The organism is Nocardioides flavus (ex Wang et al. 2016) (assembly GCF_014653115.1).
Lineage (GTDB): Bacteria > Actinomycetota > Actinomycetes > Propionibacteriales > Nocardioidaceae > Nocardioides > Nocardioides flavus.
The window spans coordinates 1-57,671 of record NZ_BNAD01000007.1 but is presented as its reverse complement, the minus strand read 5'-3'; the positions used below and the strand labels follow the sequence as shown (position 1 = coordinate 57,671).

The window sequence follows — 57,671 nt, the reverse complement described above, 5'->3', positions numbered from 1 at the left end:
CTTCCCAGCCCCACCCGGGGTCGACATGACGGAACTGTTCCTGCCGATGCTCATCATGAGCGATCCACCCCGGCACACCCAGCTGCGCCAGATCGTCAGTCGAGCCTTCACCCCACGTCGCATCGCATCGCTCGAGCCACACATCGAGACCCTCGTCAAGGACCTCCTCGACCAAACTCCGGAGGCAGGCAATTGGGAGTTCGTCTCCGGGTTCGCCGGCCCGCTTCCCGCCATCGTCATCGCGGACATGCTCGGCGTTCCGCGTGACGACCGTGATCAGTTCCGGGCATGGTCCACCACACTGATCCAGTCGAATCCTGTCCGAGGAGAGTTCGGCGCCGGGCTGGATGCCGCCGCCGCGCTCTACGAGTACTTCACAGCCTTCCTCGCCGAGCGACGCGCGCACCCTCAAGACGACCTCATGACGGCACTCGTCCAGGCCGAAGTCGACGGCGAGTACCTCAGCGAAGAAGAGCTGCTCGGGTTCTGCCTGCTGCTGCTCGTCGCCGGGCACGAGACCACCACCAACCTACTCTCCAACAGCGCCGTGGTGCTCGCCCAGCACCCCGATGTCCGACAGCAGCTGGCGGACGACCCAGAACTCGTGCCGGCCGCGGTCGAGGAACTACTTCGCTTCGACTCACCCGTACAGGGCCTCGCGCGAACCCTCACCGCGCCGGTGGAGCTGCACGGGGAAAGCATGCAGACCGGTGACACGGTGCTGCTTCTCTTCGGTTCGGCCAACCGCGACGATCACGCCTTTCCCCACGCAGACCGCTTCGACGTCAACCGGCACCCCGAACGACAGGTTGCCTTCGGACGCGGCATCCACTTCTGCCTCGGCGCATCCTTGGCCCGCCTCGAAGCACGCATCGCTCTCCAGACACTGCTGACTCGCCGTCCTGACTGGGACGTCGACCTCGACGCGGCCGTCAGGCTCCACTCCGGCCCGATCCGGGGCTACATCTCGCTGCCCATGCAGTAGACGCCCAACGCGGAACGGACGACATACGAGACGATCCGCGATCGACCCGCACCGTGTCCTCGACACCGAGGACGTCGCAGACGCTCCGCTGGCTCCTGGCACGGGTCGTCCACCGCAGAGCCGAGCCAAGCACCTACGGCGACCTCCAAGACTGGGAGGGAACGGTCATCGAGGGCTGCGGCATGCCGTCGAGACGCTCCGGGAATGCTGTGGTCACGACCCTGTGCGAACGTCAACTTCGCCGCCGTTTCGTCACGGTCTGGTCGACCACTCCGCCGGTCCGCACACGCGCGAGTGCGGACTCCTGTCCCGGTCCGAGGACGTCCGCTGACCAGTAGCCGCGCGGGTACCCTGAGACGCATGCCCTACCGTCGCTGGACCCGGCTCGGGATAGTCGCCGTGGCCAGCCACCTCGGCTACGAGCTAGCCGTCGGGGTCGGGGTGCCGGGTGCCCCGCGGATCGGCGTGCGGCCCGCCGTCGCGGGGTACGCCCTGGCGACCGCCGGCGCCTACCGGACCGCCGGTCGTCTCCCTGGCCCGCGCGGAGACCGTAGGTTCGCGGCCGCGAACGGGCTGTTCGCGGCCGCGGTGATCTCGCACTATGCGAGCTGGCCGCGGGCGACCTGGCACGGACTCCCCTGGCTGGTGGAGTGCGAGGGGATCGAGGGCGTGTTGATCGTTCCCTACAACATGGTGCTCCAGGTGTCGGCCGTGGCCGTCGTGGGCGGACTGGTCGAGAACCTCAGCGCCTGGCCGTGGGCGCTCGCGGCCGGCCTCGTCGCCGTACCGGCACTGCGCTGGCTGACACCGCGCGAGTACGACCGTCTGCTGGCGCAAGCGGCCGCCCAGCCGGGCTGGTGGAACCGGCGGCTGGCAATCCGGATGCGAAGCGGCAGCTAAGAAGGCATGGGCACCGACAGATACCAAGCAGTCACGGACGGCACGGTTCATGAGCTCACGCGTACGGGCACGCTTCTGCGGGTCGAGGCCGGGTCGGCTCGCGACGAGGTCGGGAAGACCTGGTCGAGGATCTAGTCCATCCCCTCCGCCTGGACGAGCCCGTTTCGGCCAATGCCCATCAGCGAGTCCCGGAGATGCTCGGGTAGAGCACGTCTGCGTCGCAGAGGACGACGAACAGCACCGTCAAGCACGCCCTTCTCCTGGTCAGTCCGTCGGCGGCGTCGCGGGGCGGCCCCTGTTCATCACGGCCATGTAGACCATCAGGGGCTGGCCTTGATCCGGCGGTGCTTGCCGACCTTGCGGTACTCGTGGTCGCCGGCGGCGAGCAGACCGATGAGGCAGGGCCGGCTGACGTTGAGGAGCTCTGCGGCCTGCTGGGTGGCGAGCTCGACTGCGCCAGCACAACAAGCGTCTCCTTGGGGTCGCGGCCGGGAGGAGTCGGATGACGCTGTCGGGGTGGGTGGCGAGGTCGTCCTTGACGTGCGGCGCGGCGCGACGGCGGCGCTGCCGGGGTTGGACGGGACGAGTGGTCAATGCGGTCATGGTGCTTCTTTTCTCGAGGCGGGCACGAATTCGCAATACTCGAAGCAAACGGAGCGTTTCAATCTTCGGGTGGGTCTTCTTCCGCTCTCCCGAGGCTCCAACGCGTTCACAGGTTCCCGAGGTCGAGACGCCGGGCTTCGGCGGCGGCGCGTTCGCTGGCGTTGGCGCGGGTGTAGCGGATGAGCATCTCGACGCGGGTCCAGCCGGCCATGGCCATCAGGCCGGACTCGGAGCCGCCGGCGGCCAGCCAGCGGTGGGCCGCGGTGTGGCGGAGTCGGTGGGGTCGGAACCCGGTGATGCCGGCTCGTTCGGCGCGTCGGCGCAGGGAGCGGTAGAGGGCGTCGGCGGCGAGCCCGCAGCGACGTTCGCCGAGCCAGAGTTCTTCGCGATCGGCATGGGGCTGGGTGGTGCGAACGGCGAGGTAGGTGCGGATCGCGGTAGCTGTGGCCTGGCCGATGGGGATGACGCGGCCGCGGCCGCCCTTCCCGCGCCGGATCGTGACGAGGCCAGTCGCGAGGTCGAGGTCGCCCGCGGTGAGGGCGATGACCTCGCTGAGCCGGATCCCGGTCTCGGCCATCAGCCGGATGATTGCCTCGTCGCGGGCGTGCCGTAGCGGACGCGCCGTCGCGGGAACGTCGGCGGCCTCCGGCTGGCAGGTCTGCAGGAGCGCGCGGACCTGCGCGACAGTGAGCGGGTCGACCACGGGCTGGTCCAGCTTGGGCGAGGTCATGCCCTGGAACGGGGCACCATCCAGGTGCCCGACTGCGAGAAGCCAGGCAGCGTAGCGGCGCACGGCCTGTTGCCGGATCCGCGCCGTGCTGGGCGACCGACCGGCAGCCAGCATGGTCGTGATCCAGGTCTGCAGGCTGGTGCGTCGCATCGGCGGCAGGTCCTGGGTCTCGGTCCAGGTCAGGTAGCGGCCGACGGCGTCGAGGTAGAGGGCGATCGTCTTGGGGCTCTTGCGCTCGGAGGTGAGCGCGAGGCGCCACTCGGGCAGGAGGTCGCGGGCGGTGGTGGTAGTGAGGTCAGTCATGGCGACAACCGACCAGCGGGCCGTCAGCGTCACGCGCTCAGCAAAGGCCGACGACTACGACGCGAAGCGGGGACGTGGTTGGTCCGGATAACTCAGCCGTTTCTGGACAGTAGGTGGTACCGGGTCGAATCCCCACCGCGGAGCATCGGTTCCGATCCGCTCACCATCCCGGGTACCGGTCCGTCCATCTGGTGAACGGGCCGTAGTCGCCATGGAGGCGATCGCCGGATGTGAACTCGAAGACGAAGTCATCGGCCAGGGTGAGGATCGTGTCGCGGCTCTCGACCTCGAAAGCGAGCTGGGGCGGCAACGCCGTCTCGCCGTGAAGTGCTCCGAGGATGTTGCCGCAGATCGCGCCTGTCGAGTCGCTGTCTCCCGAGTGCGTCACGGACAGGGCCAGGGCATCGACCACCTGGCTGGGTTCTGGGTAAACGAGCGAGGCATAGATCGCCATGGCTAGAGCCTCCTCGGCGACCCAGCCTCCCCCGAGCGACTCGATGTGTTCAGGGCTCGGGCCGCGGCGGGCAGTCTCGATCGCTTGCGTGATCGCTTGGTAGACCTCCGCGTGGCCGTGACGAGCCCGCAGCTGGGTCATCGCTTCATCGATCGCCCGATACAGATCGCTTCCGCGCATGAGCGAGCCAATGAGCACCGCCAGCGCTCCTGATGCCAGCTGTCCTGTGGGGTGGCCGTGGGTGTAGCCGGCGGCCTCCGCCGCCGCGCCAAACTGCCATTCCAGCGGCCACACCCACGGGGGCACGAGACCAAACGGAGCACTGCGCATAACCCCGCCGCACCCCTTGGACGTGTTGGTCGCTTCCGTGCCGAACTGCTCCAGCTTGCGACGACCGCCACGCGGAACCTCGAGTGCAGCGAGGCACGTGTTGCCCGGAGCCCTCCGGGAGTAGAGCCAGCGTTCGTTGATCAGCCAGCCGTCCCGCTCGCCGTCGGGGCCGTCCTGGAGCTGCGTGTCGAGCCACCGGTCGTAGGCGTGGTGCAGCACCCCAACCGTGAACCCGAGACCACGGTCTTGGCGGACCGAGGCACGAATCATGCCGTCGACGGTGAACAGCGTCATCTGGGTGTCGTCGGTGATGCGGCCGTAGATGCGGGCGCCGTCGACGCTCTCCGGGAGGTACTCCTTGACTCCGTCCCGTCCGCACTCGGCACGAATCCGATCGAGGCTCCAGAACTCGACTGGGCCTCCGAGGGCGTTCCCGATTGCCCCGCCCAACAGGCTGCCTCGGACTCGAGAGCGATAGTTCTCGAGTTCGTGTCGCTCGGGCGCCTACCGGTTGTCATGAGTGCAACGCTATGGGGCACGGCCGACAGATCCGGCGCATTCGAGCGGCGCGAATCCGCTGTGCGCTCACTCGATGGTGAGGTCGTCCGCCGCAGTTGGAAGCTCGACGTTGACCATCTTCTGCGCTTCCTGGGTGGCGAGAATTTCCTCGCGAAGCTCAGGGGCGATGTCGACCACGTGCAGTTCGACACCGAAGACATCAGCGGCACGCTTGACCCAGCCCGTGATTGAAGAGCGCGCTTCCTCGCTTGCGAAGACGATGATCGGTCGCACGTCTGCATGGTTCGGCTCGCGTCGCAGGAGGGCCAGCTTCAGCACGTCCTGCGCAATCTTCTTCAATTGGCCGCCCTTGAGCGTGCCTTGTCGCGCGTAGGCCTCCACCGCGAATTTCCCGTCTTCGCTGCGGGCGTCGAGCTGGATGCGCACTCCCCCGCTGAGCGACAAGGCTCCGCCACCGACCAGAACCACTCCGAGTTGGGCGGCCAGGGCGTCGATGATGGCTCGCTCGGCATCCCGCTGGACGGCGGAGTCGCTCTGGTGAGTGTTCATGGACGCCAACCTACGGCGGCCGCGTCCGAAGGACGTATCAGACGGAATCTTTCGACGGGAGCGCCCACTTCTGTCGGCCGCTCGCGGCATGATCGGACCGTGGTTTCAACGTTCGGGTGGCTCGACACAGACAGCGAGCAGCGCAGGAAGATGCTGGAAGTCGTCGATCTCTTCAAAGAAGAGGGCACCGTCGACGAGCTCGGCATCGGCTCCATTCGCGACGCTCTCGCCGACTCACTCTTCCCCGGAACGTCCGTGTTGCACACCCGCCTGCGATACGTCATGTTCATTCCCTGGTTGATGCAGCAAGCGGCGCACAAGCCCTCCCCCACGGAAATGAGCGCCGAGTTCCGGACACTCGAGTACCGACTCATCGGCAGCCTCATGGCTGGCGGCGAAGAACTGGGAGTCATCGGCAACCGCGCTCGGAACAACCTGAAGCGCATGCCCAGTGGCATGTACTGGGCAGCTCTCGGCTCCTGGCAGATCCGGCAGGGCGACTTCTCCACAGAGGGCTACTTCCGCCGCCAACACGACTACCGCCAACTCTCGACGCGAACCGTGAAGGCCGATGACCCCGAGGCGCGCGAGTTGCTCCCCGGCTCGGGCCTCGATCCTCACGTTCCGCCCGCTCCGAACGACTGGTTGAAGGCGGTCGACTTCCAGCTCACGGGCGAGGAGGAGCAGTACCTGTCGGACCAGATCGCCACCGCGACTCAGGGCTCGATGCTCGCGTGGTTGATCCGCAATCCACCCCGCAACGAGCCGAACTTCGTGTGGGATATCGACAACCTTCATCAGGCTCCAGAACACTTGCGCGACCTCGCGGACCATGCCCGCCGGTTCAGCGTCGTGATCCACGGCGCCGCGCTGATGTACAACCTGCTGCTCGCTCGACGTCGTCGCGACGACAGCCTCGTCGCGGGATACGTCGATCGGCTGGACCAGTGGGAAAGCGAGCTGCTGATCCCGTCTCGAGCCCTTGAGGGTTGGAGCCGGGCGGACTGGTGGGCGACTATCCAGCGGAAGAACCCCCGGCTGCGCCAGCCCACCATGCAGTTCGTCAACCGTTGGATCGATCTGCTGGAGGCCGGCGACTCGCCCGCCAGTTCGCGGACGGCGGCGGACCTCATCTTCACCCGTGAACGACAGATCAAGGGTGGCCGAGCGCGACTCGTGAACCAGTCCGCCCTCGACCGCTGGTCGGGCGAAAGCGGCACCGGTCGTCACAGCTTCCGCTGGCCGATTGCCCGCGCTCACCTTGGAGACCTCTACGCGGCTCGGACGGCGTCGTGACGCTTACTCCCGAGACGCGCGTCATGCTGACCGACGCGCTCCGCCCGCCCGCGGGATACCGCGTCGACGTGGCCGTCGGTACGACGTACTCCCTGAACCTCACGGCACTGCTTCTCGCACCACTGTCGTTCGCACTGTTCGATCAGGGCAACGCAGATGACATCGGCGCCGTGGATCCGATTCGGTTGCTCGAAGCTGTCCGGCGCCATGCCGACCACACGACCGTCTTTTGCCAGGCCGGTGGCATCCACGTGCCCGGCAACTACCGCAGCATCCTCACCTTCGTCGAAGACAGCGTGCTGGAAGTGATGCCGCCCAACGAAGGCGCGATCTTCCATCCGAAGATCTGGGCGATCCGGTTCGAGAACGCCGACGGCCAGCGACTGCATCGGGTCGTGATCCTTAGCCGGAATCTGACGCTGGACCGCTCCTGGGACACCGCGCTCGTCCTTGACGAGGATGAGGACGGCGCGATCGATGCGGCCCCTGCAGGAGCGTTCGTCGCCCAACTGCCCGCGCTCGCGGTGCGACCGCTCGACGCACGGCGAAGCGCCGAGATTGCCGATCTCGCCGCCTCGCTAGCTCGCGCACGTCTCGCGGCGCCGTCGCCCTTCACCGGCGGCGAACTGATCCCGATCGGAATCAGTACCGAGCGGATCTGGCCGTTCCCGACTGAGGGAAGACGGCTCCTGGCGATCAGCCCGTTCCTAACCAAAGGCGCGGTCGAGTCGATCGGGCGCATCGCCACTGAACGCACCTTAGTCTCACGAGCCGAGGCGCTGGAGCTCGTCGGCTCTCGTGCGCTTGAGGGTTGGTCGGTGAACGTGCTCCAGCGGCTTGCCGAAGTCGACCCCCAGGACGACGTGGCCGATGTGTCGACGGTCGCTCCGGACGGGTTCTTGGAGACTCACGATGGGCTCCACGCCAAGACGTTCGTCGTTGACGAGCGTGGAGGGCAATCCACTGTGGTCACCGGAAGCGCCAATCTGACGAGCCCGACGTGGGGCACCAACGTCGAGTTCGACGCGGTTCTGCGTGGCCCGACCTCGGCATGCGGGGTCGCGAAGGTTCTGGACGGCACCACCGAAGCGCCAGGCCTCACACGGATCCTGGAGGAGTACAGCGTCACTGACGCCGAAGGCGTCGCCGATCCCTCGATCGCCACGTCCTACGAGCTCGAGCACTTCCACCAGCAGCTCGCGGCCAGCGAGCCCACACTTCATGTGGGCGAGGTGGACGACGATCGAGTCACGATCACGCTCGCCGTCGACCTGCCTGCCAGTTCCCTTGGTGAGAGTCGCATCTGGCCTGCCTCGCTGCCCGCCGATACCCAAGCACAAGCGCTCGCCCAGACCCTGAGCTGGACCATCGCGCCGATCAACGTCACTCCCTTCATCGCCGTCGAGACGACGCTCGGCGAGGGCGCGGCGCGTGTGACCCGTTCCTGCGTGATCAAGGCATCGCTGGTTGGCGCGGTCGACGGCCGCCGCCAGGACGCCGTCTTCTCGATCTTGAGGAGCAAGGAGGACGTGCTCCGGTACCTGGTCTTCCTGCTCGGCGACCCGAGCTACGACGCGTTGTTCGCCCAACTGGCAGGGGTCGACGGCGAGAGGTTCCACGGGGCCGACCGGCCTGCGCTGACGAGCGCGGATGTCGCTCTATTTGAACCTCTCGTTCGAGCGACAGGTCGGGACGAGGACGCACTCGCACGAGTTGCGAGTCTGATCGAGGACCTTCGAGCGCTGCCGAATGGCGACGAACTCGTCCCCGACGGGTTCGAGGAACTGTGGGATGTCGTCTGGCAGGTACATCAGGAGCACCGCGCATGAGCGAGATCTCTGAGCGCACCGAGCGCACTCTTGCGACGCTGAAGGACTTCCAGCGCGACACGGTCGAGCACGCCTTCGACCGGCTCTGGTTGGCCGACGACGCCGTGAAGAAGTTCCTCGTCGCCGACGAGGTCGGGCTGGGCAAGACCATGGTCGCCAAGGGCCTCATCGCCAAGACCGTCGAGCACCTGTGGGAGACCGACAAGCGCATCGATGTCGTCTATATCTGCTCCAACAGCCAGATTGCGCGGCAGAACCTCAGCCGGCTCAACGTTGTTGGGGGCGCCGAGGTCAAGCATGCGGATCGCCTGACGCTGCTACCCAAGGTGATTCGCAACCTTCGGGACCAGCGCATCAACTTCGTCTCGTTCACGCCGGGCACGTCGTTCCAAGTCGGTCACTCCGGCGGTGCCGCTCCCGAGCGCGTACTCCTGTACTGGATGTTCGCTGAGATCTGGGGCGAGGAGATCACCGGCCGATCCCGCTGGATCAAGTTCTTCCAAGGCGGCAAGTCCCGCGAGAACTTCGAGCGCGAGCTCGGCTGGTTCGACCGATCCTCCATCGATGCCGAGTTGTGCGAATCTTTCGCCGATGCGATCGACGAGACGACCGGTCCGGACGGCGGCAAGCTGGAGGACGAGCTCGACGACTGCGCGGCCGAGTTCACCTACCTGCGCGGGAAGCCGAGCTCCGACCTCTCCTGGCGCCGGAACCGCCTCATCGGAATGCTGCGCCATCTGCTCGCAAAGGCAGCCGTGGATCACCTGGAGCCAGACCTCGTCATCCTCGACGAGTTCCAGCGCTTCAAAGACCTGCTCGACGCCGACGACGACGGGGCGCAGCTGGCGAAGGCGATCTTCGACCATCCCGACGCCAAGGTTCTGCTCCTCTCGGCCACGCCGTACAAGATGTACACGCTGCCCGACGAGCCCGAGGGCGACGACCACTACCGGGACTTCACCCGGACCGTCCGCTTCCTAGCCGGCGACGAGCGCGCCCACGTGGTGGAGCGCGAACTGCGCACGATGCGCGAAACCCTGCTCAGCGGCGGGGACCATGCCCGCGCCCGAGAAGCTCGCGATCGTGTCGAGCGCGAATTGCGCCGGGTGATGAGCAGAACCGAGCGGCTCGCCTCCACGCCCGATCGCGACGGCATGCTTGTTGAGCGACCGCTTCCCGGCGCCAAACTCGATGCCGAAGACCTGCGTTCGTGGCGAACATTCGACGATGTCGCTCGGCAGATCGACCGCCACGACGTTTTCGAGTATTGGCGATCCACGCCGTACCCGCTGAACTTGATGGACCGGGGAAGCTATCAGGTCCGCACCAAGTTCCAGGCTGCCGCAGAACGACACGACCCAGCCCTACTCGCCACACTTCGCAGTGGACGCGGAATGCTCGACTGGGACGACGTACGCCGCTACCAACAGGTTGACCCGGGCAACGCGAAGTTGCGGGGCCTCACCGAGGACGTGCTTGACCGAGGAGCATGGAAGCTCGCCTGGCTTCCTCCATCACTGCCGTACTACGACACTGCAGGGGCGTACGCCGACCCGCTGTTGAAGGACTTCACCAAACGCCTGATCTTTTCTGCCTGGGCCGTCGTGCCAAAGGCAGTTGCAGTCATGCTCAGCTACGACGCGGAGCGGCGCGCCATCCAGGCCGCCGGCTACACCGATCGCAGGTACGACGACCGCCCGATCACTCCCCCGCTGCAGTTCCGTATGAGCGGCGACCGGCCGGCTGGCATGCCAGCGTTGGCATTGCTCTACCCAGGCCTTGTTCTCGCCCGCCTCGGCGACCCTCTCGAGATCGCCCGATCCACCGGTGCGGCTCTGCCGCTCTCGCGCGAAGCGCTCTTCGACTCCGTACGGGACCGCGTTCGTGAAGCACTCACTCGCCTCCCCGAAGGGTCGCCACGGGTCGGGACGCCGGACCAGCGCTGGTACTGGGCGGCGCCGTTCCTGATGGATCGCAGGATCGCTGCGGGCGAGAACACGCCCTTCCTGTCGCGGATGCGCAGTTGGGACGGCCACGACGAGCAGGACCAGGAGTCGCGCCTCGGCAGCCACCTCCGGGCAGCCGACGGAGTAAAGGAACTCAGCCTCGGGCCCCGCCCCGACGACCTTGCCGACGTCCTCACAGCCATCGCCATCGCCGGCCCCGGTGTCTGTGCACTGAGAGCGCTATCGCGCGTCACAGGAGGCACCGACGCCCTCGTGAACCCGGATATCCGCGACGCGGCCTACCGCATCGGGCAGGGCCTGCGCTCCTTATTCAACAAGCCGGAGATCGTTGCCCTCCTGCGCTCCGGCGAGGACGAGTCTTACTGGCGGGCCGTCCTTGAACACGCCGTCGACGGCTGCCTTCAGGCCGTCCTCGACGAATACGTGCATGTCCTGGTCGAGTCCGAAGGTCTCCAAGACGCCGACCACCTGCAGCGCGCGGAAACCCTGGCCGAGACCATCACTGAGGCGTTGTCGACCCGGGCCGCCACCAACACCGTCGAGCAGGTTGAAGTCGCCGATTCGGAGATCAGGCTCAACGAGCACCGCATGAGCAGCCACTTCGCGGCTCGCTATGGGCGCGCGCAATCCGACGACAAGGCCGCCATGCGCGAGAGCACGATCAGGACGGCCTACAACTCCCCGTTCCGACCGTTCGTGCTGGCCTCAACATCGGTCGGCCAGGAGGGCTTGGACTTCCACACGTACAGCCACGCGATCGTGCACTGGAACCTCCCCGGCAATCCCGTCGACCTCGAACAACGGGAGGGGCGGGTCCACCGCTACAAGGGCCACGCGGTTCGCAAGAACGTGGCAGCTGACCACGGCGATGCCGCCCTCATCGGCACCGCTACCGATCCCTGGGAGGCGCTCTTCCAGTCGGCACAAGCAAGCGACGGTGGATCCTCAAACATCAAGCCCTTCTGGATCTACACGCGGCCTTCGGGCGCCGTCATCGAGCGGTACGTGCCAGCACTTCCGCTTAGCCGGGAGGCCCAGCAGTACCGCCGTCTGCTCCGAACTGTCGGTGCCTACAGGCTGGTGATCGGCCAGCCCCGTCAGGACGATCTCGTCCGCTACGTCGGCGGGGATGTTGACTGGCTGCGCATCGACCTCACTCCCCCACGGTCGGCGACCAGCTGACAGCTCTCGGCGCGGTGCGTCGCGCCGGCACCGGCCCGCTGACGCTGGCTGCCAGCTGGTTCGCCGAGGTCCCGGGCTCAACCCTCGCCATCCCTCCGGTGAGCGAGCGGCCGCTGGCAACGCAGGCGCACACCGAGCCCGTCAGCAGGTTCTGCCCAGATCTGCCGGGCCCCGCCCCTAGGATGGCGTCGTGGCCGGCCGACAGCTAAAGGAGATCTTCCGCGCATTCCATGCGCGAGACGAGTTGGCCTTCCGCCGTGCCGCGATGGAGATCATCGAGGAGGAGCAGGCCAAGCATCACAACGCGCTTGCCCGCGATCTCCAGAAGCTTCTCGTCGCCGGTGGCGGCTCACTCGACTCGGGCTCGACGATCGTCGTCCCCGCGCCGCCGAAGGACCGCGAAGGCGAGTGGGATTTGGGAGAGGTCCGAGAACCGGACCGCCTCCTGGAAGACCTCATCCTGAACAAGACCGTCTCGTCGGCTCTGGAGAACATCGTCGAAGAGGTCCGCCAGTGGCCCGGCCTAGACGCCGCCGGTCTGCCGCGGCGACAGCGTCTGCTCCTCCAAGGGCCGCCTGGATGTGGCAAGACAACCGCGGCGGAAGCAATCGCTGCTGAGTTGGGGCGCCCCCTTCTGATTGTCAGGCTGGACGCCGTCGTGTCCTCCTACTTGGGCGAGACTGCGAGCAACCTCCGCCGCATCCTGGAGTACGCCGATCAGGCGCCCTTCGTGGTCCTGTTCGATGAGTTCGATGCACTTGGTCGCTCGCGCGACGATGCGTCAGAGCACGGCGAGATGAAGCGCGTGGTCACCGCCTTTCTCCAGATGACCGATCGCTACCGGGGACCGAGCTTGCTCCTCGCCGCAACGAACCACCCAGCACTTCTCGACGAGGCGCTCTGGCGACGTTTCGACGAGGTGCTCACATTCGGGCTGCCGACCGTGCACCAACTGCGGCAGGTCCTCAGGCTACGTCTGAAGAGTGTCGCCCACTCAGGGCTCGAGATCGACCGGTACGCCAGCACGCTCAAGGGACGACCACACGCCGCAGCAGAGAAGCTAGTCGTCGATGCCCGCCGAAATGCACTGATGCGAGACTCAGCCATCGTGACAGGCGAGGACGTGGACCGGGCACTTCCGGGCATTACATCGCGGCCATGGTGACGCAATGCCGGAACACCTCCTGCTGCCGAACCCTCGGCCACTGCAGTCGCGACGCTCAAGTCCCGCGGGGGGCGGTTCACCGAGCCGACAACGCGGCCCGCACGGTGCGCATCTGCGTCAGCAACTGCAAACCGTCCGCGCTCCACGCCAGCTGAACGCGGGCGTCGACCCCGACCTTGTCTTCAAGATCAAGGCCGGTGCCCGACCGGAAGATTCCGCGTTCGAAGGACGCGGACTGCAAGTTCTCGGCGAGACAGTCGACTACACGTACTTTGTGCTCTCGAGCGATCAAGGCGCTGCACTAGAGCAAGCGCTCGAGCGTTACGTCCGCACGGGGGAACTGCGGACCTTCTTCAACCAGATCGACGACATTGAGCCGTACGGCCCGATAGACCGCACCGGCCCTGGGATTGCCGAACTCGATGGTGGCCCCAGCAGCCAGAACACGGTTGACGTCCTCATCTGGCCGAGCGGCACGCACGCCGAAGCTCAACGGCGAGCGAGCATCGTTGAGGAGATCGTTGGTCAGAACGGTGGTCAGGTCGTACTTCGATCGGTCTCGTCGAGACGTAGTTACATGCGGGTCCGGGTCTCGAGAGCCGGGCTGGACGACCTTGTGAGCACCTCGGTGGTCGAGCTCGTGCGCACGCCGCCTGTCCCGTTCCTGGACTTCCGGGACTGGCGGAACCTCGACGTCTCCTCGATCTCCCGGTTGGACGCAGCCAGCGAGGTGGTAGGCGTTCTCGACGATTCGCCCGAGTCAGCACACCCTCTGCTGAGTGGTTTGGTCCTGTCGGACGAGTCTTTGGCGCCAGCTACCTACCAGTGGCAGCAGCGCGGCACGCATGGCACCGAGGTAGTCGGTCGAGTCCTCCTTCCGTCACTGCATGAAGAACTGCGTGATGCCCTACCGATTTCAGCAGTCGGCAATGTCCGTGTCGTGCGCATTCTGGAGCCCGATCCATCGCGCCCAGCCCACCCGCCGCGGTTTGCGACGTACGCCACTCCGCATGACCTTGTCGAGCAGGCGATCCGCCACCTTCATGGCACGCATGGAGTGAGGATCTTCAACCTGTCCATCGGATACTCGGAGCCGTTCAACGACCTTCATCTCGGTCCACTCACAGAGACGATCGACGACTTGGTCCGCGAGCTCGGCATTGTCGTGGTCCTGCCCACGGGCAACGCTCCTACCGATCTCTCGGCCCGAACACCGAGTGGGCACCATGTCATCGACGACAAGCCTGAGTTCTTCTTCGCCCCGGAGCATCGCTTGTCGGAGCCCGGACCGGCTGCGCTCGCCGTGACTGTCGGAGCGCTCGCACTCAGTGGCGCCCCGGCTGAGCTGCCTGGCCGTGTCGGGTGGCAGGCAGCTGCTGACGCCCACGAGGCTGCTCCGTTCAGCAGGACTGGGCCCGGCCTAGGAACAAACTCGCGGCGAGCAAACAAGCCTGACGTCACCCACTATGGCGGCAATGTGGTGGTGAACGACACCGGCAACGTTGTGCAGAACGACCTCGGTGCATCACTAATCAGCACATCGACTCGAGGTGTCGGCGGCCAGATCTTCGCCGCCGTGAACGGCACGAGTTACGCCGCCCCCGCCGTCGCCCGCGTGGCAGCTGACATTGCTTACGCCTACCCGGACGCCTCGGGGAACCTAGTGAGGGCCCTCCTCGCGACAGGTTCTGCGCAGACGCCTCCTGCGGCAAACCTCTCAGAGCTCCACCGCCGTAACCGGATCTATGGGCTCGGATTACCAAACGTGGAGCGAGCGACGTCAAGCGACGCGAGGCGCGTCACCATGACGTACGACGGCTCAATGCCCGTCGACACCGTGCAGATCCACCCCGTCCCGATCCCCGAGGAATTCCGTCGCGGGAGCCGACGTGATCGGGTGATCAGCGTGGCGCTCGCATTCGACCCACCTGTTCGTCGCCAGCGGCGCGAGTACCTGGCGGGAACCATGAAGTTCGAGGTCTACCGAGACATCGACCCCGACGAGCTTGCGGAGATCCTGCAACGACAAGACCCCGACGACCCGTCCGACCTGATCAACGATCGCCGGAAGCTCAATCTCCAGCCCGGCGTGAACACCTTTACCCAGAGCACGCTGCAGATGCGGGCTTGGGTTGGGCGGAACTCCTTCGTGAACGATGACGAGACGTTCCTCATCGCGGTGACGCACAAGGCACAGACGTGGGCACGCAACGACCCGACATACGTAAGTCAGAACTACGCCCTCGCGGCAACGCTCGAAGACCGCGAGCTCGCGACCGCCGACCTGCACCAGATCCTTCGGCAGCAATTGCGCGTTCCGACACGCGTCCGCCTTCGTGCCTGAACACTCCGTGCGATCTGATTCGCGCGGCCAGACTCACCCGACCTCTGTCACCCTCAGGCGACCCCAAGCTGACCAAACTCGGGACCACCGTCAGCAGACGAGGGAGCACGATCTCACGGAGTTCAGGCGCGTCATCACCCGCGCTGTCGGCCAAGCGTCGCAATCGGACGTATCCGCGCGAGGTACGTGGGCTGGGCCTCGGCGGGATCCGCAGCGACGCCGTCCAAGCGCCGGCATAGCAACTTTGCGTCTCGAGCCGAGAGCGCCAGCAGCGGTCGCCGCAAACGCATACCCCAGGCTGTGCTCCCTGCAAAGGCATCCAATCTTTCAGCGAGCGGCGCGAGCTCGACGCCGTCGAGGTATGGCGCCAGCAGGTCTATGGCTATCGAGCAGTCGCGGGTGAATTCACGTCCCGCGATCGCGATCGGGACTTCGAGTTCGGCAACTTCGCTGAGAACGTGGCCAAGTGCGATCACTCGCGTAGCGTCGCGAGTCGGGTTATGGAAGCAACCTCGGGTCGTCGTTAGCAGTAGCCGATCTCCAACCTTCAACTGGGTCACTTCCCGCCGCGAAGTTGAAGGGAAGGCCATTCGACGTTCCCGCAGGATCCACGCGAGCCCCTCGCGCTCGCCAATAACGAGGAGATAGTGAATGGGACCCTCAGTCATTACCGGGACGTTCAGATCAGCGATCGTGCGCGGTCAAGGACGGCGACGAACTGCTTGGTCTTCCGCCTGCGCCCAAAAGTCTGGAGTGTGGCAGCGTCGAGTTCAGAACCGGCCATGCCAGGGGACTCCTTCCCGAGAAGACGCATAGCGTTCGCGATCTCAATCGGGCTGATCTGGGTGAACGGTCGATCGACAGTGCTGTCGCTGGGACGAAATTCGCCCCACGTCTTCGGGTCGAGGTCGGTCGGCCAGACAAACTTGTCGGCGTCGACCAGCAGGCCGGTCTGCCTGATCTGGTACGTCAGCTTCTTCTCGCGTGCCGGCCACAACCGCTGCACTCCGAAAGACGACGCCGTGAGCTGCGCGAGCCGGTCGATGTGGATCGGTCCCTCGAACTCTGCAATCTCGGTCGCGACCGCGCGAACCTGCTCCTTGGCGACCTTCTTCGGAAGGTCGTCGAGAACGGAAACGTCACCAACCAGCACGACTGTCCACGGCTCGAACTCAAAGCGTCCCGAACCGATGGTCGGGGTGCTTGTCGAATCTGCGCGAGTCAACACCGCAGGGTCGGGGCGAACCACGTCCCCGGAAGGGGCGTCCATCGGAGCGGGCGCGGGCGTCGCCACAGCCTCCGGCCCCACGTCGGCGACGTGTACGGCTACGCCCTTCTCCTCGGCGAGCGCCGCGAATGCCTCGTCCCTCAGATCGCCGGCGGCGGCGGCTCCGTCCCCGTCGCCAAAGTGCTCCAGGAGCCGTACGGCGAAATCGTGAGCCCGCCAGGCATCGAGGGTGGTCAGCTCGTCGTGGTGGGCCCATCGATTGCGCACGATCCGAAGCTCGCTGCCGAGTGCGCTCACGAGGCGGGTGTGGTCATCGAACGGGAAGCCAAGATTGCCCAGGCGTTCAGTGATCGTCTTGAGCTGGGACTGGAGGTCCGTGGCGACATAGGTCTTCGGGGGCTTGCCCCGCATCTTGTCCAGTTCAGCCAGGACCGTTGGCCACGGCAGGCCGCCCAGGCTCGGCGCCAACTTCGCGCCGATGATCGGGTCCAGCCGCTTGGCCAGATGGTGCAGCCCGCGATCGACCGAGTAACGCGCATCGAACCCCATCAGAACAACTCCCCCGCGAGCTTCGAGCCCGGAAGCTGCCCGAGCGCTTCCTCCTGACCCCGCGTTCCCTTCACGGCCATCCACGTGACGAGCCGGACTTCGTGCAGCTCGATGTCGGTGAGCGGCTCACGCGGCGGCGGGGCGGTGATTCCAGCCTCGTCGAGAACTTCCGTCACCAGCCCGATGCGCTGCTCGTCGGTTGCACCCTGGTTGAGAGCGCCTCGCACCTGACGCGCGACCTTGGCCGTAGGAACGCTTCGCAGCCGGTTGGCGAGGCCAATCTGCGCCTCCTTGCCGAGGTAGCCACCCTTGCGAAGAACCAACGTGTACGCGTCCCTGAACGACAACGGCAGGTCTGGCTGGAACGCGTTCGGGTCAGTCAGTTCCTTCCACGCCGAGTAGACGCTATCTCGAGCAACTTCCCATGCGTCGAACGCGTGGTCGTAGACGTCCTCCGGGAGCCATCGCTCAGCGCTCGAATTCTGGGGATCCGCGACACGCAGGGAGATCAGGGTGTCGGACGACACGACCGGCTCGCGCTCGTCGGTCAACCGAAGGGTCCAGTCGTCGTTCGCGGGCACGTAACGGAACCAAGGTTTGGCGCTCTTGCCGATCTTGACGCAGAACACGTAACCGTTGCCGCGGACGACGGGGTTCACGAACCCGCTCCCCGAACCAAAGGGAAGCGAGAGCACGTCAGACTTCAATACAGGTTCCATGCTGAACGCCCCGAACAACCGCCTCCGGTATTCCTCGCCAGACAGCGAGGCGCTCGATCCGCCGGAGTCAAGGAGCTTCTCGAACTCGTCGATCACCTGATCATCGGCGAGATTCACCTCATGGCCCGGGCCGCGGCCAGGCAGCACCTCACCGGCACCGACAGCTGCGTCTGCGAGGGCCAGCTTCGCCTCGAGCCGCGCTTCGAGGGCCAGCAGCGCGTCGAGGCGCTCGGCGGGGAAGAACAGGCCGAGGTAGACGTAATCGTGCTTGGAGCCGATGCGGTCCACACGGCCGTGGCGCTGCACGATCCGCATGGGGTTCCAAGGCAGGTCGTAGTTGATCATCTGCCCAGCCTGCTGAAGGTTTACACCCTCGGCCAGTACGTCGGTCGTGAACAGAATGTCGAACTCGTCCTTAGCCGACGGCTCCCCGGCCGCGTTGCGTGGCCCGGCGGTGGCCGGCGCGAAGCCGGCGATCGTTGAAGCGCGGCCGCCCTGGTCGACGCCGCCGCTGGCGCCACGCTCGTGGACCTTGGCATACGAGCCCATGATCGGCGGCGCCACGCGCCCCAGGTAGTCCGCCAACGGCGAGCCGGCCGGGGCGTTCGTGATCGCCTCGACCACGGCCTCGTGGATCGGAACGATCGTGTCGGTGAAGGCCGAGAAGATGATCACCTTCCGTCGGTCTGAGTGCGAGAGACCGCGCGGGTCCACTCGCTGAGCTTCCGACGCGATTTGGGTGAGCTCGGCAATCAGGCGCTGGACCTTGGGCTCAATTCCCTCAGTCACGACCAACGCCAGGTCTCGTAGGTCACGCAGCAGCGCAATGTCAGATTCGACGTCGGCCCGCAGTTCGGTGAGGTGGTAGCCGTCGACCGATTCGATCTGGTCGTCCTTGTCGAACTCCAAGACGAAGTCATCGAGGTCGTCGGACTCAGAAGAGACCCACTCACTGAGCGCTTCACCCTTGAGGACGTAGCCCCTGCCGAGCGCGTCGAGGAACGACTCGTGAGAGGCGATCATCTTCTCCAGCGATGCGTGGAGGGCCTGTGGGCTCGACTCCAGACGCTTCAACAGGCCCGAACGTAGAAGGCCGGCGTTGCTGATCTGGTACTCCTGCAGGTCGTGGTCGACCGTGTACATGCTCGACAAGTAGCGCGCGAGCATGAGGCGCTTCGGGTCGCGGCTCCGGTCCTCCCACGCACGGGGCGCGTGGGGATCGGTCGGATCGTCGAGTGCGTACACCATGGCGTCGATGAGCGCGAGCCCGTCATCGTCCAGGTCGTAGTCGATGCGCCGGACCTTGGGCTGGGGGAACTTGATCGTGGTCGGCTTGCCGTCCGGCCCAATGATCAGCTCGTTGGCGTAGTGCTCCTTGACGAACTTCCGCGTACGCCGAACGGCGACCTGGTCCATCAGGTCGAAGAGGTGCTCCGGCGTGAGGTTCGCCGGGTCGATGGCCTGCGCCTGCTTGATGTACTCGCGAATGCTGGGGATGCCGAGCGAGGCAAACCGGGCGTCGTCACGGATGAAGTACTTGACGAGCGTCTCGAGGTCGCTCAGCGAATTGTTGACCGGCGTCGCCGTCAGCAGCACAACTCGCTTCGAGCCTCCCGCGGTGATCACCCGATCGACGGCCCCCGATCGCTGGGCCCCCGAGTTGCGGAGGTTGTGTGCCTCGTCGATGACGACGAGCGAGTAGTCCTCAACCTCCTGAATGAACGCCTCAATCGATCCCTTGTCGGGATCAAGCCGATTGCGCACCTCTTCGTAGGAGTAGACCTTCACCCACCGACTGAAATCGTGGGTTTCCAGGAACGGCTCCCACATCGACGACTTCAGGGCTGCCGGGGCAACGATGAGCACGCGCTGTCGGTTGATGTTTGCGGTCCGATAGATGACCTCACCAGCGAGGAACGTCTTGCCGAGACCGACTTCATCGGCGACAAGTACCCCGCCGTGCTCGTCGAGAAGGCGCTCCATGCGCGCCACACCATCGGCTTGGAACCGCGTGAGGTTCAGGCCAGTCCGGACGTTCGGGTTCTCGTCGGCATCAAGGTGCTCGCCATATAGCTCCCACAACATCCGGAGGTAGACGGACCACGGTGTGTGTGGATCCCACAGACGACCGTAGAGCTCGGCGAGGTCGTAGGAGTCGCTGAGGTTCCAGAAGTGCTCGAACCACTCGCGAACCTTGCCGGCCGAGCTGGTGCCGCCGCCGGTGCCGAGGTTCAGCTCGGCATTGTGGGCTAGGCCCGCGTAGGTCATGTTCGACGAGCCGGCGATGGCGGCCTGGGCGGCGCCGTCCTCGACCAGATATGTCTTGCCGTGAAGGAATCCGCCGGTGTATCGACGTACCTCGACCTTGGCACCGCCCTCCGGGTCCACGCTCTTGAGCCATTCGACCATCCGCCTGGCTTCGGAGGTGGGCACCCGGGCGAAACCCATCGTGTCGCGCTCGGCCTCCAGCCACGCCTGGTGGTTGGCGATCGCTGCGTCACGCCGGTCGTCCTGGTCCGCGTCGCCCAATGTGATCGCGCGGACCGAGTCCTCCTCCGGCTCCGCACCCAACAGGAGCCGCACGCGCGGCGCGGTCTCGAGCTCGTCGGCGAGAAGCGCGAACCCGGCGGGATTGATGTACGCGGTTGCGATTGCGATCGGCGGCGCCGTGACCTTGTTCTCGCGCAGCAGCCGGAACAACTCATTGACCTTGTCAGCGACGGTCGTCGCGGCATCACTCGGTGCGTGATTCGTAGCGAAATCAGGAAGCTGCGTCATGCCTGGCCTTTCCACCCGCGGTAGTGCTCAAGCACAGCCTCGAGGCGCGCTTCGTAGTCCCAGCTGCGATGGAAGGTCGAAAACACATGCTCGACGTGGTCCTCTTTCAGCCCGTACAACAGGCACACCAGCGCATCCAGTTCCGCGAGCAGGTCGTCCTTCTCCGCGCCAGGGGCGACGGAACCCGTCGCGACCCCGAGCTCGTCTGCCCACTCAACGTACCGATCATCCACAGCTGCAAGTCGGCCAGCGACCTCAACGGCTCGGCTCCCGAGCGACGATGCGGGCTCGAAGATCGGAACCGGAAGCGGATTCAGGATCCAAAAGTTGAGGTGGCGCTCGACCCAACGACGCGAGGCCCAATCGAAGGGAACACTCGACATGACACCCAGCAGAAACGCTTCTTCTCGGACCCCACCGTCCCGTGTGACGACAAACGGGGCCGCGTTCACCGAAGTCACGCCGGGCGGCAGCAGGCAAGCAATGGTCGTCCGGAAGTTCTCACTGTTCGTCACGTCGCGGAAAGCAATCCGTGCGCGGTCCATGGGCAGGCGACCATTCGGCAATGACATGCCGTGGTAGGCCGAGCGCGCCGACCTGAATGCTCGCCGAGTCTTGGGTTCGAGATGCGATCTCAGCGCGGCGGTTGGCGCGTACGCGTACAGAGCGCCCGCATCGGGCTCCCAAAGGTTGAAGGTGCCACCGGTAAAGACCGGAGTCCTGTCCCTCGGCTCATCGATGTCGAACTCGAGCAACTTCTTGTCGTTCGTTGCATCAAGTTCCCGCGTGGCTCTGAATGCCCAGCCTGGCCTAACGCTGTCAAAGCGTGGACTCAATTTGAGCTGGCGAAGCACGTCCAAAGACTCGGTCGCAGGAAGGCTCGGGAACGCTGCACCCTCGCCCCAAGAAGCGAACTCCTCAGAAGGGACGCTCGCAGTTCGGCCCTCGCCGCCCAAGAACTCACTCTCCGAGGTGAACGGGCCGCTCCATCGAACCGCACCATCGCCCTTCGACCTTGATGTCACGGTGAGCCAGAAGAGGTACTGCTGGTGGACATTGGGAAAGACCCACCCGCGGGTATTCATCAGCGCCGTCACGCTTGCGAAGCGCCCCTTCGCCAGCACCTCCTTACGCCATTCACCCAGCGATGCACCCGCCAGCGCATTGCGAGGCAGCACGAGTGCACTCAGACCTTGACTGTGGATCAAGTTCCAGTTGCGCCAGGCGAACGCCTGATACAGGTCAACATCACCGGACCCCAAGCCCGGGTACGGACCAGTCATGAGCACCGACCGAACGCCTGCAACGGCTTGCTGCTCAGCAACGAACCTCTGCTCGAGATCTGGGCGCGCCGCACGGAAGGACTCCAAGACGCGTGCCTTCTCGCGCTGGGGCAGCCCGCGGAGGCCAGGAATCTGAATGCCCCACCACTGAGCGGTGTCGACGACCATCTCCTCCCAAGGTGGATTTCCAACGGTGACGTCGAACCCCGATCGGTCACGCAGGAACACTTCAGGGAAGAGGAACGGCATATGAGCGGGGCTCAGGCTGCGCTCGATCTCGTCGACCTCGGGCATATCAAGCACACGCTGGAGCGACTCCTCGTCCAAGATCAGGCCTGGGGTAATCGTGCCAATCCGGACAGCCAAGGCGGCGTTGAAGATCCGTCGAGCCGTGTCAGCTGCGGCTCTGGCTTCGCCCAAGAGTCGAGCGCCTTCTTCGACCTCCGCCTTGTTTGCCTCACTCGCGTTGGCCACATCAACTAGCAGCGTCTTGGCCGAAGCCAAGTTGTCGATGATCACGTCGTCGAAGAATGTCGCGGCGCCGCGGGCCCTCTCCGGCTGAAGAGCATCGAGCGCCTCGTCGATCGTCCCAATTCCGGTGAGGCTATTCGCGTTAACCAGTCCGTGGTCAAGGTTGCTCATCGGGAGGCCCGGCACGAATGTATGGATCCACAGAGCGAGGCGAGCCAACTCCACTGCCATCGGATTGAGGTCAAGCCCGTAGATGCACCGTCGGGCGACCTGCCGCCTCAACAGGCCGACCTCATCGACCTCACTCTTTGCGACGTCATCAGTGCCGAGCGCATCTCGGGCCACCGCCGCGAGACGAAGCAGTTCCTCCGTGACACCAGGAACCGCATGCTCGGTGAGGAACGTGCGCATGAGGGCCTCGATCTTGTCGACCGCGGCAACGAGGAAATGACCCGAACCCATCGCCAGATCAGCCACGCGGAAGTCGAAGAACTCGCGTGCCGCCGCCGAGGCATCACCGGCGGCGAGGTAGGCGGCAATCTTGTCCAGATGAGCGGTAAGGACTGGGACGATTGAGCGCTCGATCAGGTGATCGACGACCACCTTCGGGGTGAAGTAGGAACCGGTCGCCTTCCGCTCCCCCGACGCGGTGTGGAAATACACCGAAGCGGCCGGAGCCCAGACCTCATCGCCTTCCTTGGCTGGGACCCATGCGCCACTGCTGTCGAGCGTCAGATCCTCCTCGGCAAGTGAAAGCGAGCTCTCAAGCAGCCCCTCGTAGATCGTTCCGAACTCGCGGACGCTTAGGGAGCGGAAGTCGACTGGGCCGAGAACGCCGTCACTCGTGACATCGATCAGCAAGCTCTTGAGTGCGGGCCCAAGCACGCTGTCGGGGAGCTCGATCTTCTTGATCAGCGCACCCTCGGGCGATCGGTCAGCATCCGATGAGAACAGCCCACCGTTGTAGGACGGGATCTGCCACTGCGGATTGCCTTGATCGATCGCGTTCCAGACCTGAACCAGGTCGAACCAGATCGTCGAGGAGTCGCCAAACTCGTCGGACTCCGAGTCGAGGAGCCGCCGAGCGTTGGTCTTGAGGCTGTTGGCGTCGAAGCCTTCGTTGCGGCCGGACGGAAGCAGGCCGCGGTCTTCGGCGTACGCCTGGAACAGGAGTCGGAAGAGGATGCGAAGAGTCACGCGGTACGCCAACGACAGGCCGTCTGCGTCGAGTGGCACAGCGGCATACTTCGCCAGCCTTTGCGCCACCTCTACGGCCACCGGTGGGACGATCTCGTCGTAGATGCGCTCACGGAGACGGGCGCCGAGTTCTGTCGCGTACCGCGAGCTGTCGCGAAGCAGCTCATCAGCGGTTCCGTCCGTCGCGAGTGCATCAGCCGAGAAGATCAGCGGAAGGAGGGCTGCGTACTCGGCGTCAATCGTTGAGAGGTCGACCTCGAAGAAGGTCTCGGCCTGTCCCTTGGATCCAACGCCGACGCCGTCACGGCCCGGGTAGAGGCGGATCTGGTCCTTCCGGAGGACGACCAGCCACGGAACTTCCTGCTTTGAGGCAACGGCGAGGCCGAAGGCCACCGGAGAGAGCTGGAACCGCTGAGTCTTCGCGTCGAACTGCTCCGAGTCGTCCAGCAGCACGGCGACCGCACGCGGCGGGTGACCACCGATCGAGAGCAGCATCGTGCCGTTGGGTCCGGGCTGGGTGCCGAAGCCGAGCGCCTCGACGAGTTGCTTGCCGCGCTTGCTGAGTAGCGAGCCTGCCTGATTGCCGAGCGACTCCCAGTCGGCCCGCTTCGGCACGTTGCTCGTGATGTGGTGCGAAGCGAAGAGGCCGCTGTTCGAGAACCCTGCGACGCCGGTCGAATCGTTGGCCTTGCGGAAGCCCGCGAACCGTTCCGTGGCGGCGAGGACATCCGGCTCCGAGAGAACCGACTGCAGCTGCCGCTCGGCTTGCTCAAGACTCAGTTCGATCGGCTGGGCCTGCGGGTCTGGGCCGAAGATGTGGGCTGTGCCGTCGTGTACGACCGCGACGACGAGCTGGACCTGCGTCCTGCCCTTGCGCGCGGTGAACAGATCCCGCAGCGCCTGCCGCGACGGGGTCACGAGCGCGGACGCCACCGCAACCTGGAAGCCCCCGAGCCCGAAGGGGTCAGGGCCGAGGAAGACCTTCTCCGGGGTGACCCCCGCGGGCGCAGCACCGTCCGTCCATGTCACGACCTTGTCGGCGGTCAAACGCACAGCTGCAGCTCCTCATGGACCTCGTCAGGGGCTGCCACATCAATGCAAGCCCTGGTCGGAAACCCTACCGACGAAGTCCGACACAAACCGGGAAAGTTGGCCGGGAGGAGAAAGTCGAAGGCTCGCCCGAGTTCAGGGCAGCAAGCCGGCTCTGATCAGTCCGACGGGGCAAAGGATTGCCGCCCAAGCAAACTTGAGCGCGTTCCACGCGAAAAGGATCACCAGAACGTTTGCCGCACCGAGTCCTGGGCGCTGAGCGACCGCCGCCGCCACGCTCATCGCGAACAGGTAGGCGGGCACCGCAACCGCCGCAACGGGCACGGCCCACCACAGGCCTCGCTCCGACCGCAGCCAGTCGAGCGCTCGGTTCGTCGGCATGTAGAAGCGGAGGTAGCCACGGATCGCGGTACTGAGGTTCCACAACATCGCAAGCATCGAGATCTCCTCGTTCGGTCACCTCGACCATCTGTCCAACTCGGAATTCCGCGAGTCACCGCTCCCCGGGGCGGTGGATAACTGCCTGCCACCGCGGCGCTGTGGACCTCGACGGTCCGCGACACCCTCCAGCCTCTCGGGCAATGGCGCGAGCTCGCCGGACGGCTTGCTCCGTGCGTGCCGCATCGGTCCGCTGGGCCTCGGTCGCCGGCTCCTCCCCCAGGAGCCTCCGCGACGTGATGCCGTAGCGAGCGCGGTACGCGGCGATAGCTCCCAGTTCGCCAAGCCACCGTGCTCGCTCCACGGGTTCATCCGGCCCAGGGCCAACCTTCGCGACCCACGGCGCGCCCGAGTCGACCTCGGCCTCGACAAGTTCCTGTGCCCGGCGCTCGATCAGCCGAGCCCGCTCACGAAGCGCCCGGGCCATCTCCTCCTCCATCGCGCCACCTGCCACCGGGATCAACCCGGCGATCAGCTGAGGCTCGATCGTCCGCTTGCCACGGCCTGTGCGCCGCGACTCATGCTGCAGGCGGGTAATGAGGACCGCGCCGATGTCGATGGCATCGCCAAATCCGCGCCGAGCCACGACTCGCGGGAGAACGGTCGCGATGTCGAGATGGCTCGACTCCATGCGGCGCAGTTCTGCAGTTAGCGGACCAAAGGAGTCGGACTCAACGACCCGGTCGACCTGGTCGCGCGTCAGCCCGGATTGATCGAGAAGGTCGACCCACCGATCCCTCTGGGCGACCGCCGCAATCGTCTCGTACTCGGCCGCGAGCTGGGCGATTGAGCCCCACTGATCCTGCTCGGCGCGAATCATCTGGTGAGCGGAGAGTTCGACGCCCGAGTGCTGGAGGACGCCGTAGAGCACCGTCCGAGCAGTGACCTCGTCAGGCTCGGGCGCGGAATGGCTCTCGTCAGGCTGGTCGAGCGCGACGTACGCGATGTTGGACTCGCGACCGCGAGTCATAGAGACGTACAGGTTCTCCCGCGTCGTGGTCCCTGAGACCACCACGTGCGAAGTGTCGACAGTGATGCCTTGGGCTCGGTGGGCTGTGACGGCATACCCAAGGTCGACATGCTCTGCGACGTACGCCGCCGGGAGGGTGACTGTCCCGTGTCCGCTTCCGGAGATGCGGCGTACGTCTGCCGAGCCGTCTTTGCCCACATGCATGACCTGCCAGCGGTCGCCGTTGCGGACCCATCCGCCACGGAGCGGCTTGAGCCGACGATCGTTGCGCCGGGTGATCACGATGTCGCCTTCGGACGCGTGGCTGCCGTCGACCAGCCGCACCTCGGTCGAGGCTGCCGTGTCGCCGTCGAGGATTCGTTCGGCTCGTGCGCGCTTGTTGAGTTCGAAGACCGAGCGGGTTGCTTCGGTCACGAGGATGCTGGAGCGCCCTGCTCCAATATCGGCTCGCCACGCGGTGTAGGCCTCATCCGCCATGGCTTCGGTGGTGCCCTCACGGATCCTGTCGTGGCTGGCGTATGCATCGATCACCTCACTGCGCCCGAAGCGCAGGTCGAGCGAGGCGTCACGCTCCCAGCCGTTGACGAAGCGATGGACCTCGGCGAGCTCTGGAACATCGGTTCGGTCGTTCACCAGCAACGAGAAGGCGCCGCCAGCGTCCACAGACTGGAGTTGTGCCCAGTCGCCGACGAGGAGAACCTTGGCGCCTGCTTCGGCAGCGACCCCACAGATGCGATCAAGCGCGAGGGTTCCGGCGAGCGTCGCCTCGTCGACGATGACCAGTTGCCCTGAGGAGAGGGCTGCGCGTCCGCGGTCATGCTCATGAAGCCACTTCGCGGTGTTCTCGCAATCGATGCCCAGGTCCTCGGAGAGCACCTGCGCGGCCACGGCGCTGGGCGCCAGCCCCACGACGCTGCCTCGACCATGCTCGGCAATCCACGCCGTTTGAAGTGCCTTCATCGCGGTCGTCTTGCCCGCACCCGCTGGCCCGACCAGCACGTCAAGCCGGCGCCCGGACTCGGCGACGCTCGCCAGGGCTTTGGTCTGGCTTTCGCTTAAGAGGTGATGGTCCTTGCCCGGCCCAACCTCGCGGCCCATCTGCTCTGCCTCTGCGGTCGGCGCGCCACGGCCGCGACTCAAGGCGAGGAGGCGATCCTCGGCGTCGAGCAACGCGCGAGATGAATAGACGGAACTGTGGCGAGGACGGAACCTCGACGAGCCGTCCTTCCGTCGGAAGGTCTTCGGAACGCTCGCAATCTCCGGTGGAGTTAGGCACAGCGACTGCGCCTTTGCTTCCGCGACCAGTTGGCCGATCACGGTCTCGCGATCGTCGGCTGACGCGAAGCGCCAGCCCATTGTCTGTCGCGATGCCTCCGCCCACAGGTTCCAGTGGCGCCACGTCGAGCGCTTCTCGCCCACTGCGTCGATGACCGCGACCGCCAGGTCCTCCATCACGTCATGGGGCACATCGTCCGCGCGGAGCAGGCACGCCGGGGTAGGACGGGCGCCCCCTCCGGACGTGATCTGACGCGCCCACTCTGGGGCGCCCGTCCCAAGAATCGCCCGCGCCCGTCCTCGCCATTCATCGGTGAGATCGCCGAGAGAGCGGATCCGCTTCTCCGGACGCGTCGCAAGCGTGGCTTGCGCACGGAGCCGGATGACGGTCGCGCTCGTCGGCCGCTTGCCAAGGTGCGCGACGTACTCCGCAACCAGTCGGTCGGTCTCCAACTCAATGCCCCGCGACCGCGACGAGAACTCATGGATGAGTTCGCTGGGTACGGGCGCCAACTCCCACGAGGGCGACCGTCCGTCCCCTCGCGCCCGTTCCTCCCACTCGATACCGAAGAAGCGTGTGAGCCTGTCGGCCAGAAGCGCGTTGTAATGCTCAGAGAGCGCGACGACCGATGCATGGAGAGGGCGCCCGTCCAGGCTGCGCCAGCGCCCGTCCTCGACCGTCCGGACCTTGTTGGAGACCACGACATGTGTATGCAACTGTGGATCGCCGAGCCTTGAGTCCCAATGGTCGTACGCCGTCGCGGCAATGCCCACGACGTCCGCCTGAGCGACCGCGCCGTTGCCAGCGCTCACTCCCCTGCGCGTGGCGGCGACTTCGCGCTCGAGAAGATCGAGCACCTCGGCGACGGCGTCGTGGTGAGCCTCGGCGAGCAGAGCCTGGGTGCCGGCGTCGGCCACGCCCCACAGCGCGGAGACAGACTTCGGCACGCTGAACGTCAGGTCGAACCCCGCGACCGCCCGGCGCGCCGACATCGCAACGTCCGAGCCGTAGTCAGTCGGTTCGCCTCCAAGGTCCGGAAACGCGCGTCCTAGGGGCTGCCCGCTCACGGGGTCGCGCCCCATCCCGAGAAGCAGTGCTAGCTGGTGCTCGGTTACCGGATCACCGCTCCGGATGTCGCCTTGGCCAAAGGCATGAAGGCCCGATCCCAACCACCGACCGGGCGGCGTCCCAACCTCTGAGTAATAGCGGGTCAGCGGAGTCGAAAGGTGTCGGTTGCCGTCGCCCGCTGCCACGCTCCGCAGCAGGTATTGGTAGCCGACACCGGCCGACATCACGCGCATCGAGACGGTCATCAAGGCATCACCTCCTTGGCCATGAGGTGTCGTCCTTGCTCCACAGGCCGAGTTGGTGCGGGTCAATCCACAGTTGACCGCGCCGCCCTGCCTCCCTCGTTCTGCAAGAGGTGTAGGACGAATTCGAGGCTGGCGCCGAGGCGGGACGGGCGCCGTGCGCCACCTACGGGATGACAGCAACGGCATCGATCGGGAGGAGTGGCGAGATGGGGAAAGGTTGCGTAACTGAGACAGCAGTGGCTGAATGGACGAGGCGGCGCCCTTGCCGGACCGCCGGCAGGACGTCGCTTGCTGAGTCCTCGGGTTCGATCTCGGGGAGTTCTGCAGGGACTCGGGCATGACGAACTCACGAGGAGCATTCGCACTCGCGACCGCAGCAGTGCTGCTGATCGCGGGGACGTCGTGTGCCAAGGACGACTCGGAGCCGACCGATCCACGCTCCGAACCCACGGCGTCGAGCTCTTCGAGTTCGACGCCGACATCGCCCTCGGACGCGGCCACCGCGGCAGCCACCGAGACGATCGCGAACTACTACGCGGTCCGCAACGAGCTGCGTCACGATCCGACGAAGCCGCTGAGCCGGCTCGCGTCCGTCGCGATCAGCACCGAACTTTCGACCCAGCAGACCTTGTTCAAGCGCGAGCGCAAGCAGGGCCTCTACCAGGTCGGCGAGACGAAGGTCGTCGAGGTGAAGGTCGAGTCGGTCAACCTCGACAACTCCGATCCACAGGCCGGCAAGGTGCCGACCGTTCAAGTCGATGTGTGCTTCGACGTCAGCGACGTCGACGTGCTCGACGCGGACGGCAAGTCCGTCGTGACCCCGAACCGACCGGACACCGGCTGGATCCGGTACTCGGTCTCGAACTATGAGTGGGACTCCGATCCCGATGGCGCGTGGCGAGTTGCCTCGAGCCAGGACATCGAGCGAACGCCATGCGACGCCTGATCGCCGATGTCGTCGTTCTGTCACTCGCGATCGCGAGCTTCCTCCTCAGCGCAGCCTCGCCGGCGTCAGCCGACACGGAGTGCCAAGTCACCGACCCCGAGACCGGCGTCTGCCTGATCTGGGTCGAGGTTCCTGGGCAGCCCGGCCAGCCCGGTGAGCCCGGTGATGACGGCCCGGAGGACACGGGTTCCGGCGCGTCCTGCTATTGGGATGGGACCGAGCAGAACGTCCTCAAGCCGCCGCCCGGCCCGGTCCCCTGCTCGAGCGAGTACGGCTACTGGTCGAACAACTACAACTGCTACATCCAGCTCGTCGATCCACAGCCGCCAGCGGGCGACCCGGCGTGGCAGGGACACGAGCCAGGAGACGGAGCGGTGTACCGCTGTTATCAGCCGCAGACCGACATCGACATCTACATCTGGTCCGCCGATCCGCCGCCGAACGCTGGCGCTGGCCCGACTCCGCGCGAAGTCGCAACGATCGCGATCGAGCAGATGAACCTGTCGGCAATCACCATTGGGATCGCGCCGAAGCCTGGCGACGGCAGCATCGGGATCGTGGGGATGCCGGTCTGGATGTGGGCAGCGAACCCCGACAGCCACACGGTTGGACCGATCAATGCATCGGCTTCGGCCGGAGGCATCACGGTGACCGCCACAGCTCAGCTCCACCGAATCACCTGGGACATGGGCGACGGCACTGAAGTCGTTTGCACCGGCCCGGGCACCCCCTACAAGGCGTCGTACGGCGATCGGCGCTCGCCCACGTGCGGTCATGTCTACGAGCAGTCGAGCTCGGGCCAGCCGGACGACCACTACACGGTCACAGCCACCTCCGACTGGGTCATCACCTGGTCCGGAGCAGGCCAAACAGGAACGATCCGACTGAACGGCTTGGTCCGCACCGTCGAGATCTCGATCGGGGAGGCGCAGGTACTCGTCCACTGACGGGCCGCGCGGAGGGACAGCGAGGAAGCCATGACCACGTCCACACGAGACGCGACAGTTGACCGGGAGCCCGGGACAGGCACTCCCCCGGCCTCACCGCCGAAACTGCGTCGCAGACCGGGGATGACAGTGATCGGCATCGTGGCCGTCTGTCTCGGCGCCGTCGTCGCCGGCTGGACGTGGACCGCGACATCCAGCAGCGAGCAGGTCCTCGTCGCACGAACCACGATCGAACGCGGCTCGGTCATCGAGAAGGGTGATCTGACGACCGCCCGAATCAGCTCCGACCCCGCGCTGTCGCCGGTCAGTTCTGACGAGTTCGAGGCTGTCGTGGGCCAACGGGCCACGGTCGACATCGCTGCGGGCACAGCCTTGACTCCGGACTCGTACTCAGCCGCCTCCCTCCCAAGTGACGGCGAGTCCGTGGTCGGGATTGCGCTCACGCCCGCCCAGTCGCCTGGCATCGCGCTCTCAAGCGGCGACCACGTGCGCGTGATCGTCACGCCAGGCCAGGACGGTGACCTCCCCGGCGGCACCCCGCTCTACAGCGAGGCTGAGGTGGTCGCGGTCCACGTCGATGAGGCAACCGGTGGGACCGTGGTCGATCTCCTCGTCAAGCACGAGGAAGCGGCCGTCCTGGCAGCCCGCATCGCGACCGGCCACGTCGCCCTGGTCCTGGATTCGCGGGATCGCTGATGGCCGTCATCGCCCTGACATCCGCATCCGGTTCCCCCGGGGTCACGACGACGGCCGTGGGACTCTCGCTGCTGTGGCCTCGCCCAGTCCTGCTCGTGGAGGCCGACCCGACAGGCGGCTCCGGCATCCTCGCCGGCTACTTCCGCGGAAGCCATGAGTACGACGCTGGCCTCGTCGAGCTCGCGCTATCCGCGGCGCCCATCGCCGACGCCCTACGAGAGGTTGCCCGACCGATCCCGGGCACCCAAGTTTCCTTCATCGCAGGGACTCGATCGCGCAGTCAGGCGAATGCCCTCCACGATGTGTGGCGCCCTCTTGCGGAAGCCCTTGGCGAACTGGAGTCGAACGGGCAGGACGTGATCGTCGACTGCGGTCGGCTCGGTCTCGCCCACGCGCCGGAGCCACTCACGTTGGGCGCTGACCTGACCCTGCTGGTGACCCGCACAAACCTTCCTGCGCTGTCGGCGTCTCGTGCGTGGTCCGATGCTGTCGCACAGCCCGGCCTCGACCTGGGCCAGACGGGCCTTCTCTTGGTCGGCGCCGGGCAGCCCTACGCCGCGGCGGAAGTCAGTGCGGTCGTCGAACTCCCGGTCATTGCCTCGATCGCCGACGACGCGGAGTCCGCATCGGTGTTCCACCGCGGGGCCGCACCACCGAAGCATTTCGACACCGGGCCATTCATCCGCAGCCTCCGCGCCGCGATCGAGTCGATGCGAGGTGCCATCAACCGCAGGCGATCGGGACTTCTCGAGCGAGCGCACTCATGAGGACCGGACGAATCAGCAGTGACCCGCGGTCGCTCCCCCTCTTTGCTCATAGTGAGCCGGCGGAGAACGGTTCGCGACTAGCCCGCCACGCCGGTTCCGTCACCAGGCTTCCCGTGTCCGTCCCCGCCTTGAGCAACGGCATCGACTGGCAGCTCGTCGCTGCACTCCGAGCCAAGGCATCCGACCAACTGAGCCAGGCCGTCGCGGCCGACCGCCGCCTCGACAAGACGGCTCAGGAGGAACTCGGCCGCGCCATCGTCCTGGAGCTGATCGACACGACGATGGCCGAACAGGTGAACAACGGTGTCGGCGCTCTGACCCCCGCCCACCAGGAATCCCTGGCCCGAGCTGTCTTCGATTCGCTGTTCCGACTCGGCCGACTGCAGCCGCTCGTCGACGACGACCGCATCGAGAACATCATCATCACCGGCTACGACCGAGTCCTCCTCGAGTTGGTCGATGGCTCGCTTCAGGAGGGGCCACCCGTCGCTGATTCAGACGAAGAACTCATCGACTTCCTCGTCTTCCTCGCCTCCCGCAGCGAAGTGAATGCTCGCGGCTTCTCCGAGGCGCAACCTCGCCTGCACCTTCGGCTCGACGGCGGCTCGCGACTCGCTGCGGCGGCCTGGGTCACGCCGCGGCCTTCCGTCGTCATCCGGCGCCACCGATTGATGCAGGTGACGCTGGCCGACCTTGTCGAACGGAAGATGCTGTCGCCAGTCGCCGCGTCCTTCCTGGCCGCGGCCGTCCGGGCACGGCGGAGCATCGTCGTGTCGGGTTGCCAGGGCGCCGGCAAGACCACTCTCGTTCGAGCCCTCTGCGCCGAGATCGATCCGCTTGAAGCCATTGGGACGTTCGAGACGGAGTACGAGCTGCACCTGCACGAACTGCCCGATCGGCATCGGATCGTCCATCCGTGGGAAGCCCGGCCCGGATCCGGCGAGCGCGGACCCGACGGGCGTCAGGCCGGCGAGTTCACCCTCGACGAGGCGCTCGTCGACTCGTTCCGCTTCAACCTGTCGCGCCAGATCGTCGGCGAGGTCCGAGGCAAGGAGATCTGGGCGATGATCAAGGCGATGGAGTCCGGCACCGGTTCCATCTCGACCACGCATTCCTCCGACGCCGTCGCAGCCGTCCGGAAGCTCGTCACCTGCGCCATGGAGGCTGGGCCGCACGTGACGCAGTCACTGGCGACCAGCAAGCTCGCCGCCACGATCGACCTCATCGTCCATCTCGACCTTCGTACGACGGCTGGGCAGGACGGGCCGATTCGCACCCGAAGGGTTGCCGAGATCATCGCCCTCGACCCAGGTGAACGCGAGACGGGTTACGCAACGACCCACGTGTTCTCGCCCGACACCGACGGCGCTGCCGTCCCGGATGTGCTGCCGGATGCGTACCGCTCTTTGGCGGACTACGGCTTCGATCTGGCGGGCTACCTCTCCGAGCAGGGACGCGCGTCGTGATCGCCCTCATCCCTGCGCTGGCCGGAGCCTTGATCGTGGGCGGGATCCTCGCCACGTTCGTCGGTTTGCAGCCTGCCGAGGTCGTCGAGCGGCCGCCACGGCGACGTCGGCTGAGGCCACTCACCAGGCAGACCCAGTTCCTCCTCGCGACCGGCATCGTTGTCGGGCTTGTCGCCGTCATGATCACGGGGTGGGCCTTGGCCGTCGTGCTCGTCCCCCTGGCGTTCGTCGGACTGCCGGTGCTCTTGTCGGCGGGTCCGGCGCATTCGCGCATCCAACGACTCGAGGCGATGGAGGAATGGACTCGATCCCTCTCCGGAGTCCTGACGGTCGGCGTCGGCCTGGAGCAGGCGCTCGTCGCGACCCTTCGTTCGACTCCTGCCGCCATCGCGCCCGAGGTCACGCGGCTGGTCGCTCGACTACGAGCACGCTGGCCCACCGAGGATGCCCTCCGCGCGTTCGCTGACGAGCTTGACGACGCCACCGGCGACCTCGTGGCCGCCAACCTGATCCTGGGAGCACGTCGTCGCGGCGCGGGACTGGCGAGCGTCCTAGACGGGCTCGCCGAGTCAGTTGCAGCAGACGTCCGAGCGCGACGCCAAGTGGAAGCAGACCGAGCCAAGCCTCGAGCCACCGCGCGCTGGGTCACGATCATCAGTGCTGGCGTACTGATAGTCCTCGCGGTGTCCGGCACCTACGTCGAGCCCTATCGGAGCCCGCTCGGCCAAGTGATTCTGCTGAGCCTCCTCGCGGCGTACGTCGCGATCCTGGTTTGGATGAAGCGCATGGCCGTTGGGCGCAACCTCCCGCGCTTCTTGGCGGCCGCGCCGACGCAGGCTGGAGGTGGCCGATGACCAGCGGGCTTCAAGCGGCGCTCCTGAGCGGCGCCCTGATCGCATTCGGGCTGGTGGTCCTCGCAGCCCGCTTCCTTCCCGCCGAACCCGACTTGGCGGACGCTCTTGCCCGTCTTGGCCCTGGCCGGCCCGCCCGCGCAGCAGGCGATGCGGGGACCCCGGCGCATGGGAAGGAACGACTCGGGACATGGGCGCTGAAGACCCTGCCCTCGTCAGTGTGGGTACAAACGCCAACACGCGAGCTCGCCGTACTTCGGATCCCCACGGCGCGGTTCTATGGCGACAAACTCGTCTCCGCCATGCTCGGCCTCGCGATCCCGCCGCTGCTTTCGGTCTTCTTCCATGTGATCGGCCTCGGGCTTCCGATCGTCCTGAGCGGCGCAGCCTCCGTCGGACTTGCGGCCTTCATGTTCTTCCTGCCGAACTACAACGCGATCGACGACGCTCGGAAAGCGCGGCTCGAGTTCTCGCGAGCGCTGGGCGCGTACATCGATCTGGTCGCGCTCGAACGCAACAACGGTTCGGGCGTACGCCAAGCCATGGAGTCGGCAGCACTCGTCGGCGATTCGTGGGTGTTCACCCGCCTCTCGGAGGAGCTGACCCGTTCCCGGTGGTCGGGCCAGCCGCCGTGGGACGCGCTCAACGCGCTTGCCGACGAACTGGCCCTGCCAGAACTCGAGGACTTCGCCGACATCATGCGGCTCTCGGGTGAGGAAGGCGCCAGCGTCTACACCCACCTCCGCGCTCGATCAGCTGCGATGCGCACGGCAATGCTCAACGACGAGATCGCGGAGGCGAACGCAGTCGGCGAGCGCATGACGATCCCGGGGTCGCTCCTGGGAGTCGTCTTCATGGCGCTCCTTGTGGCGCCCTCACTGCTCCGGATGTTCAGCAACACCTAGTAGCCAGCCCGACGGAAGGACCGCGGACGGGAAGGAACCGAAATGGATCGACTGATCACCATGCTGGTCGGGCTGAGAATCGGCTTCGACACACGAATGCGCCATCGAGACGAGCGCGGCTCGGTCACGACCGAACACGTGCTCTGGGCCGTAGCCGTGATCGCCATCGTCGCGGTCGTGGTCGCAGCGGTGAAGGCATATGTCACGGCTCAAGCCGGCAACATCAAGTAGGCGGAGGGACGAGCGCGGGTCGGTGTCGATCCAGCTCGTGATCCTCCTGCCTGCTCTCTTCGCGGTGCTGTTCCTCGGCATGCAGGCCGCGTTGTTCTACCACGCCCGAGCGGTCGCGATCGCTGCCGCGCAGGAGGGGGCACGGGCAGCAAGTGCCGAGACGGGGACACGGTCCGAAGGCGTCGACGCCGCCAACAATTTTGTGTCCGACGCCGGAGGCGACGACGTACTCGAGAACGCGACGGCGTCCGCCGAGCGGACCTCCACAACGGTGACCGTGACGGTGACCGGCCACAGCCTCAGCGTCATCCCGGGATGGTCGCCCAGAATCGTCCAGTCCGCCTCGCTACCGACCGAGAGACTGACGGCACCGTGAAGTCGCGACGGGACGAACGGGGCTCCGCTTCGATCGAAGCGGCCATCGGAGTGCCTGCCTTCGCCCTCTTCGTCGGCCTCATCATCTTCGGCGGCCGAACGGCCATGACCCACGGGGCTGTCGAAGCGGCCGCAGCAGACGGCGCCAGGTCAGCATCCATCTCGCGAACGAACGAAGCCGCACACGCCGAAGCGGAGGCGGCGGCGCGCTCGAGTCTCGAAGCTCAGGGCATTGACTGCCTCAGCGTGACGGTCTCCGTCGATACCTCCGATTTCGACGTACCCGTCGGCACCCCCGGAAGCGTCCAGGTGACTGTCGAGTGCCGGCTGAATCTCAGTGATCTGGCGGTGCCGGGCGTTCCCGGCTCCCGCATCATCACCGCTTCGGTGAGCTCGCCGCTGGACACGTGGAGAGAGCGCTCATGACGCGGCGAATCCGTGACGAGCGCGGTTCGGTCAGCATCTGGCTGGCCACCTCGAGCTTCGTGATGATCATTCTCGTAGGCCTTGCCGTCGACCTCGGCGGGCAAGTCCATGCCCAGCAACGTGCCCACGACATCGCGGCCCAAGCCGCGCGCGCAGGCGGCCAACGAATTCAGCCAGCCGCCGCCATCGAAGGACGAGCGGTGTACGTCGACCTTGCGGCGGCGCGCAGTGCCGCGCAGGAGTTCCTGGACCAAGCAGGCGTCGACGGCACGGTCACGGTCTCCGGCGGAGACACCATCGCCGTCACGGTGACGGACACCTACTCCCCCACGTTCCTCGGGGCTATCGGCATCGGCGACCTGAACGTCACCGGCGAGGCGAGCGCTCGCGTCGTTCGCAGTTTGGGAGGTACTGAGCAATGACCACGTTGAGCCAGCGGATCCGTGGGTTCGCCGCCTGCCTGGCGCTCCTAGCGCTGGTAGTCGCCTTCCCAGCGATCCTTGTCTCGATCGGCTACGCCCCATGGGACGCCGACTTCAGCGAGCTCCAGCGCATGCTCTCCCGACCGGACGACGGGAGCCTGGCATTCGCGGCCTTTGCAGCGGTCGGCTGGGGCGCGTGGGTCGTCTTGACCGGATCGGTCGCGCTCGCCGTGGTCGCGGAGATTCGTCGAGTGCCCGCGCCGTCGGTTCCCGGGTTGGCGCTCCCTCAGGAGTTCGCCGCGCGGCTTGTCGGCGTCGCGGCCCTGCTCTTCATCGCCGGTCCCGCCATTGCGGTGGCAGCGCCCGCGCCTCCCGCACACTCGGCCGCGGTCGCCCAGACCACGCCTGTCGAGCCGGCTCCTAATCGGGAGATTCACTTGGAAACCGAGCCCGCAGTTGCACCGGCGACTGCCGAATCCGCTCGCACCCGCGATTACACCGTTGTGCGCGGAGACAGCCTCTGGCGCATTGCCGACCGCCTCTTGGGCGATGGCGCCCGCTACACGGAACTGGTCGCGCTCAACACAGAGACGCTCCACGGGCACCCCGACTTCATCACCCCGGGCACCGTCCTACAGGTTCCCGACGAGCCGCAGCAGCAGAACACGGTCGTCGTCGAGCCGGGCGACACCCTCTCCGACATCGCCGCAGAGGAACTCGGCGACGCCGATCGATACCCCGAGATCTACAACGCTTCGCGGCAGACGATCCAAACCGACGGCGAGCATCTAACCGATCCAGATCTCATCCGACCGGGCTGGAAGCTCACGATCCCCGAGCCGCCGGTCGAGCTGCCGCCGCAGAGCGAGGCGCCATCGGAACCGCAGGGTCCCCCAGAGGAAGCCCCAACGACGATGCCGTCCCCGTCCGCCGAGGCCCCCAAGGCCGAGGGCGATCACGACGACCTCCACGCCAGCGAAGCAGAGGCGTCGTCGACCGCCGAGGACGAATCCGAAAGCACGTCATTGCCGGCCTGGGTCCTACCCGGGATCGCGGGCAGCGGGCTGCTGGCGGGGGCAGTCCTGACGGCGGTCCGGGCCCACCGGAGGACGCAGTTGCGCTACCGCCGACCGGGCCAGACGTTGGCGCCACCCCCACCCGAACTGGTGAACGTCGACAAGACCGTCCAGGTGTACGGCGCGTCAGGTGCCGTCGACATCGAGGGCCTCCACGCCGTACTCAACAGCCTCGCCGCGCATGCAGCAGCGGCGGATCAACCACTTCCGCTTCTGCAGACGGTTGCGTTGCGGAACGACGTGGTGACGCTCCACTTCGCCGAGCCAGCCGATCTTCCCGAGCCTTGGCGCGGCGCGGGAACCGAGTGGACCGTCGCCGTTCGCGAGTGCACGAACGACGAGGAGGTCCTGCCGCCGTACCCGATGCTTGTCAGCATCGGCACGGATGCCGACAGACGCCAATGGTTGCTGAATCTCGAGCAGTTCGGCTGCATCCAGCTCACCGGTGACCGGGAGGCTGCCGTTGCCCTTGCCCGACACATCAGCGCTGAGCTGGCGCTGAATCCCTGGTCCGTCCTGGTGCAAACCGACGTCTTTGGCCTCGGAGCTGAATTGGCCGATCTGGATACCCACCGCCTCCGCACGCACGAGCGCGACGCCGGTGCCCAAGGGCTCGTCGACGATCTCCGTACCCTCGCCGAGCACGGGATCGACTATCCCGACCCGTTCCAGGTCGTCGTAACGCCGGACGAGCAGGTAGCCGCAGCGTTGCGGGAAGCGATCGATGCGTCGCCCTGCCGTTTGGGGGCGGCCGTCGTCGCCTTCGACAGCGCAGCGCTTTCGGGCGCCACGGCCGTGGAGCTGGCGAGAGACGGAACGCTGACGATCCCAGACCTGGCCCTCACGCTTGCTGCGTCAGGGTTGAGCGCCGAGGAGGCCGCCATGTGCTCGGCCATCGTGGACGTCACGAGGATCACCCCGACGGTCGACATCCCGCCCTTCTCCCGGGCCGCAGACGGTTGGCAGGGGGTCACGGATCAGGGAGGCGCACTCCGCGAAGAGTTCACACAGCCGAGGCCGACGGGCCCCGCAGGGCAAGCCTCGCTGCTCAAGGGTGAAGCGGACGAGTACGTGCAGCTGGGCGCGGCAACCACGGCGGACGTTGACCAACTGGCGCCGATAGCGAAGGACGATGCCCTCACCAGCCTCGAGGAACTCGATCCAACGCTCGATGAAGACCTGGCTGAATGGCTCAACGATGCTTCGCGACTCCCCAAGCTCACGCTCCTCGGCCCCGTCCGAGTCACCGCCCACGGAGAACTGCCCGAGAAGATCGTCAAGCGGAGGCCGTACTACTCCGAGCTCCTCGCCTTCCTGGCCCTGCACCCCGAAGGCGCAAGCTCGCGCACCATCGCGGACGCATTTCACATCGGTCTGCCACGCGCTCGAACCGACATCGGTCACGTCCGAGATTGGCTTGGCGAGGACCCGCGAACCGGACGCCTGCACATTCCGCGACAAGGGGACGGCCCGCCGGACGAGTGGCACGGCTACCACGTTGATGACCTGCTCGTGGATGTCGACCTCTTCCGTCGCCTCCGCGCCCGTGGTCAGGCTCGAGGCGCGGACGGGATCGCCGACCTCGCGCAAGCGCTCCATTTGGTCCAGGGGCAACCGTTCGATCAGCTCCGCGAGCAAGGGTGGAACTGGCTACTCGACGGGGACCGACTCCAAGACTTGATCCCGAGTGCCATCGTCGACACCGCACACGTCGTCGTGCTGGATGCACTTCAACGTGGCGACCTGAAAGCGGCCCGCGAAAGCGCAGAGACCGCGTGCATGGCGGCGCCGTACGACGAAGTCAGCCGACTCGATCTGGCGAAAGTCATGGAGGTTCAGGGCCACGGAGCGGCTGCGGACCAGATGCTGCGCGCGAAAGTGTTCGATCGACGCGACGATCACGAGCCACCGATCGATCTGCCAGCGCGGACCAAGGAGATCGCCGCGAAGAACGAGTGGGGACGCCGCCGGCCGCGGCCCGTACCGAAGCCCTCTCGCCACCCGTCGGCCTCCTGAAGACAGCCTCATCTGTCGTCTCCGGCCGATATCGTGTTGGGCGCCTGACCGAGGAGACCAATGAGCAACGTTGACGGCACGATCGTGCCCGTATGGACCCTGTCCACGACCCAGGGCGCCACCCTCCCCGCCTTCGCAGATGAGGGAGCGCTCACGCCAGAACGGCTGACTGAACTCCGCTCGGCGCTCGCAGCATTCGCGTCCGCACCGCTGGTCACCCTAGAGGCTCACCCCATGCCCGCGAAGCGTGATCGGGCGTCGAGTGGCCTCCCGCTCGACGCCATGAGCCCGCTCGCGAAGGAGCTCTCCAGGCTCGTCACCGGCTCCTCGAAGTCGCCTGCCGTCCAGCAGGTCACGCAGTCCACTGAGGTTCTCTACCGGATGCATGTTCCTGCCAAGGTGGCATCGCAGTTCGGCAAGGGTCTCGTGAAGCCGATGACGTCCAAGGCTGTCGGCGGCGGGGTCTACGGCGACCTGGTCGCCGGCGCCGGCAAGAGCGCGATCGCGGCCAAAGCCACCTTCGTCCCCGTAGAAGCAGCCTCCGCTGGGGCAACCGGAACCGCCGTCGGTGCCGCAGCCGGGACAGCCGCCGCTGGCACGGCAATGACCGTGGCTGCGCCTCTTGTCTTGATGGCGGTTGCGGTTGGAGCGAGCGCGTACGCGGACCACGAGCGGCAAAGGGCCATCGAGAACATCACCGAACTCCTGGAAAAGCTGCACGATGACAAGTTGGGGGCCGAGCGAAGTGAGCTTGACGGCTGCCGCGACGCCATCGACAAGGCGACTGCCCTGTTGCTCGACCGGGGCAAGGTCGGATCATCGCTCGGATTGGACTCCGCGGTTCACATGCCATCAGCACTGCCTCGCAGCGAGCAGAGACTCGCGTCAAGAAGTGGGAGGCAGCGCTGGACTCGGTCCTCGAAGATGATCACGTCGATGTCGCCGAACTCGACGCAGCGTTCCCGGGCATCAGCGAGGAGGGCGGCGAGTTTCGAGCACACCTCGAAATGGCTGCACTCGCGATCGCCCTCAAGCGCCGGGTGATCGTGTTGCAGGGCGTAGAGGCAGGGCAGAGCGATCAAGACAATCCCTTCGAGAACTTCGTCCAGAGCCTTCGGGCTGATCAGCAGCGGATCAACGAACTGGAAGCACGCATCGAGAACGTGCTCCGGCGTCTGTCGTCACTCGAGCTCCGATCACCGAAGCGGCTGATCGACAGGGTGATGACTCGTAAGCAAGTCGACAGCCTCCTCGACGCGTCGTACCGCCTGCGGGCGCTCGCCCCCGCGGAGACGAATGCCGCCGCGGACGTCGTCATCGAGATTGAGAAGCACCAAGACGGGACGCTTCTGGTGCTGCCCGCGCGCTCCTGACGCAGGATCATCCTGATTTGCGCTCGGCGCAAGCATCGAGCCGAAACTTTTTCAACTTTCGGAGGGGCCCACTCCTGACCTGCACAAACGCGTTCTGACAGGGGCGCCCGTCCCGAGGAGGGGCGGGGTTTGGAGGGGCGCAAATTGGTGCCCCCCACGGTGCAGCGTGGTTGGCATGAACCACTCAGCCGCCACACCTCGCTGGTCGCCTCAGCTCGTCCAGGCCGTCTGCAGCGCAGATGTGTCACTGGCCGCCGCAGCCACCATGCTGGCCGACAACGGCATCCCCGCGTTTCCGTGTGCGCCCGGTCAAAAGCACCCGCTGACTCCCCATGGCTTCCACGACGCCTCAAGCGACCGGGGCGTCGTGGCCTCCTGGTGGAAGCGGTGGCCCGATGCGAACATCGGCATCCCAACCGGGGCCACGTCCGGGGTGGACGTCGTCGACGTGGACGTCCATTCAGGGGGTGACGGGTACAAGGCCTTCTCGCGCGCCGAAGGACTGGGGATCGTTTCGGACTGGGCCTGGCAGGTGCGAACGCCATCCGGGGGTCTCCATGCGTACTTCCTTCGATGGTCCGCGGGTGAACAGCGCTCGTGGGCGCTCCCCGGCAGCCACGTGGACTTCCGAGGTGACGGCGGCTACGTCGTCTCTCCCCCGTCTCACGTCATTGCTCGTGACGGGGTCGATCGCCGCTACGAACTGGCGGCAATCACCGACCGTCAGCCGCACGAGGTGAACGGCGCGGCGCTGCGGAACTTCCTCGATCCCCCGCGGCGTCACGGACCTCCTCGCGACCTCCCGAGCACTACGCATCGGCCGGAGAAGCTGGCGGACTGGGTTGCCTCCCGGCCGGAGGGCGGACGAAACGAAGGCCTGTTCTGGGCCGCATGCCGCATGGCCGAGGCCAACTTCTCGTTCGCAACGACTGCACACGTTCTCGGAGATGCCGCCAAGGCGGCCGGGCTGCCCGAACACGAAGCGACCACGACGATCCGCTCCGCGTACCGAATCGCCACACGACTGGGACCGGCGCAGCCGTCGGGCCCCACGCGAGCGGTTGAGGAGGTCCGGTTATGAACACCGACCCGTATGAGCGCCGCCTCGACCGCGAGATCGAACCACCTTCCCCGGAACCGAGTAAGGACGCGCAGGCAAATGCCCTCGCGCATCACCGCGACCCGTCCCTCAGCCACGACGGCGTTTCCGCGCCGGAGAACCTCGGCCGGCCCAGCGTCGCGTGGGTCCGCCCGAGCGAACTACCGACCACCGTCGGTTCGAAGTTCATCAGGCGCGGGATCGACCTGCAGTCCGAGTTGACCCGCCGCGCGCGACGCGGCCCGGGCGCGGCAGCCCGTTCGGCACAGCGACTGTCGCGACGTTCCATCGCGCGACCTGAACCGAGCACGCCCACCGTCGAACGAGGAGTCGAGCTATGAGCAGCCCCCATCCATTCGAGGACCCCCAGACCATGCGCCTGCTCCTCGTCTACCTGCACTACGAGGGCGACGGAGCTTGGGAGTGCGATCCGGACGCCGCCGAGCTCATAGCCTATGCGACGGCCAAGTACGCCAGCTTGGCGATCAAGCACCACTTGGAGCCGGCGGAAGCCGCAGCAGCCGCCTGGGACGTCATGCGGACAAGGGCAGCGCGGATCGCTGGTGACCCGTGGGCCGTCATCACTCACTCGGTGGCGCTGCACCTCTACTACGAGGAGCGCGCGCGAGGCTTGCTGTGTGGGGCGGATCAGGTCCGCACCGACGGCGTCGTCGACTTCCACGATGCCGAGCGCATCAACGCGCACGAGGCGAGCTTGGCGGACTACCACCCTGTGTTCTGGTCGTACGACGACGTGAGCGACTTCGAGGACCCACCCCCGCGTGTGCAGGTCGACGGCCAGGTTCCCGCGGAACCCACGAACGCGTTCTTCGCGCTCGACGCTGCCGTGACCGCATTCGTCGAGTCCGGCTGGCCGGAGCCAGCAGCGCGCCTCGCCCTCGAGTGCATCGCAGCTCGACTGATCAACACGGGCAGCAAGTACGCCGCCTTCGAGTCGCTGCGTCGCGACCGGTCGATCCGGCTCCAACTCGACATCGACCAGGACTCGTGGGTCCGCGTGCTGCACGCCGTCCTCGGCCACGAGAATCCCAACCTCGAGCGCACAGCGGTCGGAAGAGGCATCCTCCAGCGCCTGCTCATCGGCGAACAGACCGCCGAGATCTTCGGATCCAGCGCGGTCGCTTCAGCGATCGCGGCGTCGGCGCCCTCTGAGACGGAGGCGGCTCATGTCTGACTCTCGCGGCCACGTGGAGCTGCAGCGCAGCATCGACTCGATCCAGGTGTGCGATCACCACCTACGCGACCCTGGGGATCTGCAACCGCTGATGGAGTCGCTCGAGCGGGTCGGGCTGTTGCAACCGGTGACGATCACACCGGAGGGCTACCTGATCTGCGGTTACCGCCGGCTGGAAGCAGCGCGTCGGCTCGGCTGGACCACAGTTCGGGTCTGGGTTCGTTCGGGCCTCAGCGATGAACTGACACGACTGCTCGCGGAGCGCGACGACAACCTGACGCACAAGCCCCTGTCCGCGTACGAGGCGGCGCAGCTTTTTAAGGAACTGTCTGCCCTCATCGCCGAGGACGCGAGCCGCCGGCAGATGGCTTCCCGGTTCGGTGGCGACGCTCGCGACGGTGGTGCCGAATCGGCACCACCGGGACTGGAACCCCTCGGCAAGTCACGCAGGCGAGCCGCGGAGCTCATCACCAAGACCGCGTCGTACACCAGGTTGAACCAGATCATCGAGATGGAACGCATCGCGGGCGATCGCGAGCGGCCTGCCGCAGTCCGCAGGGTCGCCAACGACGAGCTCGAACGAATCCGCAACGGCGGCGCGGTCGATCCGGGCTATCAGCGAGTTCGGGCGGTGGTGGCAGCAACTGAAGCCGACCCCGCGGATCCCGAGTTCGACCAACGCATGGCCGAGACGCTGAAGCAGGCAAAGGCCGACCGCGCACGCCGGATCAGAGAGAACCGGATCAAGCGCGCAGCTGCCGCAGCGACCGCCAAACGCTCCGTCAAGTCCTTCGGGATGGTCTGGAGCGAGATGGAGGGGTGGTCAAAGCACTACGACGCCGATGAGATCGCGCGCGAGTCGAGCAACGACGACTGGTCGACCTTCCTCCGGGTCCTCGAGGAGACCAACGCTTTCGCCGAGGCCGTCGACCTGGCTCGGACCTGCGTGACCACCTGACAGCGGACGAGCAAATCCGGAGGTCGGCCATGTGGACGTGGAATCCCGAAATCAACGACGTGAAGTGGCGTCGCCTCCTCGTCGCGGCACTAGCCGCCATGCTCCTACTAGGCGCCATCGCGACGTACTCGCTCCTGGCCAATCGGCATCAATCCGATGGCACCCGGGGCGCCGGCGACGAGCCAACTGCCCCGCCCACCCCGTCGGCCGAGGCGCAGACCAACGTGTCGCTCCGCGCCTCAGACGCCGAAACTTTCGCGCAAGGCGTCGCCGAGGTCCTCTTCGACTGGGACACCCAAGAGATGACGACACCGACGAGCACGACAGAACTCCTGGTCGCCGTCGCAGACCCCACCGGCGAGTCGTCGGCAGGCCTGGTCGCAGACATCGCCAACTACCTGCCGACGGAGGAGATCTGGCCCCGGCTGCGCAAGTACGAAACCCGGCAGTGGATCGAAGTGACGTCGATCGAAGTGCCCGACCAATGGGCGATCGCACTCCAGCAGGCAGGTGACGAACTGGCTCCCGGAACGGTGGCCTTGACGGTGCGTGGTGTCCGTCATCGCTCCGGCGTCTGGGAAGGCGAGGGCGTCACAAGCGAGCACGACGTTGCCTTCACCGTGTTCGCCGTCTGCGCGCCGACGTACCCGGAGTGCCACCTCCTGCGCCTGTCGCGGCTCGACGATCCGCTGGAGTGACGCGGGATGCGCAAGGCGGTAGTCGGCGGGCTCCTCCTGGTGCTCATGGGGCCTGCAAGCTGCCTCCTGATTCTGGGCGCTCTTCTCAGCCCCGCTGCGCAAGCCTCGTGCCTTCCCACGACCAGCGGGGCGTTCTCGGCCGTCGGCAACACAACCGCGCCAGTCCCAGAGACTTCGCGAGTCGTCATGCCCCTCCCTGCCGGGACTTGGGTCAAGACGAGCGGCTTCGGGATTCGTGTCCATCCCGTCACCGGCGAGACGAAGCTCCACACGGGCGTCGACTTGGCTGCACCCGAGGGCACACACATCCTGGCCGCGGCCGACGGTCGAGTCGTCTCGGCTGGCCCGGCGACTGGATACGGGAACCTGATCCTGATCCGGCACACGGTGGGCGGACGCACCGTCGTCACTGGCTACGCCCACATGTACGCCGACGGGATCCACGTGGCAGTCGGCGACATGGTCACCGCGGGGCAGTACATCGCCGACGTAGGAGTGGCCGGCTACTCGACGGGACCCCACCTGCACTTTGAGGTCCGGCCCGGCGGCCCCAACGCAGCTCCGATCGACCCCGAGCAGTGGCTTTCCGCTCACGGAGCGATCGACATCCACAGCAGATCCGATGCATCAGAGGCCGGGTGTGCGGATGCTGGCGGGCCAGCGGCGCCTTACAACGGCGGCAACCCCGGGAACCTCGTTGACGACCCCACGTCGGACGGTCAGATCACGGAGCGGACCGCGCACATCCTGGCTCAGGTTCAGGCGAACTTCCCTGAAAGCTCCTGGGCCTGTTGGGCGCCCCGACCAGGCGACCCGTCCGAGCACTCTCTTGGCCGTGCGTGCGACGGCACTTTCGGGAACTCCATCGGAACGGCGGCGACCGGCCACGCGCTCGACTACGGCTGGCAGGTCACTAACTGGATGAAAGACAACGCGGAGACCCTCGGCGTGGAGTACCTCATCTGGCAAGGGCGCATCTGGTCAGTCGCACGTAGGGCAGAAGGCTGGCGCCCGTACGACGGCGGCGGGATGCACGACCCCAACAGCGTCACGGGCGGGCACTACGACCACCTGCACTGGACGGCCGTGCCGTAGGACCCCGACAGCGGTCAGTGCCCCTCGCAAGGCGGGACGTTTCGGCGCGACCTTGGTCCGCCAGTCCTCGAGGAACTCGTCGAGCGGTTCGGGCGAGGTCCGGGCCGGCCGGAGCGGGATGTCCTGCATCGAGTCGGGCATGAAGGGAACGCGCTTGCGCCACTGGCTGAAGTAGCGATGGGCGACGGTCAACTCGATCTCCGGTCCGTGATCGCGGAACGCTGCGAGCACATCCGACAGCTCGGCGCGGTGCGTCACCGCCGCGACTGCGACCGCCTTCACCGTCTCCGGAGCCAGCGACGGATACATCTTGGCGGTGTCCTCGGGCGGCTCCCCGTTCGCGTGAAAGTAGTTCGGACGCCACAGGTCGAAGGGTCCACCGATCGGGCATCCCTGCGGGCCGTCGATCCAGTACCCGCTACCTCCGGGTTCTCCATTTGCCATGGACCGGATGTTGGCAGGGACGTCCGACAAATCGCGGCCGAATAGGTCAGCGCTGTCCGAAGGTCAACGCGACATCCCACGGCTGGATGCCCCAGCGACTTATCGCTTCGATCATCAGGATCGGCGCCACATCGATCGTCTCGGGGGTTGCAGGTGCCCTCAGGCTTTGGCTCTCGCGGCCCGGAACGATGTGCGGGTCCCAGAACTGCGACCCCACCGGGTCAGGGGCGGTCTCGATCACGCTGACGGGGCCAGCGGTCTCGTCCGGAACCACGACGAACAGACAGAACGGCTGCTCAGGGGCGTCCCAGCCACCCAACTCCACGACGAGGAACTCGTTGCTCCTCAGACAGTGCTGAATGGCGCGCGTGAGCAGGGCGCGGAAGTCATCGAAAACCGTCTCGCTGGGCTGTCCGGCTGGTTCCAGGCGAACCATGTTCGCCTCGATTGAGTAGCTGTCGTCATCGACCTTCACCGGGAAGCGCCCTTGCACCATGAGCGTGCCGCTCGTCTCTGCGAGCACCCCAGCTTCGCGGAACCGTCGGTCTTCCCGCGACGTGCGACCGATGTGGCCAGTTGCCTGAGTCTGGAGCAACCAGTCGGCGTCAGGTGTCGACCAGAGTTGTGACGCTCCACCGTCGACCCAGGTTCGCACCAACCCGCCGACGCAGGGACTCATCTGCGCCGTGACGGCGGTATCGCCCGCGCGCAGCGGGAAGTCATCGTTCATGGCGCCGACTGTAGGGCTCGGGTGCGACAGACGGTCCGCGTAGAGGGCGGACCACCTGATCGACATGAACGTCGCCGCGTTGATTCCGCTCGTTGGCCCCGACTTCGGTGCCGTCGGTGGGTCGGGGCAACTCCGAGCCATCGTGGGAGCCCTGCTCACCTACGGCCTGATCATTGCCGTGCTCATGGTCGTCACCTGCGGCACCACATGGGCGGTCGCATCATCGAGCGGAAGCTGGCAGGCCGCAAGCAAGGCAAAGACAGGGCTGTTCGTCGCCTTGGGCGGTGCCGCCCTCACCGGAGGCGCACTCGCGTGGGCGAACTGGCTGCTCGACGTCGGAGCGCAGTTGTGAACGACGAGCAACTCGCCTTCGACATCGACGGCATGTTGCACGAGGCGGCCGTCGAAGCTGCTCCCGTCTGGTCGGGCGCGCCCCTCCACTTCACGACGGCGTACTTCTCCCCTGCCGCCCTGGACGCGGCGTACGCGCATTGGCAGTTCCTGCACAAGCTCAACTCCGTATGGCGACCGAACCGAATGTGGCATCGGGCCATCGCAGTGCCCGGCGGCGTCGAGGTCGGTGACCACGCCTTCGATATGTTCACGGCCGATCTGCGGTGCGAGCCGTGGAAGCACAGCGAACCTCGCGGAATGTGTCATTGCGTGGGCGAACTCACCTACCAAGCGATCTGCGAGCCCCACGGCTGGCACGTCTTCGCCGCTGACGAGAACGCGGCAGTCGAGGCATGGCACGACCACGTCTTTCCGCGCTGGCGCGAGTTGCCCGTGGTCCCAGCTCGACTGCGCTCCGTCGACCAGCCAGGGCTGTCCAAGACGGCGAGGAAGTGGGTGCTCGACCACTACCCGGAAGCGATGCAGGTGACCGGCGCGCCGGTGATCACCGAGCGCAACAACGCCGGGACGCGCCACGTCCCGGGTCGCTCGCCATGGTCCGGCTACGACCTGTCGGACTCGGCGCTCACGCGACGGCACGAGCCGTCCGGCGTCGGCCTTGGCGACTGAACGGATCACGGCCAGCACCTGACCACCGAAGACCCATCAACCTCTGGAGGAATCGTGATTCAGATCGGCTTGCACAACGTCGTGGCGCTGCTCCCGATGGACATCGACATCAATCCGAACTCGAACGGACTGCCCGGCATCGGTCAGCTGCGCAGCATCGTCGGCGCTTCAATGACGGTCGGCCTGATCTTGGCCGTCCTTGCCCTCATCGTGTCGGCGGTCGTGTGGGCGCTCGGCGCCAACTCGTCCAACCCACACCTGGCGGGACGCGGCAAGTTCGGCGTACTCGTCGGGCTCGGCGCCGCGATCATCACCGGCGCGTCCGTCGCGCTCGTGAACTTCTTCTGGAACGTCGGCCAGGCCGTCTGACCCAGCACCGGCGAAGGAGGCAACAATGGTCGACGTATGCGACGTGCCCGTGATCTCGGGCGTCTGCGATGTCGCGGGCGAGGCGGCCGGCGCCCTCGTGTCAGCGCCGTTCGACTGGCTCGCGCAGGCGATGGGAAACGCTGCAGGGTGGATGTTCGAGTCGGTGTGGACGGTCTTCGACTCGACCACGATGGTCGACGTCACGAGCAGCCAGTACACGAAGGTCTACAACATCCTCTTCGGCGTCGCGGTGTTCGTGATGCTCGGGTTCTTCATGCTCCAGGTCATTGGCGGCATGATCCGACGGGAGCCAGCGGCTCTCACACGGGCCGCTCTCGGCCTCGCCAAATCCATCCTCGGGTCGTTCGTCGCCCTCGCGCTCCTGGCCTCTGCGTTGGAGATCACCGACCAGCTCTGCATCGGCATCGTTCACGCTGCCGGCGCAAACATGAGCGAGATGGGCGACCGCATCGGTCTACTTACCGCCGGCCTCGTCGGCATCAACGTCGCGGCGCCAGGGGCAGGCGCGATCCTCACGATCTTCCTCGCTGGGCTCGCCCTCGGTGCCGCGGTAATCGTCTGGATCAGCCTGCTGATCAGGAAGGCACTCCTGCTTGTGGCGATCGTCTTCGCGCCCATTGCTCTGGCCGGATCGAGCTGGGACCAGACGCGCGGTTGGCTTAGCAAGTGGGCCCAGTTCGTCATTGCACTGATCCTGTCTAAGGTCGTGCTCGTCGTGATCTTCCTGCTCGCGACGGCCCAGGTCTCGGCTCCAATCGACGCCGACCTCCAGTCGGTCAGCGAGCCCATCGCCGGCGTGGTCCTGATGCTTATCGCAGGCTTCGCGCCGTACATGACCTACAAGGCGATCAGCTTCATGGGCTTCGACATGTACCACGCGATGTCGGCCGAGCAGGAAGCAAAGGGGGCCCTCAACCGCCCGCTACCGATTCCCATGAACCGTCAGCCGATGTCGCAGCCGCCGCGGGTGTTGGAGGGCTCTGACGGTACGGGCGGCTCAGGTGGCGGCGCACTGCCGGTTCCGGCCAGCGCCGGACCGAGTGGAGGGGGATCGAGCGGCGCGTCGGGAGCCACAAGCGGTGGAGGGGCGAGCGGCGGAGCTGCGGGCGGCGCGATCGCAGGCGGCGTTGTGGTCGCGAAGGAGGCGTCCGCCGCTGGACCACGCATCGGTGCGGCAGTCGGCCACCAGGCTGCCCAGCACGTCGAGGCATCCGAACAGGCTGCGCCGTCGAGTACGCCGATGCCGCCCCACGTCGCGGACGTCGTGCCAGCGGGTTCGAACGGAACGAGGAGCGGGCGATGACGGCGTCGGCGGCTGGTCCGCGCAACTACGACCTGTCCCCGGTGAAGTTCTCGCGGCTCACGCGCCGCGGTGTCCTCCTCGGCCTGTCGGGATCCCAACTCTTCGTGGTCGGTATCGGCGCGATCGTGTTTGTTCTGGCTCTCTACTCCGGCGGCGGAGGAGCGCTCGCGTACGCCCTGCCGGTCATGGCCGTGTCCGCCCCTCTCGCCTGGGTGGGCGTCGGCGGCAGGAAGCTGGTCGAGTGGTTCCCCGTCGTCAGCCGCTGGCTCTGGCGCTCCGCCGGAGGGCAACTCCTGTTCCGCCGCCGCGTAGTGAAGCCGCGCCCAGCCGGCACGCTGGCCCTTCCTGGCGACGCGGCCCGACTGCGCCAGTGGCACGATCCCGACAGCGGCGCGGTCATGATCCACGACCCACATCGCGCCACGCTCACCGCGGTCGTCGGCGTTACCCATCCAGCGTTCATCCTGCTCGACCCGATCGAGCAGCAGCGGCGCGTCACCAGTTGGGGTCGAGTGCTGGCGACCGCCTGCCGATCGGGTCGCATCGCATCGGTGCAGGTGATGGAGAGAACCTTGCCGGACTCGGGCAAGGGTCTGGCCGAGTGGTGGTCCCAGCACGGCGCTCATGATGAGAGTTTCACCTCAACGACGTATGGCGAACTCATCGAACGGGCTGGACCCGCCGGCGAGCGCCACGCCAGCACCGTGTCGATCTCGCTCGACATGAAGTCGGCCGCCCGCGCCATCAAGGCAGCCGGAGGCGGCAACCGTGGCGCCGCGGCCGTGCTGCGCCAGGAGATGGCGACGATGACCGCTGCCCTGCGTGCGGCCGACCTCGCCCCGTCCGACTGGCTCGAGCCCGGGGACCTTGCGGTGATCCTCCGCTCGGCCTACGACCCAGTCGTTGCCGGAGCACTGGAGCGCCACGGGGAACTTGGCCGCGACCTAGCCACCGCCGGACCGGTCGCCGTCAGCGAGAACTGGTCCAGCGTGCGGAGCGACTCCGCCCACCACTGCGTCCTGTGGATCAGCGAGTGGCCACGCTCTCTCGTGTACCCCGGGTTCCTCGCACCCGTGCTGCTCTCCTCCGGCGTCCGGCGCACGTTCAGCCTGATCTACACGCCGCTGCGGACCGACCAGGCGGCGCGCGACATCCGCAAGAAGAAGACCGAGTACATCTCCGATGCCGCCCAGCGGCAGCGCATCGGCCAGATCGAGGACGCGCAGCAGAGTGCCGAGTTCAACGACGTCCTCCAGCAGGAAGCCGACCTAACCGCCGGCCACGGCATCCTGCGGACCACCGGGCTCATCGCCGTCAGTGCTCAGGATCTCGACGAACTCGAGCGAGCGGTCGCGGACATCGAACAGGCCGCGATCCAGGCGTCGTGCGAGACGCGGCGGCTCTGGGGGCAGCAGGCGCAGGCATTCTCGGCCGCGGCGCTGCCGCTATGTCGGGCTGTGTAGTCCCTCGAGCAGCCGACCTTCACGGAACTTCCGCCGCAACGTTCCGCCGGCCACTAGCCTTCAGGCGAGCGAGAGAGGTTCGTCGATGGCATGGTTCAAGAGGGCTTCGGTCACAAATCCCGTCCAAGTTGGCGGAGTTGTCTGGGCGTGGGGCGAGAACTACCACGGACAGCTCGGTAGCGGAACGCAGGATCAACAGTCCATCCCGACCGCCCTCGAACTATCGAATGTCATCAGCATCGTCGCCGGAACCGAGTGCGCATTCGCCCTTCAGGCAGATGGCACCGTCTGGTCGTGGGGCTTCAACGACTTCGGGAAGCTCGGCGATGGCACTGAACAGGACAGTTCATCTCCAGTCCGACTTGATGGTCTCCACGGCGTCGTGCAGCTTGCAGCTGGTGCCCGCACCTCCTATGCCCTCACGGAAGCCGGAGAGGTTCTGGCCTGGGGTGGCAACCCATTTCACGAGCTCGGAGTCGGACCCGGCGCTGACTGGATTACTCCACGAAGCCAGTCGGATGGGTTCGTCGTCCGGTCAATGAACAGTGCCGAAGTCGGATCCCCGACTCCGGTCAAGGTGACTGGGCTGAGCCGCATTTCAGCGATCGCGGCAGGTGGCTCGCGCGCATTCGCCCTCGACTCCGATGGAACTGTCTGGGCGTGGGGTGACAACCAAAGGGGCCGCATCGGCGACGGAACCACGTTCGAGCATCTGACACCCGTAGCCATCCGGAGTCTGCCGCGCGTGGCCGCGATCGCGGCGGCCGAGATGGCTGCATTTGCGTTGGACTCGACAGGACGCGTGTGGGCTTGGGGCTCCAACTACAACGGCGAACTCGGGGACGGCACCAAGGAAGATCGCTCCGCCCCCGTGCTTGTTGCGGGTCTGAGCGGAGTCAAGGAAATTGCGGCTGGACACTCGTCGGCATTCGCGCTCGGCGCCGACGGCACCGTGTGGGGCTGGGGCAAGAACAGTCAGGGCCAATTGGGCATCGGCCATCAGAACGATGTCTCGACCCCTGCACAGGTTGCCGGACTTTCCAATGTTCGAAGCATTGCTGCCGGCTGGGCAGCCGCCTACGCCGTCATCTCAGACGGGTCAGTGTGGGCGTGGGGCAACAACGACAACGGCCAACTCGGGGACCCGACTCGCGCGGACAGCCTCGTCCCCGTTCAACTGGCTGGCTTTTCGGGGATCGCCGAGATTGCCGCGCGCAAGAACTCCGCCTACGCGCTTGCGAGCGGTGCCGACCCGGAGTCCGGCTACAGCCAGCCAACCAGCAACACACACTCCACTACCCGCACGGAGTCGCGAGAGCCAGGCTCGGTGTGGGCCTGGGGAGACAATTTCACGGCGCAGGTCGGCGACGGCTCCAGGGACAATCGGCTGTCCCCAACTCCCATCCGCGGGCTGGACGGCGTCACGGAGATCTCATTCTCCGGGGGTCAGAGTTTCAGCTACGACGGTCGGATCCGCGCACTGCGTACTGACGGCACCGTATGGGCATGGGGCGGCAGGATCGTCAACAACTCGCTTGATGGAAGTCGAGTCCCGGAGCGAGTCGACGGGGTCGCTGATGTTGTCACATTGAAGGACGGCTTTGCCGTCAAGCAGGACGGCACCGTCTGGGATCTTCGGGTCATCTATCTCAGCGAGAGCCCCCATCAACTGCCTGATCTCTCGGATGCAACCGCCGTTCATCCAGTCGAGCCCCTCCTCTACGTCGCACGGAACGACGGGACGACGGCGGTGATCGAATTGGACAGCTATTCGTGGGATCACAAGGGGCCGTATTACTGGGGCGGTAAGCAGCGCCCGCTCGATGGACCGGGTGAACTCACCAGCATCGTGACCTGGACTGACTTCGCTTCGACGAACAGTTGGGAAGACGGCTACTACCGATTCGACGTTGGCCTCGCCAAAGATGGCGCCGTCTGGCAATGGAGGGTGGAGAACCTCGGCACGGATGTCCCGAACAAGTCGATGGCGCCGTTCGGTGTCCGCGACGACGCTTACGCGCTGCCCGGACTCACCGACGCCACGTCGATCGGCGCAGGGGACGACTTCTGTGTAGCTGTGACGCGCGACGGGACCGTATGGACCTGGGGGCGGAACGACAAGGGTCAACTGGGCGACGGCACAGGCACAGACCGCCAAATGCCCGCCAAGGTTGAGGGCCTGCCGCCCGTTGTCGCCATCGAGCCATTCGGTCCTTCCTGCTTCGCGTTGGCTGAGGATGGAACGGTCTGGGCATGGGGTCGGAACGACGACGGCCGGCTCGGCGACGGCAGCAGCGAGGATCAACCCCGACCCGTGAAGCTCCCCGGGCTTGCTGACGTGTGTTCGATCCACGCCGGCTTCGCGATTAAGCGAGATGGCACTGTTTGGGCGTGGGGCCAGAACGAAGGCGGTCGCCTCGCAAACGGCACGACCAGTTCGAGTAACACACCCCAACAGGTTCCGGGTCTTTCGGACGTCGCATCGATGGCCTCGCGGGAATCCACTTGGTTCGCCATTACGCACCCCAGCGGCGGCCCGCACGTGGGCTGACGTCGTTCTCCGCACTGACGCCGCAGAATGGAGCGGCGTCAGTACGGAAGCCTGCTGTTCAGTCGTGATCCCTCTCCCAGAGCCGACGGAACTCTGCGGACGACTGGAGGTCGTGCGCCGCGTCTTCGCTCCGCGTATACGAACAAACGAAGCAGGTGCCTGCGGTTATCCCGTAGCCCATCTCGTCCCCGCCCGTCGGGATCAGGGTCTCGTACCCGCAGACAGGACAGGCTTGGATTGCGGCAGCGTCGAAGTAGTCGGGCGCGGCGGGAGAGGAGGGCGCCTGCTCGACACGCCGCTCAATTTCGTCCTCCGGCAGAAACTCAAGGTAATCCGCAGCACGACCGAGTTCCTGCGAGTCAGCGGCAGTGCCATCTGACCAGTCGCGGTCGCGCCGCGCGTCGCCGATCGATCTGAGAGCCGGGTGCGCGTCAAGATCTTCGAGTGCGGCGACATGTTGTTCGGTCAACTCGCCCTTTGGCCCGCTGCCGTGCCGCGCGGCATCGGCGACCTTGAGTGCCTCAGCCAGAAGACCCGTCCTCACGACCGTCTCGACCGGAGGCTTGTAGTCGTCTCCGAACACACCGAATGGGTTCGGAACATCGGCTGCACCGTTGGGCACCAAGCAGACGCCGTCCGCCTCGCCGAATGCGCCAACCAGGTCCCTTAGCAAGACGCTTGCCGAAGGCTGCCGGCCGGGGACTCGAGCAGGGTGACCATCGATAGTCGCAGCGGCAATCGCGAGCAGCCCGTGGGTCAGCGCCGTGTTGAAAAGCTCCTCAGTTCCTGGCTCTCCGAGGGAGAGCGCGGCGAACGCCTGGCCGTACCGGTACGGGCGGTCCCAGCCAAACGGAAGATCGATCGCAGCCACTGGCCCATCCTCGTACGAGTCCGGCCAGGGACGACGATTTCTGACGGATTAGTTGGCACACCTGCTTCTCGAACAGATCGAGAAGGAGCCCACCGATGCCCACATTCGAGAACCCCGCTGCCGACGCTGACGAAGTGCAGACCACCCTGCGAGCGCTGGCTCACGCAACTCGTGCCATCGATGATCCACGCCAGATCTACTCGGTACTTGGATCGCTGACCTCAGCAGTCGCGTCCCTGAGCCAGTCGCTCCACCAACTCGCTGCCTTCCACGACGGCGCCGCGCAGAGAGGCGTGTGGGTCGCGGGCGACTCCCGCGCCGGCCGAGCTGCGACGTACCAGGTGTCGTGGGAACTCCACCGCGCGGGCGAGATCCTTCACCAGGTGGCGGAGTCCATTGGGAGCGCGCACAGCGCCGAAGCGCGGATCACATACATGCCGCGCGAGCTTCCGACCGTCGCAGCACCGGTGCATCGGTCGCCCGAGCTCGGGCTGTCGCTGTGAGTGGTTGGCAGGACGGGCGGCTTCACAGCGCCGTTCTCGTCTCTCCGGGCCGAGAACGACGCCGGGACCGACGGCTCCGGCGCGCGGCAGCGAAGTCGCGATTGGACGCGGATCGAAGCAACCGAAAGGCAGAGGCCCGGACGAAGGCTGATGCCCTGACTGCGGAGCGGAAAGCGACCGTCGTACTCCCCAAGTCAGGCGAGCAGGGTCCGGCCGCGCTTCGGACCCCGGGGCGACTGCGTATCCCGAGGCACCAGGACACGTCGGCCACGCTCTCTGGCGCCTACCCGTTCCTCGCTGAAGGCGGCCTCGGGAGTGACGGGGTCTTCGTCGGCCAAGACCTCTACAGCGGGAGCTCGTTCGTCTACGACCCGTGGGTTCTCTACGGCCGCGGCATGATCACGGCACCGAACCTTGTGCTGGCGGGCATCGTCGGCTCAGGCAAGTCGGCGCTCGCCAAGAGCCTCTACACCCGGTCAATCCCGTTCGGCCGCCGTGTGTACGTGCCCGGTGACCCGAAGGGCGAGCACACCGCTGTCGCCGAAGCGGTTGGAGGCCGCGCGATCGCACTGGGCCACGGCATGGCAAACCGCCTCAACCCGCTCGACGAGGGGCACCGACCTGCTGGCTTCGACGATGCCCAGTGGCAGGCGCAAGTGACCGCGCGCAGGCGGGATCTCCTCGGCGCCCTCGCAGAGACGGTTCTCGACCGCCGGCTGACGCCGCTCGAGCACACCGCGATCGACGTCGCACTCGCCGACGCCGTGCGTTCGACACCGGTCCCTGTGCTGCCGATGGTGGTTGAGCGGTTGCTCGCACCCGACCGAGGCGACGACCTTGACGGACGCCTGGCAGAAGACGGCCGACTCGTCGGACATGCCCTGCGGCGCCTGGTCGCCGGCGATCTCGCCGGGTTGTTCGACGGTCCCAGCACCGTCCGCTTCGACCCGACTCTGCCGATGATCTCGCTCGACCTCTCTCGCGTGACCGAGAACGCGACGCTCATCTCGGTGCTCATGACGTGCGCGTCGGCATGGATGGAATCGGCACTTCTCGACCCCTCCGGCGGGCAGCGCTGGGTGGTGTACGACGAGGCGTGGCGCCTGATGTCGCACCCGGCGCTACTGCGCCGCATGGATGCGCACTGGCGTCTAGCCCGGCACTACGGGATCGCGAACATGCTGATCTTTCACAAGCTGTCTGACCTCGACAACGTCGGCGATCAGGGCAGCGCGATGAGAGCGCTCGCCTCCTCGTTGCTGGCGAATGCCGAGACCCGGATTGTCTATCGCCAGGAATCAGATCAGCTCGGGTCGACGGCGTCTGCGCTCGGGCTGACCGGTACGGAGCAGTCGCTGCTCCCGACTCTCGGGACTGGCCAGGGGCTGTGGCGGATCAAGCACAGGTCCTTCGTCGTCCAGCACCAGCTTCACCCGGCAGAGCTCGAGCTCTTCGACACGACCGGCCGGATGAACGCGGCACTTTAGAAGTTCGCGCGAATTTTGACGGTTCTGCGACGAGCCTGAGCAATGCGCAGCGTCCTCGAGCCTGTGCGGACACTCAGGTTCAGAGACGCCGCAACGGGAAGCGTGTGCCGGATCGGGAGCCGTCACCGAGAACGTCACCGGACAGGTGATCCGGGACCCTTGAGCGGCGGCGAGCGCGCCGGCCAGGCGGCCTCGGAACCCCGTACCAGCCCAGCCGAGCCCTTCCCACTCCATCAGGTCGCGCAAGGCACCGGAGCCACAGTGCTCGGCCTGACGGTGCGGATAGTCGAGGACCACTCTGGCCATGACCTCACCCTGCCTTCATGCGGCTCCATCACTCGCGGAAGCAACGGGAGCGCAGTCCCCATACATTTATGCACGCATGTAACCCGCGGAGGTGCACCTGCGTTCAGATGCGAGGAGGACCGCTCGGCTGCAGAGCGTGGCGTCCTCCCGGATGCCACCATCACGTGCTTGGTCGAGCTCGGCTGCGCCGGCACCGCCGGCGCGGCGGTTGCGCAGAAGGCCGGGCTGTCGCGGGGCGCCCAGCCGCACCATTGCGGGACCCGCGACCAGTTGGTGGTCGCCGGGTCGAGCATCTGGCGCAGAAACGGCTGCGGCAGGTGCACGAGCAGGCGACTGAGCTGGCGCGCTCTGCGGAACCGCGCGCGGAGGCGAATGCGAGCTGCGCATTGGGCACTTTTGCTCATTGGGTAGGGACGGGCATACTGGGGGCGTGGATCGTGGGTTGCGGGATCTCAAGCGCGAGGCGACTGCGGAGGCGCTGGCCAAGGCGGCGTTCGATCTCACGGGACTGCTGCACGGATAGGTGACAGGTTGGGTCAGGCTGCCTGAGCGGCAGGTGTGGTCATGATGGTCTCGTACTCGATGGGGGTCAACCGTCCGAGAGCGGCCTGTCGCCGACGGCGGTGGTAG

Annotated in this window: 46 protein-coding genes and 1 pseudogene; 35 read left to right on the top strand and 12 right to left on the bottom strand. The window is 66.3% G+C overall.

Annotated elements, in window-relative coordinates; all coding sequences use genetic code 11:
* The first annotated feature begins 25 nt into the window (after positions 1-25).
* On the top strand, positions 26-985 hold the full coding sequence (locus IE200_RS13025; RefSeq protein ID WP_229856502.1) for a cytochrome P450: 960 nt from the start codon (positions 26-28) through the stop codon (positions 983-985).
* Positions 986-1,345: 360 nt separating this feature from the next.
* A complete protein-coding gene (locus IE200_RS13020; RefSeq protein WP_135268390.1) occupies positions 1,346-1,885 on the top strand; it encodes a hypothetical protein in 540 nt (179 codons plus the stop codon).
* 320 nt (positions 1,886-2,205) lie between these two features.
* Here the strand turns inward: IE200_RS13020 and IE200_RS20780 are convergent.
* The 4 genes and pseudogenes from IE200_RS20780 to IE200_RS13000 form a co-directional block, all read right to left on the bottom strand.
* Positions 2,206-2,319, bottom strand: a pseudogene (locus tag IE200_RS20780) (DNA-binding protein); the annotation flags it as partial.
* Positions 2,320-2,594: 275 nt separating this feature from the next.
* Positions 2,595-3,521, bottom strand: a complete 927-nt coding sequence (locus IE200_RS13010; protein WP_084527694.1) for a tyrosine-type recombinase/integrase — start codon at positions 3,519-3,521, stop codon at positions 2,595-2,597.
* Positions 3,522-3,681: 160 nt separating this feature from the next.
* Positions 3,682-4,755, bottom strand: a complete 1,074-nt coding sequence (locus IE200_RS13005) for an ADP-ribosylglycohydrolase family protein (RefSeq protein ID WP_229856500.1) — start codon at positions 4,753-4,755, stop codon at positions 3,682-3,684.
* 135 nt (positions 4,756-4,890) lie between these two features.
* Positions 4,891-5,373 carry a hypothetical protein gene (locus IE200_RS13000; RefSeq protein WP_191279920.1) on the bottom strand — a complete coding sequence of 161 codons (483 nt, stop codon included), beginning with the start codon at positions 5,371-5,373 and terminating at the stop codon, positions 4,891-4,893.
* Between the two features lie 99 nt (positions 5,374-5,472).
* Here IE200_RS13000 and IE200_RS12995 point away from each other — a divergent pair, with 99 nt between their 5' ends.
* The 5 genes from IE200_RS12995 (at position 5,473) to IE200_RS12975 (ending at position 15,156) form a co-directional block, all read left to right on the top strand.
* Positions 5,473-6,669, top strand: coding sequence for a DUF6361 family protein (locus IE200_RS12995; RefSeq protein WP_191279919.1), 1,197 nt, complete (start codon positions 5,473-5,475; stop codon positions 6,667-6,669).
* Between the two features lie 23 nt (positions 6,670-6,692).
* Positions 6,693-8,498, top strand: coding sequence for a phospholipase D family protein (locus IE200_RS12990; RefSeq protein ID WP_191279918.1), 1,806 nt, complete (start codon positions 6,693-6,695; stop codon positions 8,496-8,498).
* A complete protein-coding gene (locus IE200_RS12985) occupies positions 8,495-11,647 on the top strand; it encodes a helicase-related protein (RefSeq protein WP_191279917.1) in 3,153 nt (1,050 codons plus the stop codon). Before IE200_RS12990 ends, IE200_RS12985 begins: the two co-directional genes overlap by 4 nt.
* Before the next feature lie 190 nt (positions 11,648-11,837).
* The gene (locus IE200_RS12980; RefSeq protein ID WP_191279916.1) at positions 11,838-12,812 is read left to right on the top strand and encodes an AAA family ATPase; all 975 of its coding nucleotides are present in this window, start codon (positions 11,838-11,840) and stop codon (positions 12,810-12,812) included.
* 4 nt (positions 12,813-12,816) lie between these two features.
* A complete protein-coding gene (locus tag IE200_RS12975) occupies positions 12,817-15,156 on the top strand; it encodes a S8 family serine peptidase (RefSeq protein ID WP_191279915.1) in 2,340 nt (779 codons plus the stop codon).
* A gap of 134 nt (positions 15,157-15,290) precedes the next feature.
* On the opposite strand, the gene IE200_RS20775 is transcribed toward IE200_RS12975, so the two are convergent.
* The 6 genes from IE200_RS20775 to mobF all read right to left on the bottom strand — a co-directional run bounded on the left by IE200_RS20775 (position 15,291) and on the right by mobF (position 28,428).
* On the bottom strand, positions 15,291-15,632 hold the full coding sequence (locus IE200_RS20775) for a hypothetical protein (protein WP_229856498.1): 342 nt from the start codon (positions 15,630-15,632) through the stop codon (positions 15,291-15,293).
* Positions 15,633-15,835: 203 nt separating this feature from the next.
* A complete protein-coding gene (locus IE200_RS12965; RefSeq protein WP_191279913.1) occupies positions 15,836-16,933 on the bottom strand; it encodes a DUF3320 domain-containing protein in 1,098 nt (365 codons plus the stop codon).
* Positions 16,933-20,430: an SNF2-related protein gene (locus IE200_RS12960; RefSeq protein WP_191279912.1), complete on the bottom strand. Its 3,498-nt coding sequence runs from the start codon at positions 20,428-20,430 to the stop codon at positions 16,933-16,935. Before IE200_RS12960 ends, IE200_RS12965 begins: the two co-directional genes overlap by 1 nt.
* A complete protein-coding gene (locus IE200_RS12955; protein WP_191279911.1) occupies positions 20,427-24,434 on the bottom strand; it encodes an Eco57I restriction-modification methylase domain-containing protein in 4,008 nt (1,335 codons plus the stop codon). Before IE200_RS12955 ends, IE200_RS12960 begins: the two co-directional genes overlap by 4 nt.
* Before the next feature lie 132 nt (positions 24,435-24,566).
* Positions 24,567-24,869 carry a sulfate permease gene (locus IE200_RS12950; RefSeq protein WP_191279910.1) on the bottom strand — a complete coding sequence of 101 codons (303 nt, stop codon included), beginning with the start codon at positions 24,867-24,869 and terminating at the stop codon, positions 24,567-24,569.
* 55 nt (positions 24,870-24,924) lie between these two features.
* Positions 24,925-28,428, bottom strand: a complete 3,504-nt coding sequence (mobF, locus tag IE200_RS12945; RefSeq protein WP_229856497.1) for a MobF family relaxase — start codon at positions 28,426-28,428, stop codon at positions 24,925-24,927.
* Between the two features lie 379 nt (positions 28,429-28,807).
* Here mobF and IE200_RS12940 point away from each other — a divergent pair, with 379 nt between their 5' ends.
* The 20 genes from IE200_RS12940 (at position 28,808) to IE200_RS12850 (ending at position 45,970) form a co-directional block, all read left to right on the top strand.
* The gene (locus tag IE200_RS12940; RefSeq protein ID WP_191279909.1) at positions 28,808-29,374 is read left to right on the top strand and encodes a hypothetical protein; all 567 of its coding nucleotides are present in this window, start codon (positions 28,808-28,810) and stop codon (positions 29,372-29,374) included.
* Positions 29,362-30,321 carry a hypothetical protein gene (locus IE200_RS12935; protein WP_229856496.1) on the top strand — a complete coding sequence of 320 codons (960 nt, stop codon included), beginning with the start codon at positions 29,362-29,364 and terminating at the stop codon, positions 30,319-30,321. The genes IE200_RS12940 and IE200_RS12935 overlap by 13 nt, the downstream gene beginning before the upstream one ends.
* A 123-nt stretch (positions 30,322-30,444) precedes the next feature.
* A complete protein-coding gene (locus IE200_RS12930; RefSeq protein ID WP_229856495.1) occupies positions 30,445-31,017 on the top strand; it encodes an SAF domain-containing protein in 573 nt (190 codons plus the stop codon).
* A complete protein-coding gene (locus IE200_RS12925) occupies positions 31,017-31,784 on the top strand; it encodes a P-loop NTPase family protein (RefSeq protein ID WP_191279907.1) in 768 nt (255 codons plus the stop codon). The genes IE200_RS12930 and IE200_RS12925 overlap by 1 nt, the downstream gene beginning before the upstream one ends.
* 128 nt (positions 31,785-31,912) lie before the next feature.
* Complete coding sequence (locus IE200_RS12920) at positions 31,913-33,250, top strand: CpaF family protein (RefSeq protein WP_229856494.1); 1,338 nt, start codon at positions 31,913-31,915, stop codon at positions 33,248-33,250.
* Positions 33,247-34,104 carry a type II secretion system F family protein gene (locus IE200_RS12915; protein WP_191279905.1) on the top strand — a complete coding sequence of 286 codons (858 nt, stop codon included), beginning with the start codon at positions 33,247-33,249 and terminating at the stop codon, positions 34,102-34,104. Before IE200_RS12920 ends, IE200_RS12915 begins: the two co-directional genes overlap by 4 nt.
* The gene (locus IE200_RS12910; protein ID WP_191279904.1) at positions 34,101-35,006 is read left to right on the top strand and encodes a type II secretion system F family protein; all 906 of its coding nucleotides are present in this window, start codon (positions 34,101-34,103) and stop codon (positions 35,004-35,006) included. Before IE200_RS12915 ends, IE200_RS12910 begins: the two co-directional genes overlap by 4 nt.
* 42 nt (positions 35,007-35,048) lie before the next feature.
* Positions 35,049-35,237 (top strand): hypothetical protein, encoded by a 189-nt coding sequence (locus IE200_RS12905; protein ID WP_191279903.1) that lies wholly within the window; start codon positions 35,049-35,051, stop codon positions 35,235-35,237.
* Between the two features lie 22 nt (positions 35,238-35,259).
* Positions 35,260-35,613 carry a TadE/TadG family type IV pilus assembly protein gene (locus IE200_RS12900; protein WP_229856493.1) on the top strand — a complete coding sequence of 118 codons (354 nt, stop codon included), beginning with the start codon at positions 35,260-35,262 and terminating at the stop codon, positions 35,611-35,613.
* Positions 35,610-36,038, top strand: a complete 429-nt coding sequence (locus tag IE200_RS12895) for a TadE/TadG family type IV pilus assembly protein (RefSeq protein ID WP_229856491.1) — start codon at positions 35,610-35,612, stop codon at positions 36,036-36,038. The genes IE200_RS12900 and IE200_RS12895 overlap by 4 nt, the downstream gene beginning before the upstream one ends.
* Entirely contained in the window at positions 36,035-36,460 is a 426-nt protein-coding gene (locus IE200_RS12890; RefSeq protein WP_191279900.1) for a pilus assembly protein TadG-related protein, read from the top strand. The genes IE200_RS12895 and IE200_RS12890 overlap by 4 nt, the downstream gene beginning before the upstream one ends.
* Positions 36,457-39,552: a LysM peptidoglycan-binding domain-containing protein gene (locus IE200_RS12885; protein ID WP_191279899.1), complete on the top strand. Its 3,096-nt coding sequence runs from the start codon at positions 36,457-36,459 to the stop codon at positions 39,550-39,552. Before IE200_RS12890 ends, IE200_RS12885 begins: the two co-directional genes overlap by 4 nt.
* 60 nt (positions 39,553-39,612) lie before the next feature.
* The gene (locus tag IE200_RS12880; RefSeq protein ID WP_229856489.1) at positions 39,613-40,596 is read left to right on the top strand and encodes a hypothetical protein; all 984 of its coding nucleotides are present in this window, start codon (positions 39,613-39,615) and stop codon (positions 40,594-40,596) included.
* Complete coding sequence (locus IE200_RS20770) at positions 40,560-40,925, top strand: hypothetical protein (RefSeq protein WP_229856488.1); 366 nt, start codon at positions 40,560-40,562, stop codon at positions 40,923-40,925. Before IE200_RS12880 ends, IE200_RS20770 begins: the two co-directional genes overlap by 37 nt.
* Positions 40,926-41,100: 175 nt before the next feature.
* Entirely contained in the window at positions 41,101-42,006 is a 906-nt protein-coding gene (locus IE200_RS12875; RefSeq protein WP_191279898.1) for a bifunctional DNA primase/polymerase, read from the top strand.
* Positions 42,003-42,365, top strand: a complete 363-nt coding sequence (locus IE200_RS12870) for a hypothetical protein (RefSeq protein WP_191279897.1) — start codon at positions 42,003-42,005, stop codon at positions 42,363-42,365. Before IE200_RS12875 ends, IE200_RS12870 begins: the two co-directional genes overlap by 4 nt.
* Positions 42,362-43,219, top strand: a complete 858-nt coding sequence (locus IE200_RS12865; protein WP_191279896.1) for a hypothetical protein — start codon at positions 42,362-42,364, stop codon at positions 43,217-43,219. Before IE200_RS12870 ends, IE200_RS12865 begins: the two co-directional genes overlap by 4 nt.
* 13 nt (positions 43,220-43,232) lie before the next feature.
* The gene (locus IE200_RS12860) at positions 43,233-44,177 is read left to right on the top strand and encodes a ParB N-terminal domain-containing protein (protein ID WP_191279895.1); all 945 of its coding nucleotides are present in this window, start codon (positions 43,233-43,235) and stop codon (positions 44,175-44,177) included.
* A 29-nt stretch (positions 44,178-44,206) separates the two neighbouring features.
* Positions 44,207-44,875 carry a hypothetical protein gene (locus tag IE200_RS12855; RefSeq protein WP_191279894.1) on the top strand — a complete coding sequence of 223 codons (669 nt, stop codon included), beginning with the start codon at positions 44,207-44,209 and terminating at the stop codon, positions 44,873-44,875.
* A gap of 186 nt (positions 44,876-45,061) precedes the next feature.
* On the top strand, positions 45,062-45,970 hold the full coding sequence (locus IE200_RS12850) for a M23 family metallopeptidase (RefSeq protein ID WP_229856487.1): 909 nt from the start codon (positions 45,062-45,064) through the stop codon (positions 45,968-45,970).
* Between the two features lie 490 nt (positions 45,971-46,460).
* Here the strand turns inward: IE200_RS12850 and IE200_RS12845 are convergent, their stop codons facing one another.
* Positions 46,461-47,144, bottom strand: coding sequence for a hypothetical protein (locus tag IE200_RS12845; RefSeq protein ID WP_191279892.1), 684 nt, complete (start codon positions 47,142-47,144; stop codon positions 46,461-46,463).
* 64 nt (positions 47,145-47,208) lie between these two features.
* Between IE200_RS12845 and IE200_RS12840 the strand changes: the two genes are divergently transcribed.
* The 6 genes from IE200_RS12840 (at position 47,209) to IE200_RS12815 (ending at position 53,874) form a co-directional block, all read left to right on the top strand.
* Positions 47,209-47,496, top strand: coding sequence for a DUF6112 family protein (locus tag IE200_RS12840; protein ID WP_191279891.1), 288 nt, complete (start codon positions 47,209-47,211; stop codon positions 47,494-47,496).
* Entirely contained in the window at positions 47,493-48,167 is a 675-nt protein-coding gene (locus IE200_RS12835; protein WP_191279890.1) for a DUF6349 family protein, read from the top strand. Before IE200_RS12840 ends, IE200_RS12835 begins: the two co-directional genes overlap by 4 nt.
* Before the next feature lie 96 nt (positions 48,168-48,263).
* Positions 48,264-48,536: a DUF6112 family protein gene (locus tag IE200_RS12830; protein WP_191279889.1), complete on the top strand. Its 273-nt coding sequence runs from the start codon at positions 48,264-48,266 to the stop codon at positions 48,534-48,536.
* A gap of 25 nt (positions 48,537-48,561) precedes the next feature.
* Positions 48,562-49,860 carry a type IV secretion system protein gene (locus IE200_RS12825; RefSeq protein WP_191279888.1) on the top strand — a complete coding sequence of 433 codons (1,299 nt, stop codon included), beginning with the start codon at positions 48,562-48,564 and terminating at the stop codon, positions 49,858-49,860.
* The gene (locus IE200_RS12820; RefSeq protein ID WP_191279887.1) at positions 49,857-51,323 is read left to right on the top strand and encodes an SCO6880 family protein; all 1,467 of its coding nucleotides are present in this window, start codon (positions 49,857-49,859) and stop codon (positions 51,321-51,323) included. Before IE200_RS12825 ends, IE200_RS12820 begins: the two co-directional genes overlap by 4 nt.
* Positions 51,324-51,408: 85 nt before the next feature.
* Entirely contained in the window at positions 51,409-53,874 is a 2,466-nt protein-coding gene (locus IE200_RS12815; RefSeq protein ID WP_191279886.1) for an RCC1-like domain-containing protein, read from the top strand.
* Positions 53,875-53,932: 58 nt separating this feature from the next.
* Here IE200_RS12815 and IE200_RS12810 read toward each other — a convergent pair whose 3' ends face one another.
* Positions 53,933-54,745: a hypothetical protein gene (locus IE200_RS12810; protein ID WP_191279885.1), complete on the bottom strand. Its 813-nt coding sequence runs from the start codon at positions 54,743-54,745 to the stop codon at positions 53,933-53,935.
* A gap of 95 nt (positions 54,746-54,840) precedes the next feature.
* Between IE200_RS12810 and IE200_RS12805 the strand changes: the two genes are divergently transcribed.
* Together IE200_RS12805 and IE200_RS12800 are read left to right on the top strand one after the other, a co-directional pair.
* On the top strand, positions 54,841-55,248 hold the full coding sequence (locus tag IE200_RS12805; protein WP_191279884.1) for a hypothetical protein: 408 nt from the start codon (positions 54,841-54,843) through the stop codon (positions 55,246-55,248).
* 395 nt (positions 55,249-55,643) lie between these two features.
* Complete coding sequence (locus tag IE200_RS12800) at positions 55,644-56,735, top strand: ATP-binding protein (RefSeq protein WP_308433006.1); 1,092 nt, start codon at positions 55,644-55,646, stop codon at positions 56,733-56,735.
* Positions 56,736-57,671: the final 936 nt, after the last annotated feature.

What these genes read in the sequence shown, in the direction of transcription:
- IE200_RS13025 (WP_229856502.1), top strand. Translation starts at nt 26, where the DNA reads ATGACGGAACTGTTCCTGCCGATGCTCATCATGAGCGATCCACCCCGG.
- IE200_RS13020 (WP_135268390.1), top strand. Translation starts at nt 1,346, where the DNA reads ATGCCCTACCGTCGCTGGACCCGGCTCGGGATAGTCGCCGTGGCCAGC.
- IE200_RS13010 (WP_084527694.1), bottom strand. Translation starts at nt 3,521, where the DNA reads ATGACTGACCTCACTACCACCACCGCCCGCGACCTCCTGCCCGAGTGG.
- IE200_RS13000 (WP_191279920.1), bottom strand. Translation starts at nt 5,373, where the DNA reads ATGAACACTCACCAGAGCGACTCCGCCGTCCAGCGGGATGCCGAGCGA.
- IE200_RS12990 (WP_191279918.1), top strand. Translation starts at nt 6,693, where the DNA reads ATGCTGACCGACGCGCTCCGCCCGCCCGCGGGATACCGCGTCGACGTG.
- IE200_RS12985 (WP_191279917.1), top strand. Translation starts at nt 8,495, where the DNA reads ATGAGCGAGATCTCTGAGCGCACCGAGCGCACTCTTGCGACGCTGAAG.
- IE200_RS12975 (WP_191279915.1), top strand. Translation starts at nt 12,817, where the DNA reads ATGCCGGAACACCTCCTGCTGCCGAACCCTCGGCCACTGCAGTCGCGA.
- IE200_RS12965 (WP_191279913.1), bottom strand. Translation starts at nt 16,933, where the DNA reads ATGGGGTTCGATGCGCGTTACTCGGTCGATCGCGGGCTGCACCATCTG.
- IE200_RS12960 (WP_191279912.1), bottom strand. Translation starts at nt 20,430, where the DNA reads ATGACGCAGCTTCCTGATTTCGCTACGAATCACGCACCGAGTGATGCC.
- IE200_RS12950 (WP_191279910.1), bottom strand. Translation starts at nt 24,869, where the DNA reads ATGCTTGCGATGTTGTGGAACCTCAGTACCGCGATCCGTGGCTACCTC.
- mobF (WP_229856497.1), bottom strand. Translation starts at nt 28,428, where the DNA reads ATGACCGTCTCGATGCGCGTGATGTCGGCCGGTGTCGGCTACCAATAC.
- IE200_RS12935 (WP_229856496.1), top strand. Translation starts at nt 29,362, where the DNA reads ATGCGACGCCTGATCGCCGATGTCGTCGTTCTGTCACTCGCGATCGCG.
- IE200_RS12930 (WP_229856495.1), top strand. Translation starts at nt 30,445, where the DNA reads ATGACAGTGATCGGCATCGTGGCCGTCTGTCTCGGCGCCGTCGTCGCC.
- IE200_RS12925 (WP_191279907.1), top strand. Translation starts at nt 31,017, where the DNA reads ATGGCCGTCATCGCCCTGACATCCGCATCCGGTTCCCCCGGGGTCACG.
- IE200_RS12910 (WP_191279904.1), top strand. Translation starts at nt 34,101, where the DNA reads ATGACCAGCGGGCTTCAAGCGGCGCTCCTGAGCGGCGCCCTGATCGCA.
- IE200_RS12905 (WP_191279903.1), top strand. Translation starts at nt 35,049, where the DNA reads ATGGATCGACTGATCACCATGCTGGTCGGGCTGAGAATCGGCTTCGAC.
- IE200_RS12890 (WP_191279900.1), top strand. Translation starts at nt 36,035, where the DNA reads ATGACGCGGCGAATCCGTGACGAGCGCGGTTCGGTCAGCATCTGGCTG.
- IE200_RS12885 (WP_191279899.1), top strand. Translation starts at nt 36,457, where the DNA reads ATGACCACGTTGAGCCAGCGGATCCGTGGGTTCGCCGCCTGCCTGGCG.
- IE200_RS12880 (WP_229856489.1), top strand. Translation starts at nt 39,613, where the DNA reads ATGAGCAACGTTGACGGCACGATCGTGCCCGTATGGACCCTGTCCACG.
- IE200_RS20770 (WP_229856488.1), top strand. Translation starts at nt 40,560, where the DNA reads ATGGCTGCACTCGCGATCGCCCTCAAGCGCCGGGTGATCGTGTTGCAG.
- IE200_RS12875 (WP_191279898.1), top strand. Translation starts at nt 41,101, where the DNA reads ATGAACCACTCAGCCGCCACACCTCGCTGGTCGCCTCAGCTCGTCCAG.
- IE200_RS12870 (WP_191279897.1), top strand. Translation starts at nt 42,003, where the DNA reads ATGAACACCGACCCGTATGAGCGCCGCCTCGACCGCGAGATCGAACCA.
- IE200_RS12865 (WP_191279896.1), top strand. Translation starts at nt 42,362, where the DNA reads ATGAGCAGCCCCCATCCATTCGAGGACCCCCAGACCATGCGCCTGCTC.
- IE200_RS12855 (WP_191279894.1), top strand. Translation starts at nt 44,207, where the DNA reads ATGTGGACGTGGAATCCCGAAATCAACGACGTGAAGTGGCGTCGCCTC.
- IE200_RS12850 (WP_229856487.1), top strand. Translation starts at nt 45,062, where the DNA reads ATGCCCCTCCCTGCCGGGACTTGGGTCAAGACGAGCGGCTTCGGGATT.
- IE200_RS12845 (WP_191279892.1), bottom strand. Translation starts at nt 47,144, where the DNA reads ATGAACGATGACTTCCCGCTGCGCGCGGGCGATACCGCCGTCACGGCG.
- IE200_RS12840 (WP_191279891.1), top strand. Translation starts at nt 47,209, where the DNA reads ATGAACGTCGCCGCGTTGATTCCGCTCGTTGGCCCCGACTTCGGTGCC.
- IE200_RS12830 (WP_191279889.1), top strand. Translation starts at nt 48,264, where the DNA reads ATGGACATCGACATCAATCCGAACTCGAACGGACTGCCCGGCATCGGT.
- IE200_RS12825 (WP_191279888.1), top strand. Translation starts at nt 48,562, where the DNA reads ATGGTCGACGTATGCGACGTGCCCGTGATCTCGGGCGTCTGCGATGTC.
- IE200_RS12820 (WP_191279887.1), top strand. Translation starts at nt 49,857, where the DNA reads ATGACGGCGTCGGCGGCTGGTCCGCGCAACTACGACCTGTCCCCGGTG.
- IE200_RS12815 (WP_191279886.1), top strand. Translation starts at nt 51,409, where the DNA reads ATGGCATGGTTCAAGAGGGCTTCGGTCACAAATCCCGTCCAAGTTGGC.
- IE200_RS12805 (WP_191279884.1), top strand. Translation starts at nt 54,841, where the DNA reads ATGCCCACATTCGAGAACCCCGCTGCCGACGCTGACGAAGTGCAGACC.
- IE200_RS12800 (WP_308433006.1), top strand. Translation starts at nt 55,644, where the DNA reads ATGATCACGGCACCGAACCTTGTGCTGGCGGGCATCGTCGGCTCAGGC.